The sequence below is a fragment of the Caballeronia sp. ATUFL_F1_KS4A genome, from assembly GCF_023630905.1.
Lineage (GTDB): Bacteria > Pseudomonadota > Gammaproteobacteria > Burkholderiales > Burkholderiaceae > Caballeronia > Caballeronia zhejiangensis.
Genome location: NZ_JALQEB010000031.1, coordinates 1 through 57,087, shown reverse-complemented (window position 1 = coordinate 57,087; position 57,087 = coordinate 1). Strand labels below are relative to the sequence as shown.

At 63.9% G+C, this 57,087-nt stretch carries 53 protein-coding genes (1 of these 53 only partly in view); 41 read left to right on the top strand and 12 right to left on the bottom strand.

Annotated elements, in window-relative coordinates; translation table 11 throughout:
* The 8 genes from NCS03_RS19575 to NCS03_RS19535 all read left to right on the top strand — a co-directional run.
* Positions 1-483: the 3' end of a carbon-phosphorus lyase complex subunit gene (locus tag NCS03_RS19575; protein ID WP_250529618.1), read on the top strand. Its footprint begins 618 nt before the window's first position; only the last 483 of its 1,101 coding nucleotides appear in the window; the start codon falls outside the window, past its left edge; it ends in the stop codon at positions 481-483.
* Positions 480-1,334, top strand: coding sequence for an alpha-D-ribose 1-methylphosphonate 5-phosphate C-P-lyase PhnJ (locus NCS03_RS19570; protein WP_250459715.1), 855 nt, complete (start codon positions 480-482; stop codon positions 1,332-1,334). Before NCS03_RS19575 ends, NCS03_RS19570 begins: the two co-directional genes overlap by 4 nt.
* Positions 1,331-2,101, top strand: a complete 771-nt coding sequence (gene phnK, locus NCS03_RS19565) for a phosphonate C-P lyase system protein PhnK (RefSeq protein ID WP_250521815.1) — start codon at positions 1,331-1,333, stop codon at positions 2,099-2,101. Before NCS03_RS19570 ends, phnK begins: the two co-directional genes overlap by 4 nt.
* 10 nt (positions 2,102-2,111) lie before the next feature.
* On the top strand, positions 2,112-2,879 hold the full coding sequence (gene phnL, locus NCS03_RS19560) for a phosphonate C-P lyase system protein PhnL (RefSeq protein ID WP_250521814.1): 768 nt from the start codon (positions 2,112-2,114) through the stop codon (positions 2,877-2,879).
* A complete protein-coding gene (locus NCS03_RS19555; protein WP_250529617.1) occupies positions 2,873-4,006 on the top strand; it encodes an alpha-D-ribose 1-methylphosphonate 5-triphosphate diphosphatase in 1,134 nt (377 codons plus the stop codon). Before phnL ends, NCS03_RS19555 begins: the two co-directional genes overlap by 7 nt.
* A 275-nt stretch (positions 4,007-4,281) precedes the next feature.
* Positions 4,282-5,646: an MFS transporter gene (locus tag NCS03_RS19550; RefSeq protein ID WP_250436130.1), complete on the top strand. Its 1,365-nt coding sequence runs from the start codon at positions 4,282-4,284 to the stop codon at positions 5,644-5,646.
* A 226-nt stretch (positions 5,647-5,872) separates the two neighbouring features.
* Positions 5,873-7,411 (top strand): methyl-accepting chemotaxis protein, encoded by a 1,539-nt coding sequence (locus tag NCS03_RS31170; protein WP_350029363.1) that lies wholly within the window; start codon positions 5,873-5,875, stop codon positions 7,409-7,411.
* A gap of 155 nt (positions 7,412-7,566) precedes the next feature.
* Complete coding sequence (locus tag NCS03_RS19535; protein ID WP_008354392.1) at positions 7,567-7,851, top strand: hypothetical protein; 285 nt, start codon at positions 7,567-7,569, stop codon at positions 7,849-7,851.
* 45 nt (positions 7,852-7,896) lie between these two features.
* Here the strand turns inward: NCS03_RS19535 and NCS03_RS19530 are convergent, their stop codons facing one another.
* Entirely contained in the window at positions 7,897-8,331 is a 435-nt protein-coding gene (locus NCS03_RS19530) for a VOC family protein (RefSeq protein ID WP_008354393.1), read from the bottom strand.
* Between the two features lie 117 nt (positions 8,332-8,448).
* On the opposite strand from NCS03_RS19530, the gene NCS03_RS19525 reads away from it, so the two are divergent.
* The gene (locus NCS03_RS19525) at positions 8,449-9,375 is read left to right on the top strand and encodes a LysR family transcriptional regulator (RefSeq protein ID WP_250529616.1); all 927 of its coding nucleotides are present in this window, start codon (positions 8,449-8,451) and stop codon (positions 9,373-9,375) included.
* A 35-nt stretch (positions 9,376-9,410) separates the two neighbouring features.
* Positions 9,411-10,541, top strand: coding sequence for an FUSC family protein (locus tag NCS03_RS19520; RefSeq protein WP_250436129.1), 1,131 nt, complete (start codon positions 9,411-9,413; stop codon positions 10,539-10,541).
* Between the two features lie 6 nt (positions 10,542-10,547).
* On the opposite strand, the gene NCS03_RS19515 is transcribed toward NCS03_RS19520, so the two are convergent.
* Positions 10,548-12,431, bottom strand: a complete 1,884-nt coding sequence (locus NCS03_RS19515) for a PAS domain-containing hybrid sensor histidine kinase/response regulator (RefSeq protein ID WP_008354396.1) — start codon at positions 12,429-12,431, stop codon at positions 10,548-10,550.
* Between the two features lie 357 nt (positions 12,432-12,788).
* Here NCS03_RS19515 and NCS03_RS19510 point away from each other — a divergent pair, with 357 nt between their 5' ends.
* Positions 12,789-13,016: a hypothetical protein gene (locus tag NCS03_RS19510; RefSeq protein WP_008354398.1), complete on the top strand. Its 228-nt coding sequence runs from the start codon at positions 12,789-12,791 to the stop codon at positions 13,014-13,016.
* A gap of 55 nt (positions 13,017-13,071) precedes the next feature.
* Here NCS03_RS19510 and NCS03_RS19505 read toward each other — a convergent pair whose 3' ends face one another.
* Positions 13,072-14,589: an MDR family MFS transporter gene (locus NCS03_RS19505; protein WP_008354399.1), complete on the bottom strand. Its 1,518-nt coding sequence runs from the start codon at positions 14,587-14,589 to the stop codon at positions 13,072-13,074.
* A 455-nt stretch (positions 14,590-15,044) separates the two neighbouring features.
* Here NCS03_RS19505 and NCS03_RS19500 point away from each other — a divergent pair, with 455 nt between their 5' ends.
* Together NCS03_RS19500 and NCS03_RS19495 are read left to right on the top strand one after the other, a co-directional pair.
* Positions 15,045-16,394 carry a sensor histidine kinase gene (locus NCS03_RS19500; protein WP_250440770.1) on the top strand — a complete coding sequence of 450 codons (1,350 nt, stop codon included), beginning with the start codon at positions 15,045-15,047 and terminating at the stop codon, positions 16,392-16,394.
* 177 nt (positions 16,395-16,571) lie between these two features.
* Positions 16,572-17,255: a response regulator transcription factor gene (locus tag NCS03_RS19495; protein WP_033536934.1), complete on the top strand. Its 684-nt coding sequence runs from the start codon at positions 16,572-16,574 to the stop codon at positions 17,253-17,255.
* A 24-nt stretch (positions 17,256-17,279) separates the two neighbouring features.
* Here the strand turns inward: NCS03_RS19495 and NCS03_RS19490 are convergent, their stop codons facing one another.
* Complete coding sequence (locus tag NCS03_RS19490; RefSeq protein ID WP_008354402.1) at positions 17,280-17,474, bottom strand: DUF3563 family protein; 195 nt, start codon at positions 17,472-17,474, stop codon at positions 17,280-17,282.
* 279 nt (positions 17,475-17,753) lie between these two features.
* Here NCS03_RS19490 and NCS03_RS19485 point away from each other — a divergent pair, with 279 nt between their 5' ends.
* The 6 genes from NCS03_RS19485 (at position 17,754) to NCS03_RS19460 (ending at position 23,241) form a co-directional block, all read left to right on the top strand.
* The gene (locus NCS03_RS19485) at positions 17,754-18,119 is read left to right on the top strand and encodes a hypothetical protein (RefSeq protein ID WP_008354403.1); all 366 of its coding nucleotides are present in this window, start codon (positions 17,754-17,756) and stop codon (positions 18,117-18,119) included.
* A gap of 82 nt (positions 18,120-18,201) precedes the next feature.
* Positions 18,202-19,380: a DNA polymerase IV gene (gene dinB / locus NCS03_RS19480; RefSeq protein ID WP_250436126.1), complete on the top strand. Its 1,179-nt coding sequence runs from the start codon at positions 18,202-18,204 to the stop codon at positions 19,378-19,380.
* A 113-nt stretch (positions 19,381-19,493) separates the two neighbouring features.
* Entirely contained in the window at positions 19,494-20,390 is an 897-nt protein-coding gene (locus NCS03_RS19475) for a TauD/TfdA dioxygenase family protein (RefSeq protein WP_250529615.1), read from the top strand.
* A 29-nt stretch (positions 20,391-20,419) separates the two neighbouring features.
* Positions 20,420-21,442 carry an ABC transporter substrate-binding protein gene (locus NCS03_RS19470; RefSeq protein ID WP_250459722.1) on the top strand — a complete coding sequence of 341 codons (1,023 nt, stop codon included), beginning with the start codon at positions 20,420-20,422 and terminating at the stop codon, positions 21,440-21,442.
* A gap of 99 nt (positions 21,443-21,541) precedes the next feature.
* Positions 21,542-22,366: an ABC transporter ATP-binding protein gene (locus NCS03_RS19465; RefSeq protein WP_008354408.1), complete on the top strand. Its 825-nt coding sequence runs from the start codon at positions 21,542-21,544 to the stop codon at positions 22,364-22,366.
* The gene (locus tag NCS03_RS19460; RefSeq protein WP_250529614.1) at positions 22,363-23,241 is read left to right on the top strand and encodes an ABC transporter permease; all 879 of its coding nucleotides are present in this window, start codon (positions 22,363-22,365) and stop codon (positions 23,239-23,241) included. The genes NCS03_RS19465 and NCS03_RS19460 overlap by 4 nt, the downstream gene beginning before the upstream one ends.
* Positions 23,242-23,247: 6 nt before the next feature.
* Here NCS03_RS19460 and NCS03_RS19455 read toward each other — a convergent pair whose 3' ends face one another.
* Positions 23,248-24,141, bottom strand: coding sequence for a LysR family transcriptional regulator (locus NCS03_RS19455; protein ID WP_250529613.1), 894 nt, complete (start codon positions 24,139-24,141; stop codon positions 23,248-23,250).
* A 108-nt stretch (positions 24,142-24,249) separates the two neighbouring features.
* Between NCS03_RS19455 and NCS03_RS19450 the strand changes: the two genes are divergently transcribed.
* The gene (locus NCS03_RS19450) at positions 24,250-25,254 is read left to right on the top strand and encodes an aldo/keto reductase (RefSeq protein WP_008354411.1); all 1,005 of its coding nucleotides are present in this window, start codon (positions 24,250-24,252) and stop codon (positions 25,252-25,254) included.
* Between the two features lie 68 nt (positions 25,255-25,322).
* Positions 25,323-26,135, top strand: coding sequence for an exodeoxyribonuclease III (locus NCS03_RS19445; RefSeq protein WP_175982868.1), 813 nt, complete (start codon positions 25,323-25,325; stop codon positions 26,133-26,135).
* Here the strand turns inward: NCS03_RS19445 and NCS03_RS19440 are convergent.
* Together NCS03_RS19440 and NCS03_RS19435 are read right to left on the bottom strand one after the other, a co-directional pair.
* Complete coding sequence (locus NCS03_RS19440; protein ID WP_175982869.1) at positions 26,132-26,956, bottom strand: alpha/beta hydrolase; 825 nt, start codon at positions 26,954-26,956, stop codon at positions 26,132-26,134. The genes NCS03_RS19445 and NCS03_RS19440 overlap by 4 nt on opposite strands.
* Positions 26,957-27,495: 539 nt before the next feature.
* The gene (locus NCS03_RS19435; protein WP_250529612.1) at positions 27,496-28,866 is read right to left on the bottom strand and encodes a nucleobase:cation symporter-2 family protein; all 1,371 of its coding nucleotides are present in this window, start codon (positions 28,864-28,866) and stop codon (positions 27,496-27,498) included.
* A gap of 383 nt (positions 28,867-29,249) precedes the next feature.
* On the opposite strand from NCS03_RS19435, the gene NCS03_RS19430 reads away from it, so the two are divergent.
* The 17 genes from NCS03_RS19430 to NCS03_RS19350 all read left to right on the top strand — a co-directional run bounded on the left by NCS03_RS19430 (position 29,250) and on the right by NCS03_RS19350 (position 48,550).
* Complete coding sequence (locus NCS03_RS19430) at positions 29,250-30,167, top strand: STAS domain-containing protein (protein ID WP_008354416.1); 918 nt, start codon at positions 29,250-29,252, stop codon at positions 30,165-30,167.
* 62 nt (positions 30,168-30,229) lie between these two features.
* Positions 30,230-30,589 (top strand): STAS domain-containing protein, encoded by a 360-nt coding sequence (locus NCS03_RS19425; protein ID WP_008354417.1) that lies wholly within the window; start codon positions 30,230-30,232, stop codon positions 30,587-30,589.
* Positions 30,590-30,610: 21 nt separating this feature from the next.
* Complete coding sequence (locus NCS03_RS19420; protein WP_008354418.1) at positions 30,611-31,051, top strand: anti-sigma regulatory factor; 441 nt, start codon at positions 30,611-30,613, stop codon at positions 31,049-31,051.
* Positions 31,036-32,103 carry an ATP-binding SpoIIE family protein phosphatase gene (locus NCS03_RS19415; protein WP_008354419.1) on the top strand — a complete coding sequence of 356 codons (1,068 nt, stop codon included), beginning with the start codon at positions 31,036-31,038 and terminating at the stop codon, positions 32,101-32,103. The genes NCS03_RS19420 and NCS03_RS19415 overlap by 16 nt, the downstream gene beginning before the upstream one ends.
* The gene (locus NCS03_RS19410) at positions 32,100-33,824 is read left to right on the top strand and encodes an ATP-binding response regulator (protein WP_250529611.1); all 1,725 of its coding nucleotides are present in this window, start codon (positions 32,100-32,102) and stop codon (positions 33,822-33,824) included. The genes NCS03_RS19415 and NCS03_RS19410 overlap by 4 nt, the downstream gene beginning before the upstream one ends.
* Positions 33,821-35,740, top strand: coding sequence for a hybrid sensor histidine kinase/response regulator (locus tag NCS03_RS19405; RefSeq protein ID WP_250529610.1), 1,920 nt, complete (start codon positions 33,821-33,823; stop codon positions 35,738-35,740). Before NCS03_RS19410 ends, NCS03_RS19405 begins: the two co-directional genes overlap by 4 nt.
* 101 nt (positions 35,741-35,841) lie before the next feature.
* The gene (locus tag NCS03_RS19400) at positions 35,842-36,858 is read left to right on the top strand and encodes a glycosyltransferase family 2 protein (protein ID WP_250529609.1); all 1,017 of its coding nucleotides are present in this window, start codon (positions 35,842-35,844) and stop codon (positions 36,856-36,858) included.
* Positions 36,859-37,056: 198 nt separating this feature from the next.
* Positions 37,057-37,710 carry a GntR family transcriptional regulator gene (locus NCS03_RS19395; RefSeq protein ID WP_175982872.1) on the top strand — a complete coding sequence of 218 codons (654 nt, stop codon included), beginning with the start codon at positions 37,057-37,059 and terminating at the stop codon, positions 37,708-37,710.
* A gap of 26 nt (positions 37,711-37,736) precedes the next feature.
* Positions 37,737-38,543 (top strand): SDR family oxidoreductase, encoded by an 807-nt coding sequence (locus NCS03_RS19390; protein ID WP_008354424.1) that lies wholly within the window; start codon positions 37,737-37,739, stop codon positions 38,541-38,543.
* Between the two features lie 15 nt (positions 38,544-38,558).
* A complete protein-coding gene (gene kce, locus NCS03_RS19385) occupies positions 38,559-39,491 on the top strand; it encodes a 3,5-dioxohexanoate:acetyl-CoA acetone transferase (protein WP_008354425.1) in 933 nt (310 codons plus the stop codon).
* A 14-nt stretch (positions 39,492-39,505) separates the two neighbouring features.
* Positions 39,506-40,279: an N-acyl homoserine lactonase family protein gene (locus NCS03_RS19380; RefSeq protein WP_008354426.1), complete on the top strand. Its 774-nt coding sequence runs from the start codon at positions 39,506-39,508 to the stop codon at positions 40,277-40,279.
* Positions 40,280-40,319: 40 nt separating this feature from the next.
* Entirely contained in the window at positions 40,320-41,447 is a 1,128-nt protein-coding gene (locus NCS03_RS19375; RefSeq protein ID WP_008354427.1) for a sugar ABC transporter substrate-binding protein, read from the top strand.
* A gap of 9 nt (positions 41,448-41,456) precedes the next feature.
* Positions 41,457-42,968 carry a sugar ABC transporter ATP-binding protein gene (locus tag NCS03_RS19370; protein ID WP_250529608.1) on the top strand — a complete coding sequence of 504 codons (1,512 nt, stop codon included), beginning with the start codon at positions 41,457-41,459 and terminating at the stop codon, positions 42,966-42,968.
* A gap of 10 nt (positions 42,969-42,978) precedes the next feature.
* A complete protein-coding gene (locus NCS03_RS19365) occupies positions 42,979-45,078 on the top strand; it encodes an ABC transporter permease subunit (RefSeq protein ID WP_008354431.1) in 2,100 nt (699 codons plus the stop codon).
* Between the two features lie 27 nt (positions 45,079-45,105).
* Positions 45,106-46,050: a 3-hydroxyacyl-CoA dehydrogenase gene (locus NCS03_RS19360; RefSeq protein ID WP_250529629.1), complete on the top strand. Its 945-nt coding sequence runs from the start codon at positions 45,106-45,108 to the stop codon at positions 46,048-46,050.
* A 15-nt stretch (positions 46,051-46,065) separates the two neighbouring features.
* Entirely contained in the window at positions 46,066-46,968 is a 903-nt protein-coding gene (locus tag NCS03_RS19355) for an SMP-30/gluconolactonase/LRE family protein (protein ID WP_250436106.1), read from the top strand.
* Positions 46,969-47,020: 52 nt separating this feature from the next.
* Positions 47,021-48,550 carry a class I adenylate-forming enzyme family protein gene (locus NCS03_RS19350; RefSeq protein ID WP_250529607.1) on the top strand — a complete coding sequence of 510 codons (1,530 nt, stop codon included), beginning with the start codon at positions 47,021-47,023 and terminating at the stop codon, positions 48,548-48,550.
* On the opposite strand, the gene NCS03_RS19345 is transcribed toward NCS03_RS19350, so the two are convergent.
* The 4 genes from NCS03_RS19345 to NCS03_RS19330 are packed head-to-tail and all read right to left on the bottom strand — an operon-like array spanning position 48,543 to position 53,056.
* A complete protein-coding gene (locus NCS03_RS19345; RefSeq protein ID WP_250529606.1) occupies positions 48,543-49,982 on the bottom strand; it encodes an efflux transporter outer membrane subunit in 1,440 nt (479 codons plus the stop codon). The genes NCS03_RS19350 and NCS03_RS19345 overlap by 8 nt on opposite strands.
* A 10-nt stretch (positions 49,983-49,992) precedes the next feature.
* Entirely contained in the window at positions 49,993-51,153 is a 1,161-nt protein-coding gene (locus NCS03_RS19340; RefSeq protein ID WP_250529605.1) for an ABC transporter permease, read from the bottom strand.
* Positions 51,150-52,088 (bottom strand): ABC transporter ATP-binding protein, encoded by a 939-nt coding sequence (locus tag NCS03_RS19335; protein WP_502801531.1) that lies wholly within the window; start codon positions 52,086-52,088, stop codon positions 51,150-51,152. The genes NCS03_RS19340 and NCS03_RS19335 overlap by 4 nt, the downstream gene beginning before the upstream one ends.
* Positions 52,089-52,099: 11 nt before the next feature.
* A complete protein-coding gene (locus tag NCS03_RS19330) occupies positions 52,100-53,056 on the bottom strand; it encodes an HlyD family secretion protein (RefSeq protein WP_250529603.1) in 957 nt (318 codons plus the stop codon).
* 248 nt (positions 53,057-53,304) lie between these two features.
* Here NCS03_RS19330 and NCS03_RS19325 point away from each other — a divergent pair, with 248 nt between their 5' ends.
* The 3 genes from NCS03_RS19325 (at position 53,305) to NCS03_RS19315 (ending at position 56,797) form a co-directional block, all read left to right on the top strand.
* Positions 53,305-53,475, top strand: a complete 171-nt coding sequence (locus NCS03_RS19325) for a hypothetical protein (protein WP_008354446.1) — start codon at positions 53,305-53,307, stop codon at positions 53,473-53,475.
* A 169-nt stretch (positions 53,476-53,644) separates the two neighbouring features.
* On the top strand, positions 53,645-56,068 hold the full coding sequence (locus NCS03_RS19320) for a penicillin acylase family protein (protein ID WP_250529602.1): 2,424 nt from the start codon (positions 53,645-53,647) through the stop codon (positions 56,066-56,068).
* A 348-nt stretch (positions 56,069-56,416) separates the two neighbouring features.
* Positions 56,417-56,797: a DUF4148 domain-containing protein gene (locus tag NCS03_RS19315; protein WP_250440757.1), complete on the top strand. Its 381-nt coding sequence runs from the start codon at positions 56,417-56,419 to the stop codon at positions 56,795-56,797.
* A 62-nt stretch (positions 56,798-56,859) separates the two neighbouring features.
* On the opposite strand, the gene NCS03_RS19310 is transcribed toward NCS03_RS19315, so the two are convergent.
* Positions 56,860-57,087 (bottom strand): hypothetical protein (locus NCS03_RS19310; RefSeq protein WP_250529601.1); only part of this gene is annotated, 228 nt, incomplete at its 5' end.

Sequence of the window (57,087 nt, the reverse complement as noted above, 5' to 3'; positions counted from 1 at the left end):
GGCTTTCTGCTCGCGGTCGGCTATGCGACGCAGCGCGGCTACGCGCACAGCCATCCGTTTGCGGGCGAGATCCGTCATGGCGAAGTCGCGGTGGAAATGATGGTCGATGAACTGGGCTTTGCGGTCGAGATCGGCGATATCGACATCACCGAATGTCAGATGATCAATCAGTTCGCGGGCAGCGGCGATGTGCCGCCGACGTTCACGCAAGGCTATGGTCTCGCGTTTGGCCACTCTGAGCGCAAGGCGATGGCGATGGCGCTCGTGGATCGCGCGTTGCGTGCCGAAGAACTCGGCGAAGCCGTCGGTTCACCGACGCAGGATCCCGAGTTCGTGCTGTATCACAGCGATAACGTGGAAGCATCCGGTTTCGTGCAGCATCTGAAGTTGCCGCACTACGTCGATTTTCAATCCGAGCTGGAACTGCTGCGCCGTTTGCGCGCCGCGCACGGTTCGGACGACAACAAGGAGAATGCGGCATGAACGCACTCACCGAAGGCTATAACTTCGCGTACCTCGACGAGCAGACCAAGCGCATGATTCGCCGCGCGTTGCTCAAGGCGGTCGCGGTGCCGGGTTATCAGGTGCCGTTCGCATCGCGCGAAATGCCGCTGCCGTATGGATGGGGCACGGGCGGCCTGCAGGTCACGTCCGCGATCATCGGTGCAAGCGATACGCTGAAGGTCATCGATCAAGGCTCCGACGAAACGACGAACGCGGTGAACATTCGCCGCTTCTTCGCGCGCACCGCGGGCGTCGCGACCACCACGCGCACCGCCGATGCGAGCATCGTGCAGACGCGTCACCGCATTCCCGAGACGCCGCTCACGGACAAGCAGATCATCGTGTATCAGGTGCCGATGCCCGAGCCGCTGTTCCGCCTCGAACCGCGCGTGACCGAGTGCAAGAAGCTGCACGCGCTCGCGGACTATGGCCTCATCAACGTCAAATACTATGAGGATATCGTGCAGCACGGCAGCATCGCGACGACCTACGATTACCCGGTGCTCGTGAACGGCCGCTATCTGACGTCGCCTTCGCCGATCCCGAAGTTCGACAATCCGAAGATGCACATGAATCCCGCATTGCAGCTTTTCGGCGCGGGCCGCGAGCGGCGCATCTATGCCATTCCGCCATATACGAAAGTGAAGAGCCTCGATTTCGAGGATCATCCCTTCAGCGTGCAGAAGTGGGAGCACGCGTGCGCGCTGTGCGGCTCGCACGATAGCTTTCTCGACGAGATGATCGTCGACGATCAGGGCACGCGCATGTTCGTCTGCTCCGACAGCGATTACTGCCATAGCCGTCGCGACGACGAAGAGGTGACGCGATGAACGCACTCCTGAAAGCGACGCGCCTCACGAAGCGTTATGAAGGACGCGGCGGGTGCGTCGATGTCGATCTCGATGTTCATCCGGGCGAAGTGCTGTGCATCGTCGGCGAATCGGGATCGGGCAAATCGACGTTGCTGAATGCGCTCGCGTTGCGCAGCGACCTCGACGGCGGTGCGCTCACCTACACGACGCGCGAAGGCGAAGCGCTCGATCTGCTGACGCTCGCGGAGCCGCGCAAGCGTCTTTTGTCGCGCACCGAATGGGGCTTCGTGCATCAGAACGCGCGCGACGGATTGCGTCGCAACGTATCGGCGGGCGCGAACATCGGCGAGCCGCTGATGGCGATCGGCGCGCGTCACTATGGCCGTCTGCGCGAGACGGCCGCCGACTGGATGAGCCGCGTCGAACTCGATGCCGCGCGCATCGACGAATTGCCTTCGGCATTTTCGGGCGGCATGCAACAACGTCTGCAGATCGCGCGTAATCTGGTGACGGGACCGCGCCTCGTGTTCATGGACGAACCCACCGCCGGCCTCGACGTATCGGTGCAGGCGCGTCTGCTCGACTTGCTGCGCACGCTCACGAGCAAGCTGCATCTCGCGGCCGTGATCGTCACGCACGATATCGGCGTTGCGCGTCTGCTCGCGCATCGGCTGATGGTGATGAAGGACGGGCGCGTCGTCGAAAGCGGGCTGACGGATCAGGTGCTCGACGATCCGCAACATCCTTATACGCAGACGCTCGTCGCGTCCGTGCTGCCTGTTTGAGGTTCGACCGATGACACACGATTCCTTCATCACCAACGACAAGCTGATGCTGCGCGCAATCGGCATCGAAAAGACTTTCACACTGCATCAGCAGGGCGGCGCGCGTATCGCCGCGCTGTCGGGCGTATCGCTCGATGTGGAACGCGGCGAATGCGTCGTGCTCGCGGGCGCGTCGGGCGCGGGCAAGAGCACGTTCCTGCGCTGCATGTACGGCAACTATCTCGCGACGCGCGGCACGATCGCGATTCGCGACGACAGCAAGCCCTCGCGTCATACGATGCTGACCGACGCCGCGCCGCACGAGATCATCCGGCTGCGCAACACGACGATGGGTTACGTGAGCCAGTTCCTGCGCGCGATTCCGCGTGTGTCGTCGCTCGATCTCGTCGCGGAGCCGCTCGTGTCGCGCGGCGTCGATGAAGACGAAGCACGTAAGCGTGCGAGCGCGTTGCTCGAACGCCTCAACGTGCCGCGCCGTTTGTGGACGCTCGCGCCCGCGACGTTCTCGGGCGGCGAGCAGCAGCGCGTGAACATCGCGCGCGGACTGATCGCGGCGCATCCGCTGTTGTTGCTCGATGAACCCACTGCGTCGCTCGATGCCGAAAACCGCGACGTGGTCGCCAGTCTGATCGTCGAGGCGCGCGAGCAGGGCGCGGCGATCGTCGGCATCTTTCACGACGAAGACACGCGCGAGCGCGTCGCGACCCGCATCGTGCGGCTCGCATCGAGCGCGGCCATCGCTCATCAAACCGATTCCGGAGTGTTGCAGACATGCTGATAACAAATGCGCGCATCGTGACGCGCGACGAGGATTTCGTGGGCACCTTGCGCGTCGAGGACGGATGCATCGCCGACATTGCGCCGGGCAATACGGCGGCGCGCGAGGCGCACGACTGGGACGGGGATTATCTGTTGCCCGGCTTCGTCGAGCTGCATACGGACAACATCGAGAAGCATCTCGCGCCGCGCCCCGGCGTGCTGTGGAATCACGAAGCGGCGATCATCGTGCATGACGCGCAAGTGGCGTCGGCGGGCATCACGACCGTGTTCGATGCGCTCGGCGTCGGTTCGCGTCCCGAAGACGGCGTGCGCGGCCGCGAGCTTCAGGTGCAATGCGCGAAGTCGATCGGCAAGTTCGTCGCGCGCGATCTCTTGCGCGCCGATCACTTCCTGCATCTGCGATGCGAAGTCGGCACGACGGATGTCGTCGAAGTGTTCGACCTGCTTTCGTCCGATCCGCTTTTCCGGCTTGCATCCGTGATGGATCACACGCCCGGCCAGCGTCAGTGGCAGGATCACGAGAAGTGGCGCAAGTATCAGGAACGTCATGGCAAATGGAGCGACGAGCACGCGAAGAAAATCCTCGCCGAACTCGCGGATCATCAGGCGCGTTACGCGGCGAAACATCGCGCGGAACTCGTCGCGCGCTGCAAGAGCCTGAACATCTCGCTTGCGAGCCACGACGACACGCTCGTCGAGCATGTCGAGGAAGCGGCGCGCGACGGCATCGCGCTCGCCGAATTCCCGACGACGCTCGAAGCGGCGCGCGCCGCGCGCGAACACGGCATCGCGACGATCATGGGCGCGCCGAACGTCGTGCGCGGCGGCTCGCATTCGGGCAACGTGTCGGCGCTCGAACTGGCGCACGAAGGGCTGCTCGATATTCTGTCGTCGGATTACGTGCCGTCGAGTCTGCTGATCGCGGTGTTCGATCTCGTCGCCAAGGCGGGCTGGTCGCTGCCGCGCGCCGTCGCGACCGTTTCGTGGGCGCCCGCGCACGCGGCGGGTCTCGCGGACCGCGGCGCGATCGCCACGGGCCTGCGCGCGGACTTCGTGCGCGTCGCCTCGGTGGACGGCCTGCAGGTGCCGCGCGAAACGTATCGCGCGGGGCGGCGCGTCTCCTGACTGTCCGCAGATTCGCTGCCTTTTGACAGCCACACGTCAGCGCTTCGTCATACGCGGGAAAGCCCGCGTTGACGAAGCGCAAACTTCTTCAGTACCCTCACTCGCGAGTTCGCTATGTGAATCGGTGTTCGTCTAACGAACTTTTCTCCGATTTCCATGCGGTTTGACCGGGGTTCGCTGCTCGCACGACAACAACAAGAACGGCGGCGGGAAGCGGTTTCAGTTCCGGGACGCGGCCTTGCGAGGCGCGCGCCCATCACCGAAAAGGGAATGAAGTGAGTAGAAGTCCTGCCGTGAACGTACAGACGTTCATCAACGAGCATCCGTTCTCGCCGTTTCAGTGGCTCATCTTCGTGATGTGCTTCGTGATCGTGCTGCTGGACGGTTTCGATACCGCCGCGATCGGCTTTATCGCGCCGTCGCTCGTCGCCGAATGGCATATCAGCCGTCCGGCGCTCGCGCCCGTCTTGAGCGCCGCGCTGTTCGGCCTCGCCGCGGGCGCGCTGTTGTCCGGGCCGCTGTCCGACAAGCTCGGCCGCCGCGCGATGTTGCTTTCGTCGGTGCTGATCTTCGGCGTCGCGTGTCTCGCGTCGGCGTTCTCGGCCGACCTCACGCAATTGACGACGCTGCGCTTCATCACCGGCCTGGGGCTGGGCGCCGCGATGCCGAACGCCGTCACGATGATGAGCGAGTTCTGTCCGGACAGCCGCCGCGCGACGCTCATCAATCTGATGTTCTGCGGCTTTCCGCTCGGCGCGGCGTTCGGCGGCTTTCTCGCCGCGTGGATGATTCCGCAGTTCGGCTGGCGCAGCGTGCTGATGCTCGGCGGCATCGCGCCGCTCGTGCTGTCGGTGCTGTTGATCGTCACGTTGCCGGAATCGGTGCGCTACATGGTGGCGAAGTCGAAGCCCGTCGAGAAGATTCGCGCGACGCTCGCCCGCATTTCGTCCGACGCGATGAACGCCGGCTCGTTCTTCATGACCGAGGCCGCGCCCGCCGCGACGGGACAGAGCGGCATCAGCGTGGTGCTGTCGCGCTCGTATCTCGTCGGCTCGATCATGCTGTGGCTCACGTATTTCATGGGCCTCGTGATCTTCTACGCGTCGATCAACTGGATGCCGATTCTGCTGAAGGAGTCGGGCCTGCCGCCGCAAAAGGCGACGCTCATTTCCGCATTGTTCCCGCTCGGCGGCGTCGGCGCGGTGCTGTGCGGCGTGCTAATGGACAAGTTCAACGCGAACCGCATCATCGCGGCGTGCTACGCGCTGACCGCCGTGAGCGTGTATCTGATCGGCCAGGCGGCGGGCAATGTCGGCATGCTCGTGCTCGTCGTGTTTGTCGCGGGCGTGCTGATGAACACCGCGCAATCGTCGATGCCCGCGCTCGCCGCGGCGTTCTATCCGACGCAAGGGCGCGGAACGGGCGTCGCGTGGATGCTCGGCATCGGGCGCTTCGGCGGCATCGCGGGATCGTTCCTCGTCGCCGAGCTGACGCGTCTGCATTTCACGTTCGGCGGCATCTTCGCGACGATCGCGGTGGCGGGCATCGTTTCGGCGGTCGCGCTGCTCATCAAGCAGGCCGCGCATCCGCAAACGGCGATGGCGAGCGACCTGAAATCGACAGAGCCGGTCGGGCACTGAAGCAGCATGGACCGACGCCCCGCATGACTTCGGTCATGCGGGGCGTTTTGCTTTGTGCGCCGCGTTCCGCGCCTCAAGATTCGACGCGCCTTGCCGTTAAATTGCACGCAGCTTTCGATAACGACGCGGCGTCGCACCCGCTCACGCAAACGTAAAATCGCCCGCGATCGGAAGCCGCAAAGCGAGCGCCTGCCCCGGCGCGTCCATCGGCTATTACAACCAGATCGTGAAAAAACTTTCTTTCAAGACCAAGCTCATGAGCATCGTGGGCTTCGTATGGCTCAGTCTGATTCTTCTGTGCGCGCTCAACGCGATCTCCACGAAACATTCGCTGATGAACAACCGCGAAGGCGCGCTCGCCGAACAGGTTCAGTCGGCGGCGAGCGTCGTCAGGTTCTATGTGAAGCAGGCGCAAAGCGGCGCGCTGCCCGAAGACGAAGCGAAGAAACGCGCGATCGCGAGCGTGCGCGCGATCCGCTACGGCACGAGCGGCTATGTCGGCATCATCGATTCGAAGATGTGGCAGGTGCTCGATCCGCCGCGTCCGCACTCCGAGGGCAAGATCAACGATTTCGTCGATAGCACGGGCAAGCACTTCACCGCTGAGATCGTCAAGCACGGTCTCGACGGCTCGCATATCACGACGTATTCGTATCCGAAACCGGGCGAGCAGGAACCGCTGCCCAAGGTCACGTACGGTGATTACGTGCAGGAATGGGACTGGCACGTCTACACGGGCGCGTGGATCGACGACATCGATCGCGCCTTCCATGCCATCGTGCTCAAGTCGCTCCTGCTGATCGGCGTGATCGGCGCGGCGCTGACGGTCGCGATGACGCTCATCATCCGCGGCGTGCTGAAGAGCATCGGCGGCGACCCGCGCGATGCGGCCGTCGTCTGCCAGCGCATCGCGGCCGGCGATCTCGCGCAGACCGTGCAAGTGCAGCGCGGCGACGATTCGAGCCTCATGCATTCGATGCACACGATGCAATCGCGCCTCACGCAGACGATCGCGCAGATCAAGCTCGTCGCGGACGGCATCACGGCGGCGTCGCGCGAAATCGCGGACGGCCATCACGATCTTTCGTCGCGCACGGAAGAGCAGGCCGCGTCGCTCGCGCAAACGGCGTCGAGCATGGAAGAGCTCACGTCGACCGTGCGTCTGAACTCCGATAACGCCGGCGAAGCGTGCCAGCTCGCGGCGAGCGCATCGTCGACGGTGGAAAGCGGCAGCGGCGTCGTGCTCGGCGTCGTCGCGACGATGGACAAGATCGCGGGCAGCTCGGAGAAGATCGTCGACATCATCGGCGTGATCGAAGGCATCGCGTTTCAGACCAACATCCTCGCGTTGAACGCGGCCGTCGAAGCGGCGCGTGCGGGCGAGCACGGGCGCGGCTTCGCGGTGGTCGCATCGGAAGTGCGGGCGCTCGCGCAGCGCTGCGCGGCGGCCGCGAAGGATGTGAAGACGCTCATCGACGAATCGGTGACGAACGTCACGGCGGGGCAAGACCTCGCGCAGCAATCCGGCGACACGATGAAGCAGATTCTCACGTCCGTTTCGCGCGTGACCGACATCATGAACGAGATCTCGTCGGCGTCGACGCAGCAGACGCAGGGCATCGAGCAGGTCGGCGTCGCGATCGTGCAGATGGACGCGGTCACGCAGCAGAACGCCGCGCTCGTCGAACAGGCGACGGCCGCCGCCGCCGCGCTCGCGACGCAGGCCGAAGAGCTGAAGCGCGCCATCGCGGTCTTCAAAACCTGACACGAAGACGCGAAGACGTTGGCGAATCGTCAGACCGTGGCATGTCGCGTGCTGACTCCTGACGTGCGAACGGCCGCTCGCGTGAAGCGCGGCGGCCAGCAGGCAGAACAAGCCGTGAGCATCGCATTTCGCAACCGCCAACAGGAGTCTTCGATATGAAACGTTTCGCCCTTTCCGCCGCTGCCGGCGCTTTCGCGCTGGTGTGCGCGTCCGCTTTCGCGCAGGACAATCCGCCGAGCTCGAACACGGGCCTGCAGGCCGGCGACAACGCGCAGACCACGACGCAGCCCGCGCAGCCGAACGCGCACGCGCATAAATCGACGCATTCGAAGAAGACGCACAAGAGCACGATGAACTCGGGTCCGTCCACGCAACCGGGCGGCACCGCGACGCCGAGCGGTCCGGGCGCCCCGGTCAGCGCGAGCGGCTCCGGCCAGTAAAGCGCGCTGCAATGACGAACGGGACGCCGCGCGGCGTCCCGTTTTTTATTTCGCGAAGAGCGACGACATATCGGCGAACGCTTTGATCTCGACGGCATTGCCCGACGGATCGAGGAAGAACATCGTCGCCTGTTCGCCGACTTCGCCCTTGAAGCGCACATGCGGCTCGATGATGAAGCGCGTGCCCGCCGCGCGCAGCTTGTCGGCGAGCTCGTTCCACTGCGGTATGGACAGCACCACGCCGAAGTGGCGCACCGGCACGGCGTCGCCATCGACCGCGCTCGTCGTGCGATGTCCGCATTCCTCCGGCGCGAGATGCGCGACGATCTGATGGCCGTAGAAATCGAAATCCACCCATGCGTCGGAGCTGCGGCCTTCCGGGCAGCCGAGCAGTTCGCCGTAGAACTCGCGCGCGGCCGCGAGGCTATGAACGGGAAACGCGAGATGGAACGGCGGCATGGCGTGCTGGGTCGTGCTCATGGAGTTGAGTCCTTCAATCGACGTTCATGGGAACTGGAACCAAAGTTTATTAATAAATATTTGTGTTGAAAAACGATATATTTCTGGAGTCAGCCCAAATATTTTCGATGAATCGACATGCTGCGCGAACTCCGGACTTTCATCGCGGTGGCGCGCCACGGCACTTTCGCGGGCGCAGGCGCGCAGATCGGCCTCACGCAATCGGCCGTGAGCGCGCAGATGCAGCGCCTCGAAGCGCATCTCGGCGCGAAGCTGTTCGACAGGACGGGCCGCTCCGCGACGCTCAACAATGCCGGCAAGCGCACGCTCGAACTCGCCGATGAACTGATCGCGCTGTACGCGCGCCTCGCTGAGCCGGAAGGCGAGGACGGGCGCGGCGGCTCGCTTTCGGTGGGCGCGATCGCGTCGGCGCATGCGGCGCTTTTGCCCGATGCCATCGGCGCGTTCCGGCGCATGCTGCCGGCGTGGCGCATCCGGCTCGTGCCGGGCGTGTCGCTCAATCTGCTCGCAAGCGTCGATGCAGGCGAGATGGACATGGCCGTGATGATCCGCCCGCCGTTTTCGCTGCCCGCGGAGCTGCAATGGCGCACGCTCGCCGTCGAGCCGTTCGTGCTGCTCGTACCTGCCGCGAAGAAGGGCGCCGACTGGCGCGCGCTGATCGAATCGGAGCCGTTCATCCGATACGACCGGCGCTCGTTCGGCGGCCGGCAAGTCGACATGTTTCTGACGAAGCGCCGCATCGCCGTGCGCGATTCGATCGAGGTCGACGAGCTACCGGGCATCGCGCAACTGGTGGCGCGCGGGCTGGGCGTGGCGCTCGTGCCGGTATCGGACGGCATCGGCGCGTGGCCGCGCGGCGCGGTCGCGCTCGATCTCGGCGGCGACACGTTTCATCGCGAGATCGGGCTTGTGGAGCGCGCGCGGCGCGTGCGCGCGGACGAGCCGGATGCGGCGGCGCGCCTCGCGGGCTGCATCGTCGAAGCGGCGCAGCGCGGCGGGCCGATTGCGGCCGTCAAACGCGCGCGCAGGCGCAACGCGTCCTAGAATGCGTGGCAGGTGCGTTACCTGTGGGGGAGCCAATGGATGACGAGCAGCCCATCGGCGACGCGAAAGCGCGTCTCGCGGATTCGTCGCTGACGATCGTGCAAGCGCTCGTGCAGCGCGTGCAGGCCGTGCTCGCGTGGCTCGATCGCGTCGATCCGGGCACGCATCGGCGCATCAAGGGATTGCGGCTCGTGACCGCGTACGGGCTGGCGGCGGCGCTCGGCGCGCTGCAGGACGTGACGCAAAGCGTGCCGGCGGGTGTGTCGGTGGGCGCGCTCGCGGGCGGCTTCGCGCTGTGGGCGAGCGTGTCCGAGGCGCGCACGACGCGTTTGGAGTCGAGCCGCGATCTCGTCATTCTGTGCGTCGCGGCTGCGTTCGGCGCGTTCACCTTCACGTTTTTTGCGCCGATGCTTCGTGAAACCGGACGCGGCGGCGCCGAGCTGATTCTCGTGACGGGCGCGTTCCTCGCGGGCTATCTGAAGCGCTTCGGGATGACGGGCGCGGGCGTCGGCTCGCAGCTCTATATCGGCCAGCTCCTCGCTTACGGGATGGATCTGCGCCCCGGCGATTCCTGGGCGATCCTGCTCGCGTTACTGATCGGCATGCTCGCGGCGATCGTGCCGCGCGTGCTGAGCGGACCGGCCGAGCATCCGGTCGTGCTGCCCGCGCTGGCGTCGGAGCCCGCTTACGGTCGGGACGCGATCTCGCCCGCCTTCGCGATGGGTCTGCAGGCGGCGTGCGGCGCGCTCGTCGTCGTGGCGTTGAATCGCCTGTTCGGGCTCGCGGAATCGGCGTGGGCGATCACGGCTTGCGTGTATGTCGTCGCGACGTCGGCGGTCGGGACGGCGGAGCGCGTACGGCGGCGCATCTACGGGACGCTTGTCGGCGTGCCGATCGGCATCGTGTGTCTGCCGCTCGCGGAACATTGGCCGCTCGTCGTGTGGATTCTGTCCGCGTTCGCGATGATCGCCTATGCGATGGCGCTGCCGGAGCGATACGACATCGCGTGCGGCGCGTTCGCGTTCGTGCTCATCGTGACGCTCGCGGCGAGCGGCGTGCATTCGCTCGAACTGCTGACGGCGCGCGCGTGGGAAACGCTGCTCGGCGGCGCGCTGGGGCTGATCGCGTCGCGGGTGATTTTTCCGTTGCGGGTGGTGAGGGCGTGATCGCCCTCACCGCTTCGCCACCTCCTCCAGCAACCGGTCCAGCACGTCGAAATCCACCGGCTTCACCAGATGCGCGTCGAAGCCCGCCTGCGCGGAGCGTTCCTTGTCGCTGTCCTGTCCGAAGCCCGTCATCGCGACCACCGTCGCACGCCCGATGAGCCGCTGCGAGCGCAGCGCGCGCAGCACCGCGTGACCGTCCATGTCGGGCAAGGCGAGATCGAGCAGAATCAGTTGCGGCGGGAAATGGCGGATCACGTCGAGTCCTTCCTTGCCGTGATACGCGGTACGCACGTCGTGGCCTTTCATCTGCAAGAGCAGCGCGAGGCTGTCGGCGGAATCCTGGTTGTCGTCGATCACGACGATGCGCAGGCCGCCGCCCGTGCCTAGCGTCGCAGTCTGCGCGAGCACGCGATGCGGCCGCGGCGCATCGTGGTCGGACGCGTAAGGCAGGCGCACGACGAACGTGCTGCCCTGATTCGGTCCGGCGCTCGCCGCGCTGATCGACCCCCCGTGCATCTCGACGATCGACCGGCACAGCGTCAGCCCGATGCCGAGGCCCGCCTCGCCGGGATTGAGATAGTGATCCTCCTGCACGAACAGATCGAAGATGGACGTGAGACCCTTCTGCGAGATGCCGCGCCCCTTGTCGATCACTTTCAGCAGCAGCGCTGTCGCCTCGCGCTCGACTTCGACGCGGATCGTGCTGGCGCGCGGCGAGAACTTCGACGCGTTGTTCAACAGGTTCTGCACGACCTGCACGAGCCGCGTGATGTCGCCCATCACATGAACGGGCTCGGACGGCAGCTTGGTGACGACGTTCTGCGCGCGTTCGTCGGTGAACGGATGCACGAGCTCGATGCTGCGCGCGACGATCTCGCTCACGTCCACGCGCGTCATGCGCAGATCGATCTTGCCGGTCGTGATGCGGCCCATGTCGAGCAGATCGTCGACGAGCCGGCCGAGATGCGAAGTCTGTCTGTCGATGATGTCGCGGCATGCGGCGATGCGTTCCGGCACGTCGCTTTCCATCTGCATCACGCCGATCGCATTGCGCACCGGCGCCAGCGGATTGCGCAACTCGTGCGCGAGCGTTGCGAGAAACTCGCTGATGCGCCGCGACGACACTTCGAGCTGATCGAGGCGCTTTCTGTCGCTCATGTCGCGCGTGACCTTCGCGAAGCCGCGCAGCACGCGATGCTCGTCGTACACCGCGTTGATCACCACGTTCGCCCAGAAGAGCGAGCCGTCCTTGCGCACGCGCCAGCCTTCGCTCTCCACGCGGCCCGTGCGGATCGCGGTCTGCAGTTCGATCTCGGGGAGGTTGGCTTCGAGATCCTCGGGGCAATAGAACATCGAAAAGTGCTTGCCCAGGATCTCCGACGGCTGATAACCCTTGATTCGCATCGCGCCCGTATTCCAGCTTGCGATATGGCCGGCCGGATCGAGCATGAAGATCGCGTAATCGCTGACGCTTTCCACGAGCAGACGAAAGCGCTCTTCCGAGAGCCGCAGCTTCTCTTCCTCGGCGCGCTTCGCGGTGAGATCGCGCGTGTACTTCGCGTAGCCGATGATCTCGCCCTGCGTATTGCGCGCCGCCGTGATGACGACATTCGCCCAGAACAGCGTGCCGTCCTTGCGCACGCGCCAGCCTTCGTCCTCGAAGCGCCCGGTCGCGTAGGCCTGCTTCAGCTCGTACTCGGGCCAGCCGCGCGCCACCGATTCCGCCGTGTAAAAGCGCGACAGATGCTGTCCGATGATTTCGTGCGCCTCATAGCCCTTGATCTTGCGCGCGCCCTTATTCCAGCTCGTGATGCGGCCGCTCAGGTCGAGCATGAAGATCGCGCAGTCTTCGATCGCATCGACGAGCGCGTGATACTGCGGCTCGCTCATGGCGGGCTCGGATGGCGCGTGGCGGGCGAGGTCGAGGGGCGAGTCGGCTTTAGGTCTGGTCATGGTTCGGGTGGTCGGCGCAGCGGCGGACGTTTCCTGGACAAAAGGTCCGCCGACGCCACAGTCTACCCGGAGCCCCGGCATCGCTGCCATGCCTTTAGTGAGCGTAGCTATCGGCGTGCCGGGCCGCGAAACGGCGCGCGGCGATCGCACCACCCGTTTTCAGCCGGTCTTTTGGAGGGATTTCAACGCCGATGCACGCACGTAGACTGCGTTCACATTTCAGAAGGTCGGTGCTGGGCAGGCAGTGCGACGAGGCCGATGAAGTGGATTCGTGAAACCCTCAGGAGCACTACCATGACCGGCAATCTCAAAGGCATCATCTTCGTCGCGGCGCTCGCATGCGCTTCCTACGCGCTCGCAAGCGGATACGGCCCCGCGCCGCACTATTCGCCGATGGAAGGCGCGCCCGTCTCGCAGCAAGGCATGAACATGCAGACGATCGCGCAGGACGCTCAGCCAGGCAACGATGCAGGCGCCGGGAAGGCGAAGCAGGACAGCCCGCTCATTCAGGCGCAGGATTGAGCGCTTTTTGCATGAGACCGCGTTCCGCCGGTCGTCTCGGCGGGACGCGGCGCGTTCAATGAAACGCCTGATTTGCGGCGTTTTTCGCATCGGCCGCGCCGACCGTCTCGACCGTGCCCTTCGCGCGCCCGATGTCGATCTTCGGCATGAACAGCATCGAAATCACGGTGCCTAGCGCGATCACGAACATCGCCGTGAAGGTCAGATGCAGCGAATGGTGCAGCACGAGGCGAATCTCGTTGTTCATCGCGAAGTCGCCGGGCACGGACGACAGCAGTTGCTTCAGCTGATCCGCATGAACGGGCGGCAGGCCGGCCGTGTGCGTGAGGCCGTAGTTCTGCACCGCGCCGAACACGGCTGCACCGAGCGTATTGCCGAGGTTGCGCGAAAAGAGGTTCGATGCCGTCGCGCTGCCGCGTTCCATCGGCTGCACGATTTCCTGTATCAGGATGAGGCAGGACACGCTCGTGATGCCCATGCCGAAGCCCAGCACCGCCGAGCCGACGCCCGCCCAGACCGGGCTCGATTGCGGACCGAGCAGCACGAACGGCAACGCGCCCAGCGGAATGAAGACCGGGCCGATCATCAACAGACGCCTCAGGCCGATGCGGCTGAACGCGCGCGACGTGAAAGTGGCGCCGCTCGGCCAGCCGATCATCATCATCGTGAGCGCGAGGCCCGCTTCCACCGGCGTGCGATGCATCACGCCCTGCACGTACATCGGCAGGAAAGTGGTGAGGCCCATCATCGCCATGCCGGCGAGGACCGTCGCGACGTTGCTCGCGGCAATCGGCCGATGCGACCACAGCCTGAACGAGATCATCGGATCGGCGGCGCGGCGCTCCTGAATCACGAAGCACACGATCGCGAGCACGAACACGCCGATCTCCACGCCGACGCGCGCATTGCTCGCGTGGCCGGCGTCGGTGAGCGCCATCATCAGCGCGGCGACGGCGGCGGTGAAGAAGAACGCGCCCGCGAGATCGATCGCCGGACGGTCGTGGCGCTTTTCCTCGTGCAGAAAGAGCGTGAAAAGCAGCGCGGCCAGTATGCCGATCGGCACGTTGATCCAGAAGATCCACGCCCACGAGAACTGGCGAATCAGCAGGCCGCCCACCATCGGCCCGAGCACGGCGGACACGGCCCACACGCTCGCGAGATAGCCCTGCACCTTGCCGCGCTCGCGCGCCGGATAGAGATCGCCGACGACCGTCAGCGCGACCGGCAGGATCGCGCCCGCGCCGACGCCCTGAATCAGCCGGAAGACGATCATCGCGGGCATCGACCACGCGAAGCCCGCGAGCACCGAGCCGATCAGAAAGATCGCGATGCCCGCGAGGATCGCCGGCTTGCGGCCGTAGAGATCGGCGAGCTTGCCGAACACGACCGTGAGCGCCGTCTGCGTGAGCAGGAACGACGAGAACACCCAGCTATACAGATTGAGGCCCCCGAGCTGCGTCGCGATTTGCGGCATCGCGGTGGAGACGATGGTGGCTTCGATCGCGACCATGGCCATCGAGGCCATCACCGCGCCGATGACGAGGGGACGGACGGTTTTGCTGTTCTGTGACATGCGGGCAGGAAGGCATATCGCCCGCCGCGCGTACGAGACAACGATGCGCGCAGACAGGCCATGCTCGAAAAATGAAGATGCGGCGGCGACGCCCCGGCTTGCGGATTCCTTGCAGCCGGAGCAATGTCGCCGATGAGAAAGCGCCGGATGCAATGTTATCCCGCCGCGCGAATCGCTGCTCGATGCGCATTTGCGCGCTCATTCAACGCTAATTCTTCGGGCCTACCTTCTGTACGTGGACGGGCAGCATGCTTCCCCGAGCAATCCGGCGGCCCGTTTCACGTATTCTCCTCAGCCCTTGGCGCCGGCCGTGATTCGGACCGGCGCATTTTTTTCCGCGCTTAGGCGCATCTGCCACGCACATGTCGTCTTTCAGACCGAAATCCCCGGGAATGTCGCCTAAAATCGAACGGGCTGCAGCTTTGCCCCGTTCCCTTCCGAAGCGGCGGACTCGCATGATCAAATCACTGAAGAATCAGCTGGTGCTCGCGCTCGGGCTGCTCGTCAGCGTGATCGGCGTCGTGCAGGGCGTGAGTTCGTATCAGTTGAGCAAGACCGGCATGAGCGCGCTGCTCGACATGCGGCTCGAACAAGTGGCCGCGCGTCTGCGCGACGGACTCGCCGACAGCCTGCCGAAAAATCCCGCACGCGGCACCCAGGACGAGCGCGACGTCGTCGCCGTGGTGTGGAAGCCGGGCGAGGCGCTGCCTTTCCGCACGACCGACCCGTCGCTGCACTTTCCGCGCGACGCGCAGCCGGGTTTTTCCGGCGTCGACGTCAACGGCGAGCATTGGCGCATGTTCACGCGCCAGGAGCCGACGATGACGATCCAGGTCGCGCAGCGCTCGTCGATCCGGCGCGAAATCACGCAGGAAGCCGCGACGCAAACGCTCTGGCCGATCGCGGTGCTTTTGCCGCTCGTGTGGATCGCGGTCGCGCTCGTCGTGCGGCGCTCGCTGCGTCAGTTGAACGAGCTGGGCGAGGAAGTCCGCGCCATCGACATGGGTCATCTGCAGCCGCTGCCGACCGTCGGCGTGCCCACGGAAATCGCGCCCTTCATCCATTCGATCAACACGATGATCGAGCGCCTCGCGACATCGATCGAGAAGGAGCGCAAGTTCATCGCCGATGCCGCGCACGAATTGCGCACGCCGCTCACCGCGCTGCAGCTTCAGGCCGACAATCTCGCGCCGCATATCTATCCCGGCAATCAGGAGCGCTTTCAGGAGTTGCGCAAGGGCATCGCGCGCAGCGGCAAGCTGATTACGCAACTCTTGCGGATGGCGCGCGCCGATGCGCCGATGAACGGCGCGCCGCTCGCGCGCGTGAACATCGCGGACGTGGTCACGGCCGCCGTCGCCGACGTGCTGCCGATCGCCTTGTCGCGCGGCATGGATATCGGCGCGGAGGAAATGGTGAACGCGCACGTGCGCGCGGTGGAAACCGACATCGGCATGGCGGTGAAGAATCTCGTGTCGAACGCGGTGCGCTATACGCCCGATGGCGGCACCATCGACCTGCGCACGCGGCGCGATGGCGACATGGTCTGGATCGATGTCGTCGACACGGGGCCGGGCATCGACGAAGCGTTGCTGCCGCGCGTGTTCGACCGCTTTTTCCGCGCGAATCCGGACATCGAGGGCAGCGGGCTGGGGCTGTCGATCGTGAAGGCGATTGCCGCGCGTTACGGCGGCGACGTGACGCTCGAAAATCGCAGCGACGGGCGCTCGGGCATCGTCGCTTCGATCGGTTTTCCGGTCGAGGAAGTGAGCGAAAGCGTGCCATCGCCCGCGTTGAACCTTTAGTGTTTTGCGCGCTGTTTTCCGCCGATTACAATGCATTCGCTGCGTGGCGCGAAGCGATCGTCGCCGGTCAGTAGAACACTCAAAATGACCGGTCGTGCGTTTTCCGTTTTCCCAGATCCTTCGGGCCGCATTCCGGGCGCGTGGCGCGCGCCATTCTCGCGGGACGCGGGGTGGAACATGCGAATTCTTCTGATCGAAGACGACGTGCAGATCGGCACGAGCCTGATGCGTGCGCTCAAGGACGCCGATTACGCCGTCGATTGGGTCCGCGACGGCAACGCGGGCCGCGAGGCGATCAACGCCGCCGAGTACACCGTCGTGCTGCTCGATCTCGGCTTGCCGGGCATGACGGGCATCGAACTCTTGCGGCAGGCGCGCACGTCCGGCAACGCGACGCCGGTGCTGATCCTCACCGCGCGCGACGATCTCGACACACGCGTCCAGGGCCTCGATCTCGGCGCCGACGACTATCTGCTCAAGCCCTTCGACATGCCCGAACTGCTGGCGCGCATCCGCGCGGTGCTGCGCCGCAAGGCGGGCTACGCGGTCTCGCGCCTCGGCGACGATTCGCTCTGCCTCAATCTCGATCAGCGTACGCTTACGTGCGGAGAGACGTCGGGCGTGCTGTCCGCGCGTGAATTCGCGCTGATGCACGCGCTGCTCGAACGTCCCGGCACGATCTTCTCGCGCGATCAACTCGAAGACCGTCTCTACGGCTGGGGCAAGGAAGTGGAGAGCAACGCGGTCGACGTGCTGATCCATTCGGTGCGCAAGAAATTCGGCGCGGGCGTGATCCGCAACGTGCGCGGCCTCGGCTGGACGGTGATGCTCGGCCAGGCCGGCCGCGAGGAAACGAAATAGCGCGCGCGACATCGGCGGCGCGGGTCAATGCTCGTCGTATCGACGGCCGAGCGCGCCGCAAAAATACATGCTGTAGTCGTGATCCTGCGTTTCGATCTGACGCATGCGCCGTTCGAGATCCGCGAGATCGCTCGACGATGCGAGATAGTCGTCGCGGGCTTCCTGCGCGGTGCGGATCGAAAAGAGATGGTCGATGGAGTGAGTGAGACGTTCAAACATGATGTGCTCCCGTCGTTGAATGCAGGCCGATGAGTGGGGCCGACGAAAGCAGGTTATGCGCGCTGAATTAGCAGCGAATGAGAGCGCGAAGCAGCGACTCGCGGCATGCGCGATGCTGCTCTTCGCATGACGAAGCGTTCGCCAACGCACCGTGACGCGGATCACGCTGCGGGAAGGCACTGCCGCGCCGCACCATCCCGTGCTATCTTGTTTTAATAGGGGTTTCATACGGAACTGTGCGCTGTTCGCATTCGTCGATCGTCTCTCGTGAAGGCCGCCATGAACGATGTGTCTCGTACCCTCAGTGCCCGCGACCGCGTCGAGTTGCTGTGCTGGCTCACATGCGGCAGTCTCGGCGCGTATTACCTCAATGGCGACTGGCCGGCGGCCTCGTTTCACGTACAGGCCGCGCACAAGTGGCTCGACCGTCATCAGCGGCTCGCGGACTGGCTGACGGTCGCGAAGCTCGCGGCCATCGCCCGCGACATCGCCACGCAGCATTGCGCGATGCTCGAAGCCGACTGGGCCCGCGACGCCGTCGAGGAAATTCTCGATAGCGAAGACCTCAACTATCAATCGGATGTCGTGCGGCAGGTTTTCGACGATTGCCGCCGCGCGCTCGCGGAAAAGCGCACGCCGGAATGAGCCGGCCATCGCGACAGGCGGCCTCTAGCGCGAACACCTGTATGGATGTACAGTAAGCCATTTTTCTGCTCTCGTCGCCGCGATGGACGCGCTGTCCTCCACATCCGCACCGCGCCGCATCGCGCATCTCGACATGGACGCCTTCTTCGCGTCGGTCGAACTTCTGCGTTATCCGGAATTGCGCGGCATGCCCGTCGTGGTCGGCGGCGGGCGCAGCGCCACGCCTGAAACGTTGCCCGACGGCAGGCGCCGCTTCAAGCGTCTGCGCGATTACGCGGGTCGCGGCGTCGTCACCACGTCTACCTACGAGGCGCGCAAGTTCGGCGTCTTTTCCGCGATGGGCATGATGAAAGCCGCCCAGCTCGCGCCCGACGCAATTCTTCTGCCGACCGATTTCGAGTCCTATCGCCATTATTCGCGGCTTTTCAAGGCGGCCGTCGCGACGTTCACCACGCAGATCGAGAATCGCGGCATCGACGAAATTTATATCGATGTCAGCGATCTACCCGGCGAATCCGCCGAGATCGGCCAGCGCATGAAGGACGCCGTGCACGACGCGACGGGTCTCACCTGCTCGATCTGCATCGCGCCGAACAAGCTGCTCGCGAAGATCGGCTCCGAACTCGACAAGCCCGACGGTCTCACCATCCTCACGATGGACGATCTGCCAACGCGCATCTGGCCGCTCGCCGCGCGCAAGGTGAACGGCATCGGACCGAAGGCGAACGAGAAGCTCGCGGCGCTCGGCATCGTGACCGTGGGCGATATTGCCGCCGCCGATCCCGGTTTCCTGCAGACGCATTTCGGCCACACGTACGCCGCCTGGCTCGCGCGCATCGCGCAGGGGCAGGACGAGCGGCCTGTCGTCGTCACTTCGACGCCCAAGTCGATGAGCCGCGAGACGACCTTCGAGCGGGACTTTCATCCGAAGCAGGATCGCGCGACGCTTTCCGCCGAGTTCACGGGGCTGTGCACGCGCGTCGCCGAAGACTTGCAGCGCAAGGGCTACGTCGGGCGCACGGTCGGCATCAAGCTGCGCTTCGACGACTTCCGCACCGTGACGCGCGATCTGACCGTGCCCGTCGCGACCGCCGATCCCGTCGAGATTCGCCGCGCCGCGACCGAATGCCTGAAGCGCATCGTGCTCGATCGCCGCATCCGTCTGCTCGGCGTACGCGTCAGCGCGCTCGCCGGGCGCGACGAAAGCGGCTTCGTCGAGCCGGTGCAGGTCGAATTGCCGTTCGATATCGCCGGCGACTGAAGCGCGCCTTATTTCATAGGCGCATAACGTAATCGCAGATGCTTCGTTGCCGCGCGAATCGCCGCGCGTTAGATTGATCGCTTCCCCAAGCTATCGATTGCCATTAGTCCGACGTGACGATTCTCACTGCCCCCATTGCCGAGCACGCTGCCGCCGATCAATCCATCGAGATTCGCCCGTTCGATGCGCCGCTCGGCGCGGAAGTCATCGGGCTCGATCTGTCGAAGCCATTGTCACAAGCCGATTTCGCGCGCATCCATCGCGCGCATCTGGAACATCACGTTCTCGTGTTTCGCGATCAGCGCATCACGCCCGACGAACAGGTCGCGTTCAGCAAGCGCTTCGGTCCGCTGCAGATTCACGTGCTGCATCAGTTCGGGCTCGGGGGGCATCCGGAAGTGCTGATCGTGTCGAACATCGTCGAGAACGGCAAGCCGATCGGTCTCGGCGATGCGGGTCATTTCTGGCATTCCGATCTTTCGTACAAGGACAAGCCGAGTCTCGGCTCGATGCTGCACGCGCAGGAATTGCCCGCGACCGGCGGCGACACGCTGTTCGCGAATCAGCATCTCGCGTGGGACACGCTGCCCGCGCATCTGCGCGATGCAGTCGAAGGCCGCGTCGCCGAACACACCTATCTCGCCAAATACGGCGAGCTGCAAAAGCGCAGTCCGTGGCGTCCGAATCTGTCGGCGGAGCAGATCGCGCAAGTCAAGCCGGTGACGCATCCGATCGTGCGGACGCATCCGGAAACCAAGCGTCGCGCGCTCTTCGTGAGCGAGCATTTCACGACGCGCATCATCGGTCTGCCGGAAGACGAAAGCCGCGCCTTGCTCGCGGAACTCTTCGCGCATAGCACGCAAAGCGAGTTCGTCTATCGCCATCAATGGCGCGAACGCGACATGGTCTTCTGGGACAACCGCTCGGTGATGCATCTCGCCGCCGGCACGCCCGACGATCAGCGCCGCAAGCTCTATCGCACGACCATCGAAGGCGACGCGCCTTTCTAAAAAGCCACTATTTTTACGGGGTTTCATCGATGCATTCTCGAACCGGGAAGGGCGGCGCACGCGCGCTCGTCGCGGCGCTTTCGCTCGCGATCGGCGTCACGTCGGCGAGCGCGCATGCCGAAGGCACGTTGCGCATCGCCGAGCAATTCGGCGTCGTGTATCTGCTGCTCAATGTCGCGCGCGATCAGAAGTTCATCGAGCAGGAAGGCAAGAAGGAAGGGCTCGATATCAAGGTCGACTGGGCGAAGCTGTCGGGCGGATCGAGCGTCAACGATGCGCTGTTGTCCGGCTCGGTCGATATCGCCGCGGCGGGCGTCGGCCCGTTGCTGACGATCTGGGACCGCACGCACGGACGGCAAAACGTGAAGGGCGTCGCGTCGCTCGGCAACTTCCCGTATTACCTCGTATCGAACGATCCGCGCGTAAAAACCATCGCCGATTTCACCGACAAGGATCGCATCGCGGTGCCGGCAGTCGGCGTGTCGGTGCAATCGCGCGTCCTGCAATACGCGGCGGCGAAGCAATGGGGCGACAAGGAATACAACCGCCTCGACAAGCTCACGCAAGCGGTGCCGCATCCGGACGCAGCCGCGGCGCTCATCGCGGGCGGCACGGAGATCAACGCGCACTTCGGCAATCCGCCGTTCCAGCAGCAGGAACTCGCGGGCAATCCAAAAGCGCATATCGTGCTCAATTCATACGATGTGCTCGGCGGCCCCAGTTCCGCGACGGTGCTCTACGCGACCGAGAAATTCCGCAACGAGAATCCGAAGACGTATCGCGCGTTTGTCGCCGGTCTTGCCGATGCCGCGCGCTATATCACGCAACATCCGGAACAAGCCGCCGATATCTATCTGCGCGTGAACAACGCGAAGATCGACCGCGATCTGCTTATCAAGGTGATCGAGGATCCGTCGGTGCAATTCAAGGTCGCGCCGCAAAACACGTTCGGGCTCGCGCAGTTCATGCATCGCGTCGGCGTCATCAAGAACGAGCCGAAGTCGTGGCAGGATTACTTCTTTACCGATCCCGCGACGAAAGACGGAAGCTGACGCCGCTTATCGGCGATTGCGGATTCGATATGCGCAATGATTGGTTCGCTCGAGCGCAGCGCGCCGGTATCGTGATCGTTTGCAATCGGGCAGATGAACATGGCCGCCAATCCCCAAGCGCTTTATTCGCACGAAGCCGATCGTGAGGCTGCGACGAGCGGCAAGCTTCTCAGCGCGAAGAACGTCACGCTCGAATACCGCACGCCGGAGCGGCTCGTTCGCGCGACGCACGATGTCAGCTTCGATGTCTACGGCGCCGACCGCTTCGTGCTGCTCGGGCCTTCGGGCTGCGGCAAGTCGACCTTGCTCAAGGCCGTTGCGGGCTTCATCGAGCCGGTTGGAGGCAGCATCGAAATCGGCGGTGAACGTGTGCGCGGGCCGGGCGCGGATCGCATCGTCGTGTTTCAGGAGTTCGATCAGTTGCCGCCGTGGAAGACCGTCGTGCAGAACGTCGCCTTTCCGCTGCGCGTCGCGCGCAAGCTCGGCCGCGCCGAAGCTCGCGAACGCGCGCTGCATTATCTCGACAAGGTCGGTCTCGCCAAATTCGCCGATGCGTATCCGCATACGCTGTCGGGCGGCATGAAGCAGCGCGTCGCCATTGCACGCGCCCTCGCGATGCAGCCGCGCGTGCTGCTGATGGACGAGCCCTTCGCCGCACTCGATGCGCTCACGCGACGCCGCATGCAGGAAGAGCTCTTGCGCCTCTGGAGCGACGAGCGATTCACGCTGTTGTTCGTCACGCACTCGATCGAGGAAGCGCTGATCGTCGGCAATCGCATTCTGCTGCTGACGCCGCATCCGGGACGCGTGCGCGCCGAACTCAACAGTCATCAATACACGCAGGACAGCCTGGGTCGCGGCGAGTTTCAGCAGAGCGTCGCGCGCATTCATCGTCTGTTGTTCGAAGAGGAGCGCGCGCAATGAGCACGCCGCATCTGATCGTGCCGCCCGTGCGGCCCGAGTATGAAATCGCGCCTGCCGCGAGCGTCGCCGTCGAACATGAAGCGCCGTTGCCGCTGTCGAAGCGGCTAGCGGATCGTGCGTGGCTGCGCAAGTCGATCATCGCGCTCGTGCTGATCGCGTTGTGGGAAATCGCCGCACGCGCCGTCGATAACGATCTGCTGTTGCCCACGTTCAGCGCGACCTTCGTCGCATTCGTGCAGGGCATCGCGTCGGGCGAACTCATCGAGAAGATCGGCATTTCGATGTCGGTACTGCTGCGCGGCTATGCGCTCGGCGCGGTGCTCGCGTTCGCGCTGACATCGCTTGCGGTCTCGACGCGCATCGGCCGCGACATCCTTTCGATGCTCACCGCGATGTTCAATCCGCTGCCTTCCATCGCGCTGTTGCCGCTCGCGTTGCTGTGGTTCGGCCTCGGCACCGGAAGCCTGCTTTTCGTGCTCGTGCATTCGGTGTTGTGGCCGCTCGCGCTCAACACGTATGCGGGCTTTCAGGCCGTGCCAACGACCTTGCGCATGACGGGCCGCAACTACGGTCTCAACGGCATGCGCCATGTGATGCTGATTCTGGTGCCCGCCGCGTTGCCTTCGATTCTCGCGGGCTTGCGCGTGGGCTGGGCCTTCGCGTGGCGCACGCTGATTGCGGCGGAGCTCGTGTTCGGCGCGAGCTCGGGCAAGGGCGGGCTCGGCTGGTACATCTTCCAGAACCGCAACGAGCTTTACACGGACCGCGTGTTCGCGGGACTGGCTGCGGTCATCGTGATCGGCCTTGCTGTGGAGCATCTCGTCTTCGATACGATCGAGCGCGTGACCGTGCGCCGCTGGGGCGTGCAGCAATGAGCGCGCTCAATTCCCCGCGCGAATGAAGTCGATGAACGCGCGCAACGGCCCCGGCATGTGCGCGCGGCTCGGATAATAGAGACGCGGCCCGGTGAAACTCTGCCACCACGGTTTGAGCACGGGCACGAGCGCGCCATCGTCGACGGCCGCGCGCACGAACTCGTCGAACGTATAGACGAGGCCCAATCCCGCGATGGCCGCGCTTCGGCTGATCTCGATCGACGACGTGACGAGCGGTCCTTCCGGCGCGATGCGTATCGTTTCCTTGCCGCGCATGAATTCCCACACGGCCAGCACGCCGCTATCGAAACGATGCCCGATGCACGCGTGATTCACGAGTTCGCGCGGATGCTTCGGGTCGCCGTGCGCCGCGAGATAAGCCGGCGACGCCACCGCGACGAAGCGTTGCGTGCGCGGCCCGATCGGCACGGCGATCATGTCGCGCTCGATGCGCTCGTCATAACGGATGCCCGCATCGAAACCGGCGGCGAGCACGTCGATGAAGGTATCGGTTGCGCTGATCTCCAGCTTGATGCCCGGATGCGCCGTCAGAAAACGCGCGACGATTGGCGGCAGGATCTCGCGTGACACGATGCGCGGGACGTTCAGGCGCAACGTGCCGGTCGGGCTGTCGCGAAAGCCGTTGACGGCATCGAGCGCGCCCGCGATTTCCGCGAACGCGGGCCCGAGGCGTTCGATGAGCCGCTCGCCCGCTTCGGTCGGCGTGACGCTGCGCGTCGTGCGATTCAAAAGCCGCACGCCCAGACGCGTTTCGAGCCTGCGTATGGCCTCGCTCAGCGACGACGCCGACACGCCGCGCAACAGCGCCGCCTGCCTGAAGCCACGCGACCGCGCGACGGCCAGAAACGCGTGAAGATCCGACAAATCCGGTTCGCTCATCTCTCACCCATTGTTCGCCCGGGCGCACAGCCCATTCGGATTGAGGCGGATTATCGCACGCGAGGTTTGCTCCCATAATCGTCTCCATTCTTCAAGGAGAGAACGAACATGGAACAACGCAAGCTCGGAAAGAACGGACCGCAATCGTCGGCGATCGGCCTCGGATGCATGGGCATGTCGGGCATGTACGGGCCGTCGGATCGCGCGGAGAGCATCGCGACGATACACGCGGCCCTCGAAGCGGGCGTGACGCTGCTCGACACCGGCGACTTCTACGGCATGGGGCACAACGAAATGCTGATCGGCGAAGCGTTGAGAAGCGCGCCGCCTTCACGCCGCGATGCGGCGATTCTCAGCGTGAAATTCGGCGGCATGCGCGATCCGGCCGGCCGGTTCATCGCGTTCGATGGACGGCCCGTCGCCGTGAAGAATTCGCTCGCGTATACATTGCAGCGGCTCGGCGTCGAACATATCGACATTTATCGGCCCGCGCGCCTCGATGCGAACGTGCCGGTCGAAGACACCGTCGGCGCGATCGCCGAGATGATCGACGCGGGCTATGTGCGCCACGTCGGATTGTCGGAAGTCGGCGCGGACACGATTCGCCGTGCCGCCGCCGTGCATGCGGTGTGCGATCTGCAGATCGAATACTCGCTGATTTCGCGCGGCCTCGAGGAATCGATTCTTCCGGCATGCCGCGAACTCGGCATCGGCATCACGGCGTACGGCGTGCTGTCGCGCGGACTCATCAGCGGACACTGGAGCCGCGACGCCGCGCAATCCGGCGACTGGCGCGCGAACAGTCCGCGCTTTCAGCAAGGCAACGTCGAACGCAATCTCGCGCTCGTCGATGCGTTGCGCAAGATCGCCGATGCAAAAGGCGTGAGCGTCGCGCAGATCGCGATCGCGTGGGTGCTCGCGCAGGGCGATGACATCGTGCCTGTCGTCGGCGCGCGCCGTCGCGACCGGCTGACGGAATCGCTCGGGGCGCTCGATGTCGCGCTCACGAAGGATGACCTCGCCGCGATCGAAGCGGCGGTGCCGAAGGGCGCGGCGGCGGGCGATCGCTACGAGGCCGTGCAGATGGCGCATCTCGACAGCGAGAAGCGCTGAATCTCCCGGCGTGGTTCGCGACGCGGCACGCAAACTGCGACGCGTGTAGCATCGATCCCGATCCACCGATGGAGAGACGCCGAGTGAAAATCGCGACCTTCAACATCAACGGCATCCGTCCGCGGCTCGACGCCTTGCTGACATGGCTCGAACGCGAATCGCCCGATATCGTCTGCCTGCAGGAACTGAAAGCGACCGACGCGCAGTTTCCCGCCGACGCGATCGCGAACGCGGGCTACGGCGCGCTATGGCATGGGCAGCAATCGTGGAACGGCGTGGCGATTCTCGCGAAAGACGCGGAGCCGGTGCTGAGCCGGCGCGGGCTGCCGGGTTACGAAGACGATACGCATAGCCGTTATATCGAGGCGGCCGTGGGCGGCTTGCTGATCGGCTGTCTTTATCTTCCGAACGGCAATCCGCAGCCCGGCCCGAAGTTCGATTACAAGCTCGAATGGTTCGCGCGCTTCAACGCACATGCGAAGATGTTGCTCGATAGCGGACATCCCGTCGTGCTCGCGGGCGATTACAACGTCGTGCCGACCGATGACGACATCTACAACACGCGCTCGTGGCTGAAGGACGCGCTGTTGCAGCCGGAGAGCCGCGCGGCCTACGCGGCTTTGCTCGCGCAAGGCTGGACCGATGCGCTGAAGCAGAAGTTTCCCGATGAGCGCATCTATACGTTCTGGGATTACTTCCGCAATCATTGGCAGACGAATTCCGGCTTGCGCATCGATCACATCCTTCTTAGCAAGGATCTCGCGAAGAAGCTGGAGGCGGCGGGCGTCGACAAATGGGTGCGCGGCGAGCCGCATGCGAGCGATCATGCGCCGGCGTGGGTCACGCTCAAGCTCGGGCGCACGCGCAAGAAATCGGCTTAGGCTTGCAGCGTGTCGCGCGTCGGTTGCAGTGACGCGAGGAATTGCATCGCGTGTTCGCGGCCGCCCATCGTCCAAACGTCGAGATGATCGGCGTCTTCGATGAGCGCGAGACGCTTGTCGCCGCGTGCTGCATCGAAGAGACGCTGGAAGTGTTCGGGCGGAATCACGCCGTCTTTCGTGCCGCCGTAGATCAAGAGCGGCGCATCGATCGATGCGATTTTCGCGAGGCTTTCGTAGCGATCGCGTGCGAGCAGCCGCACGGGAAAGAGCCGGAAGCGTTTCGCGGCGACATCGACGATGCTCGTGAACGGCGCTTCGAGCATCAGCGCATGGATCTTCGCGACGCTTGCAAGCTGCACGGCGACACCCGAGCCGAGCGAATAACCGTGCAGCACGATGTTGCGTGAACGCGCCGCGGCGTAGGCGTAGGCGGCGCGCGCATCGGCGCAAAGGCCGGCTTCGTGCGGCCTGCCGGGATTGCCGCCGTAGCCGCGATATTCGGCGAGCAGCACGCCATAGCCCGCTTCGATCATCTCCAATGCAACATGACCGCGCTGGAAAAGGTCTTCGCCATTGCCGTGAAAGAGGATGACCGTGGGCGCGTCGTCGTCGGGCGGCGCTTTGTAGCGCATGGTCAGGTCGAGGCCGTCATCGGTTCTGATGACGACTGCTTCGGTGCGCGCTTCCACATCGGCGTTCTTGAAGGCTTCGATCTGTTCCAGCGGATAGACGAGCCTTCCTTGCAGCCAATACAGGCCCGCGAGCGCGATCGTGTAGACCAGCGCTATGGCGAGCAGGGCGATCCAGAGGACTTCGCGCATCGGTGTCGGCGGCGGGTTGGCGTTCCTCGTATGGTAGTGGAGTTGCGGCGTGTGGATGCGTGCGCTTGCGCCTGCATTTCATGTACGGGCGGTGAATTGTTACCGACAGAAAAATGACCCAGATGAATTCCGCGGGATCCAATCGATCAAATTCGACGCGGACAACTTGTCGCTGTCAAATCGCCATCGAGTTGATCTGGCGCGCACGCTCGTCGACGCTAACAACAGCGTCGCGCGGACTGGCATTGTTGTTCTCTATGGGCAATTTTGAAAAGGGCGACGAGACGGAACGGCGGTCACAAAAAAGCGCGTTGAATCCGTCGTTAGCTATCTTCGTGCGCTCGGCGTCGAAGAGAGGCGTATCGAGGTCGACTATGAGATTTGGCCTACCGTTCCAAATGTCCCCGATTCGGAGCGCTTCCAGGTTCTGGTCGAATTCATCCCGGCCCAAAGCCCTTGCGGTTAGGTAGGGCGCGGTTGCGCGCGAGCGATTGCAGGCCGCTTGCGTGGCGCCAGCGGCCAGATCTCCGGCAACTCGCTCACTCCCGCACATCCACATCCCCCTGCCGCAAGCTCAAAGGCATCTCCGCAGCGATCTCCTTCTCCACGTCCTCCGCTTCCCGCTCGCGATTGAACAGCGCGTTGAGCAGAATCGCGAACGCCGCGGCGAGCGTGATTCCGCTATGCGTCAGCGGCCCCGCCCACGCCGGCATGTGCGCGAAGAACGTCGGCGCGGCAAGCGGAATCACGCCCACGCCCAGACTGATCGCGATGATGAGCAAGTTGTTCTTGCTATCGAAATCGACCTTGCTCAGGATCTTCACGCCGGTCGCCGCGACCATGCCGAACATCGCGATGCCCGCGCCGCCGAGCACGACCACCGGTATCGAAGCAATCAGATTCGAGAGCTTCGGCAGCAGCCCGAGCAGGATCAGGATCACGCCCGACACCGCGACCACCCAGCGGCTTTTGACGCCCGTAATGCCCACGAGCCCGATGTTCTGCGAAAACGACGAATGCGGAAACGTATTGAAGATGCCGCCGATCACCGTGCCGAGACCATCGGTGCGCAGTCCGCGCGTCGCATCGATGCGCGAAACGGGGCGCATCGCGAGATCGCCGAGCGCGAGGAACATACCGAGCGATTCCACCATGATGACGACCATCACGAGACACAGCGAGGCGATCGCCGCGACATCGAAGACCGGCATGCCGAACGCGAACGGCCGCACCGGCGCGAACCACGCGGCTTGACCGACGCCCGCGAAATCGACGAAGCCGAGCGGCAACGCGATCACGAAGCCGATCGCCATGCCGAGCAACACCGAAATATTCGCGACGAAGCCCTTCAGATACTTGTTGATGAGCAGAATCGCGAGCAGCACGATGCCCGCGATCATCAGATTGCGCGGCTCGCCGAAATTCGGTGCGCCGCGTCCGCCGCCCGCCCAGTTGATCGCGACGGGAAAGAGCGTCATGCCGATCGTCAGAATGATCGTGCCCGTGACGATCGGCGGAAAGAAGCGCATCAGCCGTCCGAAGAACGGCGCGATCAGGACCGCGAACACGCCCGCCGCGATGGTCGCGCCGAAGATCGCCGGCAGGCCCGCACCGGATGATGCCATCGCGACCATCGGCCCGACCGGCGCGAAGCTCACGCCCATGATGACCGGCAGGCGGATGCCGAATTTCCATACGCCGATGCACTGCACCAGCGTGACGACTCCGCACGCGAAGAGGTCCGAGCTGATCAGAAACGCGACCTGCTCCTTCGGCAGCTTCAGCGCCGCGCCGATGATGAGCGGCACCGCGATCGCGCCCGCGTACATCACGAGTACGTGCTGAATGCCGACCGCGAGCATCTGACCGATGGGCAGCACTTCGTCGACGGGATGAATCGTTTGGGCCATGTGCGCTCCGGCAAGCTCGAATGTCTATGACGTTGAGTGGGTCGCCCGAGTATTGCACCGCGCGACGGCCGAAAAAATATTCGGGCCGCTATACATGGCATCGCACGCGCGCTTGACTTTGTTCAGGATATTTGACCGATATTGTCCATGCGATCGCGCGCACACGGCAGCATTTGCCGATTCGGCGCAGCGCGCATCGCAACAAACGGAAGAAATCCTCGAATCCCTTGTGCCGCAAGGCTTGTCGCACTGTCGATTTTTGGGATGGCGTGCTACATTCCGAGCGCTTCGCGTTGCTTTATTTCGATAGCTTTCGCGGCGATGCAACAATCCAGCTTCCAGGGCTTGGCGCCCAATAACATCATTCGCACGGGGATCTCGGCATGGAAATGGTCGGCGGAACGCGGCTTGCCCAACTGTTCACCAGCAACCAGGAGCAATTGCTCGCGGAATGGTTCGCGCAGCAGCACGCCATCGCGGCGCGGCGCGGCCTCGTCGGCGAGGCGGAACTGCGCAATCAGTTCAGCCAGTTCACGTCGCTTCTCGTGACGGCGCTCGGCGCCTCCGAACGCGTCGATTTCAAATCGTCCGCATGGCAGGAAGTGCGCGCGTTTCTCGCGGAAATGTCGGCGCAGCGTGCGCGTCAGGGCTTCACGCCCGTCGAGACCGCGATGTTCGTGTTTTCGCTCAAGCAGCCGCTCTTCGCCCGCCTGCGCGACACGCTCGTCAACGATGCCCCCGCGCTCGCCGATCTCACCTGGACGATCAGCACGCTCTTCGACGAGCTCGGGCTCTTCACGACCGAAGTGTTCCAGGCGAGCCGCGAGCAGGTCATCGTGCGCCAGCAGCAGGAACTGCTCGAACTGTCGACGCCCGTCGTGCAGTTGTGGGACGGCATTCTCGCGCTGCCTCTCATCGGCACGCTCGATTCCGCGCGCACGCAAGTCGTGATGGAAAACCTGCTGCAGAAGATCGTCGAGACGGGCGCGGCCATTTCGATCATCGACATCACCGGCGTGCCGACCGTCGATACGCTCGTCGCGCAGCACTTGCTGAAGACGGTCGCGGCGGCGCGTCTGATGGGCGCGGACTGCATCATCAGCGGTATTCGTCCGCAGATCGCGCAGACCATCGTTCATCTCGGCGTGAATCTCACGAACGTCACGACCAAGGCGACGCTCGCGTCGGCGTTCGTCGTCGCGCTGCAGCGCACGGGCAAGTCGGTGACGGCCGGATCCGCGCAGGACGCCTCGCGCGGCAGCCGCGCAAGCGACGGCTTCGATTCGCTGCAAGCGGAATGACGGAGCCTTTCGCCATTCGAAGCACGCATCGAACGCAACGCGACTGAACGGGGTTTCAAGCGATGGAACGCATTCCGATTCTCACGATGGGCAGGCTCCTGCTCGTCACCATTCAGGTCGACATGCACGACCGGCTCGCGCTCGCGCTGCAGGACGATCTGACGAGCCGCATCGTGAAAGACGGCGCGCGCGGCGTCCTGATCGACATTTCCTCGCTCGACGTGGTCGATTCGTTCATCGGACGCATGATCGGCAACACGGCCGCCATGGCGCGCGTGCTCGATGCCGAGACGGTCGTCGTCGGCATGCAGCCTTCGGTCGCGATCACGCTCGTCGAACTCGGCCTCACGCTTTCGGGCGTACGCACGGCGCTGAACGTGGAGAAGGGCATGGCGCTCCTTTCGAAGGGCGGCACGGCCTGACGGCCGCATGCACACGACTCCATGACGATCTTCAATTCCACAGCCGCGCCGACGTCCTCGTCGCCGCCCGACACGCTGCCGATCCGCAACGACGAGCAGATCGTGCGGCTGCGCCAGTTCGTGCGCGAGAAGGCGGTCTCGCAGGGCCTGTCTCTCATCGACCAGACGAAGTTCGTGACGGCGGCGAGCGAGCTGGCACGCAACACGCTCATCTACGGCGGCGGCGGCGACGTGCATTGCTATCTCGTCGAGCGTAACGGCCGCCGTGGCCTCAAGCTCGAATTCGTCGACAATGGTCCGGGCATTCCGGATATTCCGCGCGCGCTCTCCGACGGATTCACGTCGGGCAGCGGCCTCGGGCTCGGGCTTGGCGGCGCCAAACGTCTGTGCGACGAATTCGACATCCGCTCCGCGCCGGGCGAAGGCACGCACGTCTCGATCACAAAATGGAAACCGTTCTGAAGGAATCGATGGCCGCGCAGCAGCGCTACGAGATCGCCGAGGCGAGCCAGATCGCCTATGCGCGGCGTTCTATCGGCGAACTCGCGCGCGGGCTCGGTTTCAACGAGACGGCCGCGGGCGAGCTCGCGATCGTCGTCACCGAATGCGGCACGAATTTGCTGAAGCATGCACAGCGCGGCGAATTGCTCGTGCGTCCGCTCGTCGACAGGGGCGCCGGCGCGACTTTGCGCTACGGCATCGAAGTGCTGTGCATCGACAACGGGCCGGGCATTTACGATCTGCATCGCTGTTTCGAGGACGGCTACACGACGGCGGGCAGTCCCGGCAACGGCATGGGCGCGATCGAGCGTCTTTCCGACGAACTCGACATCTGGAGCGCGCCGCAACGCGGCACGGTGTTGCGCGCCGTGTTCTGGAACGCGCCGGGCGCGGCGAACACGCGTGCGCCGCAACTGACATACGGCGTCGTGAACCTGCCGCTGCAAACCGAAACCGTATCCGGCGATGCATGGTCCGTCTACGCGCATGACGGCGAATTCACCGTGCTCGTCGCCGATGGCCTCGGTCACGGACCGCTCGCCAATGTCGCGGCGATCGAGGCGGCCAAAGCGCTCGCCGCGAACGGCGACCAGGCGCTCGATCGCATCATGGAGGCCGCCAACGAGGCGCTGCGCCCGACGCGCGGCGCGGCGGTCGGCATCGCGCGCATGCCGGCGTTCGCCTCGATGCCGGGCATGGCGGTGAGCTTCGCGGGCATCGGCAATATTTCGGCGAGCGTGTGGACCGAAGGCACGCACAAGCATCTCGTCTCGCACAGCGGCATCGTCGGGCATGCGGCGCGGCGCGCGCAGATCTTCGACGTGCCGTATCCGCCGAACGCGCTCGTCGTGCTGCATTCGGACGGGCTCACGTCGCGCTGGGATCTCGCGCGCTATCCGGGCCTCGCGATGCGGCACCCGGCGCTCGTCGCGGCGGTGCTGTATCGCGACTTCGCGCGCGGCCGCGACGACATCACCGTGTTCGTGGCCCGCGCGGCCGGGAGCGCAGGATGACGCAACCGCTCTACTCGATGCGGATCGATCACGAGCGCGATATCGTCGCGGTCCGCGTGAAGGCGCGCGATGCGAGCGCGGCGCTCGGCTTCTCGCCGCAGGATCAGACGCGCATTTCCACGTCCGTGCTCGAAGCCGCGCGCACCGTGCTGATCGCGGGGCAGGCGGCGCGCGCGGAATTTCTCGTCGATAACGCCGCGCGCCCGCCGCGCTTCGTCGTGCGTTTTCTGGCGGGCGGCGGTGCGGGCGAGCGTCTGCGCGCCATGCGCCACGACGACTCGCAAGCCGCGCTCGGCCTGCTCGCGGCGCAACGTCTGATGGATCAATGCGCGATCGCCGACGAAGCCGATGGCGACACCTCGATCTCGCTCGCGAAGGCTTTACCCGATGGCGTGCCGTGCGATGCGCAGGCGGTGAAGAACGCACTCGAGCGTCAGCCGAGCGAAGACACGGCCGCGGAATTGCAGCGCCAGAATCGCGAGCTGATCGCCGCGCTCGCGGATCTGCGCGAACGTCAGGAGGAGCTCACGCGTCTTACGCGCGAACTCGAGGACACCAATCGCGGCGTCGTCGCGCTTTATGCGGAGCTGGATGCGCGCGCCGATCATCTGCGCCGCGCGGACGAATCGAAATCGCGCTTTCTGTCGAACATGAGCCACGAGTTCCGCACGCCGCTGTCGTCGATCCGCGCGCTCTCGAAACTCTTGCTCGAACGTATCGACGGCGATCTGACGGAAGAGCAGGAAAAGCAGGTGCGCTTCATCCGCAAGGCGGCGGAGGATTTGTCGGAAACGGTCGACGATCTGCTCGATCTCGCGAAGATCGAAGCGGGCAAGATCGAAGTGCGTCCCGCTGAATTCGAAGTCGATACCCTGTTTTCGGCGCTGCGCGGCATGTTGCGGCCGCTGTCGCCGGGCGGCGCGGTGGAACTCGTGTTCGAATCGTGCGAAGGCCTGCCGCCCATTCATACCGATGAAGCCAAGGTCGCGCAGGTGCTGCGCAACTTCGTATCGAATGCGCTCAAGTTCACCGAGCGCGGCGAAGTGCGCGTCGCGGCGAGCTATGACGACGCGCGCCGGCTCATCACGTTTTCCGTCAGCGATACGGGCATCGGCATCGCGCCGGAGCATCAGCAGGTCGTCTTCGAAGAGTTCGGGCAAGTCGAAAACCGCCTTCAGCAATACGTGAAGGGTACGGGCCTCGGCCTGCCGCTGTGCCGCAAGCTGTGCAAGCTGCTCGGCGGCGATGTGTCGCTCGCGAGCGAACCCGGGCGCGGCTCGACTTTCAGCGCGACGATTCCCGCGCATTACGGCGCGGACGTCGACGCCGCGCATCACGCCGCGAGCGATACGCGGCCCGCCGTGCTGATCGTCGCGAGCAATCCGATCGAGCGGCTCGACTGCGAGGCCGCGCTGCGCGCTTCGCCGTATCGCCCGATGAGCGCCGCGACGCTCGACGAAGCGAGCCGCCTGCTCGCGCGCACGCAGCCCGCCGCGTTGCTGCTCGCCGTGCGGCCCGCGCCGTCGGAAGCGTGGATCTGGCTCGCCGCGTTGCGCGCGCAGGCCGCGACGCGCAGCATTCCGATCGTGGTGCTCGGCGAGGACGAGGATCGCAATGAAGCGCGGGCGCTGGGCGCGACCGCGTTCGTTGAAAAGCCGGCGGGCCGTGGCGAGCTGCCGGGCGTGCTGGATGCGGTGACGGGCGAGGGACGAGCATCATGAGAAGCGACTGGAACGAGGTGCTGATCCTCAACGTCGACGACAACGACGGCGCGCGCTATGCGAAAACGCGCATCCTGTCGCGCGCGGGCTTCAACGTGATCGAAGCGCCGACGGGCACGGCCGCGCTCGAACGCGTGCGCGCCGAAGCGCCCGATCTCGTGCTGCTCGACGTGAAGCTGCCCGACATCAACGGGCTCGAAGTGTGCAGGCAGATCAAGGCATCGCCGGAGACGTCGGGCACGCTCGTGCTGCAGACATCGGCGGCGGCCGTGCATAGCCTCGATCGCATTCGCGGTCTCGAAGGCGGCGCGGATAGCTATTTGACCGAGCCTGTCGAACCCGCGGAACTGATCGCGCATGTGCGCGCGTTGCTGCGCGTGCGGCTCGCGGAAAATGCGCTGCGCGAGAGCGAGGAGCGCTTTCGCCAGCTTGCCGGGAATATCGACGACGTGTTCTGGATGCTCGATCCGGCATCCAACGAACTGCTCTATGTGAGCCCCGCTTACGCGCATCTCTTCGATACCGGCGGCGGCGCGCCCGCGCCCCTGCCTGGCCCCGATCACTGGTCCGGCGACATTCTTCCCCTCGATCGCGATCATGTCGCCGAGGCGTATCGGCAACTGCTCGCGAACGGCACGCCGTATCAGGTCGAATATCGCATCGTGCGCGCGAGCGGCGGGCCGCGCTGGGTCGCGGAGCGCGCGTTTCCGGTTCACGGCGCGGCGGGTCATCCGGCGCGGCCGTATCGCATCGCGGGCATCGTCAACGATATCTCCGAGCGCAAGGCCGCCGAGCTGCTGTTGCGCGAAGCGGACCGCCGCAAGGACGAGTTTCTCGCGATGCTGGCGCATGAATTGCGCAATCCGCTCGCGCCGATCCGCAATGCGGTCGATCTGCTCGATCCGGACCGCGAGCCGTCCGTGCAGCACTTCGCGACGGTGCGGGCGATCATCGACAGACAGGTGCGGCATTTGAGCCGGCTCGTCGACGATCTGCTCGACGTTGCGCGCATCACGCAGGGCAAGATCACGCTGCGCCAGGAAACGGTCGATCTCGCGGCGGCGCTCGCGGCGGCCATCGAGACCGTGCAGCCCGCGCTCGAACGAAAGCGGCACGCGTTGACGGTGAAGCTGCCGGATGCGCCGCTCTACATCGTCGGCGACAGCGTGCGGCTCGCGCAGGTGTTCGGCAATCTGCTGTCGAATGCGTCGAAGTACAGCGTCGAGGAAGGCGAGATCGCCATCGAAACGGAACAGTTCGGCGATGAGGTGCGTATCGTCGTGCGCGACAAGGGCATCGGCATCGCGTCCGACATGCTGCCGCACATCTTCGATCTGTTCGTGCAATCGGAGACATCGCTCGAACGATCGGAGGGCGGGCTCGGCATCGGCTTGCCGCTGGCGAAGACGCTCGTCGAATTGCAGGGCGGACGCATCGAAGCATTCTCGGCGGGGGCGCAGGCGGGCAGCGAGTTCGTCGTGTGGCTGCCGCTCGCGAAGGATGCGCAAGTGGCCACGCAAGGCGCGCCGGCAACGCCCGCGACCGTCAACGCGGGCAAGCGCGTGCTGCTCGTCGATGACAGCGTCGACGCGGCCACCGCGATGGCGCTGCTGCTCGAAGCCGACGGCTTCGACGTTCGCACGGCGCACGAGGCAACCGAAGCGCTCGCGGTCTCCGACACCTTCATGCCGCAGATCGTGCTGCTCGATATCGGCTTGCCGGGCATGGACGGTTACCGGCTCGCGGCCGAGATGCGCGCGCGTCCCGCAACCGCCGATGCCTTGCTGATCGCCGTGACGGGATACGGGCAGGCGCATGATCGTCAGCGCTCGAAGGAAGCGGGCTTCGATCATCATCTCGTGAAGCCGGTGGCGTTCGCGGAGATTCAAAGGGCGGTGTCGGGAAAGTTCGCCTGAGGGCGGAGCCGAAAAATCTGAATTGCCGATGGAAATGGCGTAATCGCGCGCCGATTGCGGCACACTCCGCCGGGAACAAATCAGAACGGATTCCGGTTCCCATGACATCCTCACCGCTCGTCACCGTCGTCATGCCCGCGTTCAACGCGCAGGCCTTCATCGGCGAAGCAATCGCTTCGATTCGCGCTCAAACGCTCGAAGACTGGGAGCTCATCGTCGTGGACGATGGCTCGATCGATCAGACGTTCGCCGTCGCGCAGCAGGCAGCGGGCGACGACAGCCGCGTGCGCCTCATACGCTTCGGCCGGAACGAGGGCATCAGCGCCGCTTCGAATGCGGGTTTCGACGCGGCGCGCGGCGAGTTCATCGCGCGCATCGACTCGGACGACCGGGCGCTGCCGACGAGGCTCGCCGCGCAAGTCGCCGCTTTCCGCGAGTGCGCGCGCCTTGCCGCTTGCGGCGGCCATGCGCGCTTGTTCGGCGATGGTATTGCGAACGACACTTATGGGCTTTGCACGCTCGGCGACGGCGCTCTGAAGGCCCGGCTTTTCGAAGGCTTCAACACCATCGGCGGCGCAATGCTCATGGTGCGCCGTTCGTTCGTCCGCGAGCATCGCATCCGGTTCGACGTGCAGATGGCGAGCGCCGAAGACCTGAACTATCTCGTCGCGATCATGGTGGCCGGCGGCGAGATCGGCAATGTCGATGAAGTCCTCGTCGAGGTCAGGTCGCACCGCACCAGTTTCACCAGAAGCCGGGAAGATCTGGCGGGCCCGGCGATGAAAGGCCTCCGCAAACGTCTTTTGGCGCTCTGGTACCCGAGCCTCGATCCGCGCGACATCGATCTCATCGTTGGCATGTGGTTCGGCCTGGAAGTCGGCACCGACGAATTGCTCGCCGTCGTGCGCGCGGTCGACAGACTCATTGCTGCCGACGCGAAGGACTTCGGGCAAGACGTGTCCGTGCTTCATGATCTCATCGTCAGGCGCTTCGTCGCGGTGGTCGACTTCTTTCGAGGCGCATTCGATGCGTCCCATTTTCAGGCAATCCGCGTGTTGGCCGCTCCGGCCATCGGCGTCGCGCTCGATGCGGCCCGTCTTTCGCACGAAGCGGTCTGAGGCGTCGCTCCGCGTTTTCACCTAGCAATTCAAGGTTGACTCGCGTGCTCGCGCGTCCGACACTTTAGCCTTGCAAGTGTGATCACAGGTCACACCAATCGAAAGCATCGCAGCAGCCGAACGAAAGAACGGAGGCAAAAGTTGGCGACACGCTCGACGACGGACTTACCCGCGCTCGAATTAGTTGCACGCGAAACCATGGCCGGTCGCGTTTATGCGCAATTGAGGCAGGCGATCATGACGGGCCGCTTCGCGCCTGGGCAGTTGCTCAGCTTGCGCAGCGTCGCGGAAGCGGTCGGCTCGTCGACCATGCCCGTGCGCGCCGCGCTCACGCGCTTGCAGGCGGAAGGCGCATTGATCGACGGTCCCGGCCGCGCGCTGATGGTTCCGCCGATGACGCTCGAACTCCTCGATGAGTTGCGGGACGTTCGCATCGCACTGGAAGGCGCGGTCGCCAAACGCGCGGCGTCGCGCATGACACGCGCGCATCTCGACGCGCTGCAGGCCATCTTCGACACGATGGACGCACACGTCGAAGCGGGCGACGTACCCGCGTATCTGCGCAGCAACTTCGAATTTCATATCGCCATTTACACGCACGGCGCGAGCGATCTCACGCTCGCGACCATCCAGAACCTCTGGATGCGCATCGGCCCGTTCCTGAATCTCGTCGCGCCCGACATTCCGCATATGCGCCGTTCGATGGCGGCGCATCGTCATATCGTCGAAGCGCTCTGGCGCGGCGATGGCGAAGGCGCGCGCGCCGGCATCGAGGAAGACATCGGCGATGCGGCCGCCGATCTGCAAGAGCGTTTGCAAAGCGGCGAACTGAGCAACAAGGCAAGCGCCTGACACGCATAACAACAACGGAGACATGGATGACGGTTCTTCAGATGCTGAAACCGCACGCGGGATTGCGCGTGCTCATCACGGGCGGCGCATCGGGCATCGGGCTCGTGATAGCGCGCGCGTTCATCGATGCAGGCGCGCGCGTGCACGTCTGCGATGCGAGTCCCGAAGCAATCGACGCATTGGCGAAAGCCGAAGCGAGCGCGGAGTGCAATGCGATCACGTCGACGCTCGCGGACGTAGCGGACAAGGAAGCGGTCGAGCGCGTATTCGTCGATGTGGAACGCGAGCTCGGCGGACTCGATGTGCTCGTGAACAACGCGGGCATCGCGGGGCCGACGGGCGGCATCGACGAGCTCGATGCGAACGAATGGGAACAGACCGTCGATGTGAATCTGAACGCGCAGTTCTACTTCGCGCGCCGCGCGGTGCCGCTCTTGCGCAACGCGAATGGCGGCGGGGCGATCATCGCGCTGTCGTCGGTGGCGGGACGGCTCGGCTACGCGTTTCGCACGCCTTATGCCGCGACGAAGTGGGCCGTCGTCGGCATGACGAAGAGCCTGGCTATCGAGCTCGGGCCGTCGAACATTCGCGTCAATGCGATCCAGCCGGGCATCGTGAAAGGGCCGCGCATCGAGCGCGTGATCGCGGCGCGCGCGAAGCAACTGAACGTCTCCTATGAAGAGATGGAGAAGCAATATCTCGCGAAGATTTCGCTGCGCCGCATGACGACGCCCGAGGAAGTCGCGGCCACGGCGCTCTTCCTGTGCTCGCCCGCGGGCAGCGGCATCTCGGGACAGGCGATCTCCGTCTGCGGCAACGTCGAAGTCCTTTAATAGAACGAGGAGCACATGGCAACGAAACGCAAGGTCATCATCACCTGCGCGCCGACGGGCGCGATCCATACGCCTTCGATGTCGCCGTATCTTCCGCTCACGCCGCAGCAGATCGGCGATGCCGCGCTCGCGGCTGCAAAGGAAGGCGCCGCCATTCTGCACCTGCATGCACGCGACCCGAACGATGGTCATCCGACGCAGGATCCCGCCGTGTTTCAGGAGTTTCTGCCGCGCATCAAGGCGGAAACCGATGCGGTCATCAACATCACGACGGGCGGCAGCCCGCACATGACCGTCGCGGAGCGATTGAAGCCCGCGCATCACTTCAAGCCGGAAGTGGCGTCGCTCAACATGGGATCGATGAACTTCGGCCTGTACCCGATGCTCGATCGCTTCAAGGAATTCAAGTACGAGTGGGAGCGCAAGCATCTGGAAAACAGCCGCGATCTCGTGTTCAAGAACACGTTCGCGGATATCGAATACATCCTCACGTCGTGCAGCGATAACGGTACGCGCTTCGAGCATGAGTGCTACGACATCTCGCACCTGTACAACCTCGCGCACTTCGTCGATCGCGGGCTCGTCAAGCCGCCGTTCTTCGTGCAGAGCGTTTTTGGCTTGCTCGGTGGCATCGGGCCGCATCCCGAAGATCTGGCGCATATGAAGCGCACGGCGGATCGTCTCTTCGGCGACGACTATGTATGGTCGATTCTCGGCGCGGGACGTCATCAGATTCCGCTCGGCTCGATGGGCGTCGCGCAGGGATCGAACGTGCGTGTCGGCCTCGAAGACTCGTTGTGGATCGAGCCGGGCAAGCTCGCCGAATCGAGCGCGGCGCAGGTGAAGAAGATTCGCCAGGTGATCGAAGGACTGTCCCTCGATATCGCGACGCCCGCCGAAGCACGCGAGATGCTCAAGCTCAAAGGCGCGAGCGATACCAACTTCTGATAGCGGAGGGCATCGTGAGCACGAAGCTGAAGGTAGTCGCGATGCCGACGGGCTGGCTCACCGTCGATCGCTCATCGCAAGTGTATGGCCGCTACTTCGGCCAGCAGATGAAGGTGCCCGTATGGTCGACGGCGATTGTCGGCGCGCAGAAGAAGATCGTCGTCGATACGGGCATACACGATCCAGGCTGGGTGTCGAACTTCGTGTGCCCATGCGATCAGGCGCCGGAGGAAAAGCTCGAACGCGCGTTGAAGGAGTATGTCGGCTGGAGCGCGGACGAGGTCGATATCGTCATCAACACGCATCTGCATTACGACCATTCCGGCGGCAACACGCTTTTCAAGAATGCGCGCTTCATCGTGCAGGCGGCCGAGTGGGAATACGCGGGTCATCCGCTGCCGACGCAGGCCACGTATTACCAGGAGTTTCTGATCGGCCGCGAGCCGCTCGCGTATTTTCGCTGGCAGTTCGTGAACGGCGTGACCGATATCGTGCCCGGCGTGCGCGTCGTGCCGACGCCGGGTCATACGCCGGGGCATCAGTCCGTTGCGGTCGACACGGAAGAAGGTGTCGTGCTGATCGCCGGCGATTGCGCGAACTGCATGGAGAACATCGTCGATCTCGTTCCAGTGGGCATCGTGCATGAAACGCTGGCGGAGATCGGCTCGTTGTCGCGCATCCGTCAGATCGCCGATTTCGTCATACCCGGACACGACCCGAATGTCGTGCCCGGCAGCGCGGGCATCGCTCTGCCCGCGAGCGCTCGTCTGCCGCACATCCGAAGTTAGAAGCGCCCGCTTCATAACCATACGAATACCGGAGGAAGACATGAAAGCATTGACGCAGTCGATTCGTCATGCGGGACGGGCAGCGCTCGGCCTCGCGTTCGCGGCGGCGCTCGCCGTATCGGGCACGGCGCACGCGGCCGGCAAATACAAGATCTTTTTGTCGATGAGCTATGTCGGCAACGACTGGCAAACCGAAGCCGCGAACATGGTCAAGGCGATGGCCAATACGCCGGGGCTGAAAGACAAGGTCGATCTCGAAGTGCAGGTCGCGGGCACCGATGCGCAAAAGCAGATTCAGCAGATCAACTCGATGGTGCAGGCAGGCGCGAAGGCCATCGTCATCTATCCGATCTCGCCGACGGCGCTCAATCGCGCGATCAAGAACGCGTGCTCGAAGGGCGTCGTCGTCGCGGCGTATGACGGAGAAGTCACCGAGCCGTGCGCGCATAACGTGACGATCGATCAGCATCAGGCGGGCACCGTCACCGCGGAATGGCTCGCGAAGACCATCAACGGCAAGGGCAATGTCGTGATGATCACGGGCGTGCCGGGCACGTCGGTCGATCGCGCGCGCACCGAGGCGGCGAAGGCCGTGTTCGCGAAGTATCCGGACATCAAGATCGTCGCGGAAGGAACGGGCATGTGGAGTCAGGCGACCGCGAAGACCGAGCTTTCGAAGATTCTCGCGACGAACAGCTGGGACAAGATCGACGGCCTGTGGATGCAGGTCGGCTGCTTCACGGCGGCGTCGATGCAGCTCGAAGCGGGCATTGCCGACGACAAGATCAAGCCGTGCGCGGGCGAATCGTCTAACGGCCATCGCGTGCAGATGCTGCCGCCGGGCGAAGTGAAGGGACAGGGCGGTTATCGCTCGATCGGCTATCGCTCGATCTCTTACGGCGCGCCTCCGTACTCGGGCGCGATGGCGCTCAAGATGGCCGTGAAGAAGCTCGACGGCGGCGACTTTCCGGCGCGCGTGACGCTCAAGCTGCCGCTTGTGCTGACCTCGGAATCGAAGCTGTGCAAGACGGGCAGCATCGACGAACTGAAGGCGGGCTGCACCGCGTTCCCGCCGGACAAGGTGCCGCCGGGCTGGTTCGCGGACATCTACTCCGAAGAGACGAAGGAAGTCGGCTTCAATGCGGCCTTGACGGGCAATCAGGACTGAGGCGGCGCGATGAACGACGCATCATTGGCGATCGATCTGTCGAAGGTGACGAAGCGCTTCGGCGCGACCGTCGCGCTCGATGGCGCGTCGTTCTCGGTGAAGCGCGGCGCGGTGCATGCGCTGCTCGGCGAGAACGGCGCCGGAAAGTCCACCACGGTCAAGCTGCTGTCCGGATTGATGCAGCCGGATGCGGGCAGCATCCGCGTAATGGGCAGCGACGTGACGATGAAGAGCCCGAAGGACGCGCATCGCGCGGGCGTGCAGACGGCGTTTCAGGAGATGACGCTCGTGCGCGATCTCACGGTCGCGCAGAACCTATTGATGTCGTACGAGCCGACGGGTTTTCTCGGGAGCATCAGAAAGCGCGACGCGCAGCGGCAAGCAGCGGAATGGCTCGACAGGCTCGAACTGTCCGATGTGCGTCCCGGCGCTTATATTCGCGATCTTTCGTTGCCGGTGCGGCAGAAGATCGAGATTGCGAAGGCCATCGTGCGCAAGCCGAAAGTGCTGTTGCTCGACGAACCGACGTCCGCGCTGTCGGGACGCGATGTCGCGTGGCTCTCACGGCGCATCGACGAACTGAAGGCGAGCGGCGTGACTTTCGTGTTCATCTCGCATCGCATGCAGGAAGTGCGCGAGTTCTGCGACAGCCTCACGGTGTATCGCAATGGCCGAGATGTGGGCGCGTTCGACGCTGCGGATATATCGGATGACGAAGTAATTAGACTCGTCATCGGGCGTTCGATGGAGGCGAAGTATCCGCCTAAGATCACGACGGTACAACGCGACGCGACGCCGGCGATCGAGACGCGCAACGTTCGCGTCGATGGCGTCGTCGCCGATTTCGATCTCGCCGTGAAGCCGGGCGAAGTGCACGGCATCGCAGCGCTGCAGGGCATGGGGCAACGCGAGCTGTTCGAGGCGCTGTTCGGTGCCACTTACATCGACGATGGCGAGATTCGCATCGACGGCAAACCGGTGACGCTGACATCGACGGCGGATTCGCTGAAGGCCGGCGTATCGACGAGCTTTCTGCCCGAAGACCGCAAGACCGAAGGCCTGTTCCTGCGCTTGCCCGGCGGCGAGAATGTGTCGCTTCCCGTGATCGGCCGCTATGCGCGCTTCGGCCTCATCGATCGCAAGCGCGAGCAGGCCGCGATTCGTCGCTCGCTTGCGCAGATGGAGGTGAATCCGCGCGCGCTGTACAAGCCGTGTCTGTCGTTCTCCGGTGGCAATCAGCAGAAGATCGCGATGGCCAAGTGGCTGCTCACGCAAAGCCGCGTGTGGCTCATGTTCGATCCGACGCGCGGCATCGACGTCGGCACCAAGCATCAGATCTTCGTGCTGATGCGTGCATTCGCCGCGGCGGGTGGCTCCGTGCTCTTCTATTCGACGGACGTGCCCGAGCTCGTCAACGTGTGCGACCGCGTGTCGGTGATGTATCGCGGACGCAACGCCGGCGAGTTGAGCGGCGACGCGCTGACCGAAGAAAACGTGATGCGCAAGATGCTTTCCAGTTGAGAGGTTGCTCATGAAGATAGCCGTTGCGTCGCCCGAAAGCGAGGTCGTGCGGCCGGGCGCGCGCGTGGGATTTGGCGCGCGCATCGATCATCATCGCGGGCTCATCATCGCGATCAGTGCGTTGCTTGCGATGCTCGCCGGATGGGTTTCGCTGTCCGCGACACCTGTCGGGCTCTACGACATCGGATCGGTAATTTCGAGCGCAACTACACTCGCGCTCGCGGCGATCGGGCAGACCATCGTCGTGCTGTCGGGCGGATTCGATCTGTCGGCCTCGGCGGTCGTGTCGCTCGCGAACGTGCTTGCCGTGCGCTTCGTGCAAGGATCGCCCGTCGAACAATGGGGCGGCGCCGCGCTGATTCTGGCGATCGGCGGCGGCATCGGCCTCGTCAACGGCGCGCTGATCGCATGGTTTCGCTTGCAATCGATCGTCGTCACGCTGGCGACGATGTTCATGGTGCAAGGCTTGACGCTGCTGATTCAGAACAAGCCGGGCGGCAGCGTCGGCGATCAGTTCGGCGCGGTGCTCACCGCCGATCTCATCCCCGACAAGATGCCGATGTCGGCGGGCTTGCTGATTCTTGCGCTGTTGATCTGGTCGTTCATCAAGCGCACGCGTTACGGCGTGGGTCTGTACGCGTTAGGCAGCGATGCCGACGGCGCGTATGCGAACGGCATGCCGGTCACGCGCTACCGCATCGCGACGTATGCGCTCGCTGGCATGTTCTACGCGGCGGCGGGTCTGTATGTATCGGCACAGACGGGCTCGGCCGATCCGCTCGTCGGCCGTCCGCTGCTGCTCTCGATGTTCACGGCCGTCGTGCTCGGCGGCACGTTGCTCGGCGGCGGACGTGGCGGCTGCGTCGGCACCGTGTTCGCAGCAATGACGCTGATGATCACCGTGAACATTCTGCTCGTGCTGAACGTATCGGCGTTCTTCACGACGATAGCCGAAGCGGTGATCCTGATTCTCGCGGTGCTCGGTTCGTCGATCGGCAAGCAATCGGCGGCGCATGAATGCGCGCGTCACGCGGCGCAGTGGCTCAAGGCGGTGCGAACGGGCACGCGCGCACGCGACGACAAGCATGCGCGGCGCGTTGCGTTCGAAGTCGACGATTATCGTCCGGTTGAAAACACGGAGCTGAAGGGACGACCGATCGCCGACTGGATCGAGCGCAATCGCGAATGGGTCAAGTATGTGGTGCCGGCTTATCTGCTGTTCTTCGCGGTGGTCGTCATCACGGGCTTTGTCTATGGGCCGGGCGTGCTCGTCAGCGCGAACTTCTATAGCAGCCTGCTCACGCTGACCTTGTTTCTCGCGATACTCGGCCTCGGCCAGGGCGCGGTGATCCTGACGGGCGGACTCGACTTGTCGATGCCCTGGCTCATCACGCTGTCGGGCGTGTTGCTGACCGGACTCACGCACGGCGTGAACGGCGCGGCCGCGTGGGCGGTGCCGATGGTGCTGCTGGTCGGCCTGCTCGTCGGCGTGTTCAATGGCGTGGGCGTCGTGATGCTCGGCTTGCCGCCGATCGTCGTCACGCTTGCGGCGAACGGTTTGCTGCAAGGCCTCACGCTGATCTATTGCAATGGCTCGCCACAAGGATGGTCGCCGTCGACGATCAGCGAATTCACCAACGGACGCTTCGGTCCGCTGTCGATCGCGGCGTGGAGCGTGCCGGTGTTTCTCGTCATCGCGTTGCTGCTCCTGCATCGCACGCCGTTTGGGCGGCGCGTGTATGCGGTCGGCAATTCGCCGGTCGCGGCGAAGCTGTCGGGCGTGCGCGTGGGCACGACGCTCATCGCCGTGTATTGCCTGTCGGGTCTGTGCTCCGCGATCGTCGGCCTGTTGCTCGCGGGGTTCAGCTCGCAAGCTTTTCTCGGCATGGGCGATCCGTATCTGCTGCCGTCGATTGCAGTGGTTGTCGTCGGCGGCGCATTGATTACCGGTGGACGCGGGCACTATCTCGGCGTGTTCGGCGGCGCGCTGCTGCTTACGGCGCTCGGGACGTTGCTTGCGGGAACCACGGTGCCGCCCGCGGTGCGCGACATCATCAACGGACTCGTCGTGCTGGCGGCTGTCATCACGCTGCGGGACAAGAAGGGCTAAACCAACTCGAACGAGGACCAGATGCAGATGCAAGCGAACAACATTGCGGTGATCGGTTCGGGCCGTATCGGCCGCGCGTGGGCGATCGTCTTTGCGAAGAGCGGCTTCAACGTCACGATCCACGATGCATCGAAGGACATGCTCGGCGGCGCGATTCCCGCGATCCGCGAAAGCGTCGAGGATCTGGCGTCGTTCGATCTGATCGATGAAGCCGTCGATGCGATCGTGGCCCGCATCACCGCATGCGAACATCTCGCCGATGCTGTCGCCGACGCGGATCTCGTGCAGGAGAACATCGCGGAAGTGGTGGAAGCGAAGCGTGCGTTGTTCATCGAACTGGACCGCCTCACGAAGCCTGACGCGATTCTCGCGAGTTCGACATCGGGATTGCCTGCATCGACCTTCACGGAAGGCATCGCAGGCCGCGCACGCTGTCTCGTCGCGCATCCGGTGAATCCGCCGTCGCTGGTGCCGCTCGTCGAGTTGTGCGGCGCGCCGTGGACCTCGCAGGACACGATGGAACGCGCACGCGCCATCTACGAAGGAGCGAAGCAAAAGCCCGTCACCGTGAATCGCGAGATCTCGGGCTTTCTGCTCAATCGTCTGCAAGGCGCGTTGCTCGACGAAGCGTTGAGTCTCTATGAACAAGGTTATGCGAGCGCCGCCGATCTCGACACCGTGATACGCGATGGACTCGCGATGCGCTGGTCGTTCATGGGCCCGTTCGAAACGATCGACCTCAACGCGCCCGGTGGCGTGGCCGATTACGCCGCGCGCTACGGCGGCACATACAAGAGCATCGCTGCGGGACGCAAGCCGTTCGACTGGTCCGCCGAGACGCTCGGCAAGCTCGATGCCGAACGGCGCGCGGTGCTGCCCCGCGAGACGATCGAAGAACGCAGCCGCTGGCGCGATCGGCGTTTGATGGCGCTGCTCGCGCATCGGCGCGATATCGAGGACGGTGAAGCCTGAACAAAGGAGACGACGATGCCCGAAGTACGCTTGCTGGTCGATGCGAACAATCATCTCGGCGAAGGACCGCTATGGGATGTGAAGGAGGAACGGCTCTACTGGATCGACAGCACGGCCGCGGAAATCTATAGCTGCCGTGCTGACGGCGGCGACGTGAAGCGCTATTTCGTGCCGCGTCACATCGGTTCGATGGCGTTGCGCGAGCAGGGCGGCGCGGTGGTCGCGCTCGCGAACGGCCTGCATTTCTACGACTTCGATGCGCAGACCGTGCAGTTCATCGCCGATCCCGAAAGCGACGATCCCGAGACGCGGTTCAATGACGGAAAGGTGGATCGCCGTGGACGCTTCATCGCGGGCACCATGTCCTACGACTTCGACCGCTACGATGCCGATCGCGGCCAGCGCTCGACGCGCAGCGGCGGGCTGTATCGGCTCGATACGAATGGCCAGGTCACGCGGCTCGACAGCGGCATCAGTTGTTCGAACGGCCCATGCTGGAGCCCCGACAACAAGACCTTCTACTTCACCGACACATACAGCAAGGAGATGTACGCCTACGACTACGACATCGAAACGGGCGCGGCGACGAACAAGCGCCTGTTCGCATCGGCGCACGACATGGCCGGCACGTTCGATGGCGCAACCGTCGATGAAGAAGGCTATGTCTGGTCTGCTCTCGTCTTCGGCGGACGCATTCTGCGCTTCGCTCCCGATGGCAAACTCGATCGCGTCGTGCCGTTTCCCGTGCGCAATCTGACGAGCGTGATGTTCGGCGGACCGAGTCTCGACATCCTCTACGTATCGACGATGGGCCGCCCGATGTGGGGCATTCCGCAGAAAGAGCGCGACAAGGGCGGCCTTTTCGCGGTGACGGGCCTCGGCGTGCGCGGCATTCCCGAGCCGCGTTTCGCGGGATAGAGCATGAGCGTTTATCATTCGGGCCTCAGGGTCTCGAACGATATCGCTCGACATGGATACGAACAAGCTCATTGCGTCGCTGCCCGCGCGCATCGACGCGATCATCTCGCGCGGTGCGAAGGCGCATCCCGATCACATCGCGTTGCATGAGGACGCGCGCGCGTTGACTTATGCGCAACTCGACGATGCAATCGATGCGCTGGCCGCGCGTCTCGGTGCGGCGGGCGTGCGCGCCGGCGATCGCGTCATGCTGATCGGCGAGAACAGCGTCCTGCTCGTCGCATCGCTTTTTGCCGTGAGCCGTCTCGATGCGTGGGCGCTGATCGTGAATGCGCGATTGTCCGCAGTCGAGCTCGATGCGATCCGCGCGCATGCGAAGCCACGCATCGCGCTCTATACCGTCGATGTTTCCGACGACGCCGCGCATCACGCGCAACGTGACGGCGCTTCGGTCGAATCGCTCGATGCGACGCCGATCGGCGCGTTTGCGTTAAGCGATATCGATGCCGCGTCTGAGCAGGAGCCGCACGGACTGTCATCGGACAGGCAATGCGCGGCGCTCATCTACACGACGGGAACGACCGGCGCGCCGAAGGGCGTGATGCTGTCGCATCGCAATCTGCTGTTCGTCGCGGCAGTATCCAGCACGCTGCGTCGTGTCGGTACCAGCGATCGCGTCTATGCCGTACTGCCGATATCGCATGTGTTCGGTCTTGCGTCCATGTGCCTCGGTTCGCTGTATGCGGGCGCGACGTTGCGTCTTGCGGCGCGTTTCGATCCCGCGCGCGCGGGACGCGTTCTCAGCGATGAACGCATGACGATCTTTCAAGGCGTTCCCGCGATGCATGCGAAGCTGATCGATCATTTCACGCCGCGCGGCGGCCTGAATGCGCCATCGTTGCGCTTCGTCTATTGCGGCGGCTCGCCTCTCGACATGACGCTCAAGGCCGCTGCCGAAGCGTTCTACGGTGTGCCCTTGCATAACGGCTATGGCATGACGGAGAGCAGTCCGACCGTATCGAACACGCTGCTCGATGCACCGGCGCCCGATTCGTCCGTCGGGCCGCTGATTCCAGGCGTCGAGGCGCGCATCGTGCCGCTCGCGCATCAAAGCGACGCCGACGATACCGGCGAACTATGGGTGCGCGGGCCGAACGTGATGCTCGCCTATTACCGCGATGCGGCGCAGACGGCGGCCACGGTGACGGAGGACGGCTGGCTCAAGACGGGCGATCTCGCGCGCTTCGAGAGGGGCAACCTGTATATCGTCGGGCGCAGCAAGGAGTTGATCATCCGCTCGGGTTTCAACGTGTATCCCGCGGAAGTGGAGCAGGCGTTCAACAGTCATCCCGCCGTGCTGCATTCCGCCGTGATCGGACGGAGCGTGCAGGGCAATGAAGACGTGCTTGCGTTCGTCGAATTGAGGCCCGGCTGCACGGCGAGCGAAAGCGAACTCGCGGAGTGGGTCGGCGAGCGGCTCGCGCCCTACAAGCGGCCTTCTTCTATCCGCATACTCGATGCATTGCCGGTGTCCTCGAGCGGCAAGGTGCTCAAGCATCGGCTCGGAAAGCTCGCTAATTAGTTGCGGATGCAACCGGTTTGCTCGCTGCATTCGTGTCTTCGCCTGCGCCGCCCAGCGACTGGAAAAGTGCCGCGGTGTCCGAGAGACGATTGGCGTGCGCGAGCGCGTAATCGAGTTGCGTCTGAACCGCCTGACGTTGTGTGTCGAGCAGATCGAAGCGGCTCACACCGCCCGCCGTAAAGCGCGCGCTGGCTGTGTCGAGATTGGCTTGCGCTTGGTTCGCCGCGATCTCGCGCGCGTGCAGGGCATCGGCATCGTTTTGAAGCGCGGTCAGGCTATCGGCGACTTGTTGCAGCGCGTCCAGCACGGTCTGTCGATAGGCTTGCATGGCTGCTTCGTAGGCCGCTTCGGACGATCGCTTCCTCGCGCGCAGCTCGCCGCCATGAAATAGCGGCTGCGTGAGATTCAGGCCGACGTTCCACACGTTGAGGCTATTGAGCATGTCGTGGATGTTCGTGCGCTGGCTTCCCACGCCCGCAGAGAGCGAGAACTTCGGATAGAGGTCGGCAGTCGCCACGCCGACGTTCGCGCTCGCCCGATGCAGCAACGCTTCCGATGCGCGGATGTCGGGTCGTTCGCGTGCGAGCGTCGAGGGCAAGGTCAGCGGAACGTTGCCCGGAACATGAAGCGAGTCGAGCGTGATGGCATCGAAGTCGGCCTTGGATGGCTCGACGCCCAGCAACACTGCAAGCCGGTGATCGGCCTGATCGCGTTGCGTGACGAGCGACGGAAGGCTGGCGCGCGTCTGCTCGACGAGCGTGCGCTGGCTGCGCAAGTCGAACGGCGCGACGCCGCCCGCCTTCAGGCGGCCTTCCATGATGGACAGTTGACGCATCTGTGCATCGACGAGACCTTCGGTGAGCGTGATCTGATGCTGCAACGAAGCGCGCCGGATCGCGGTGGCAACGACATTGCCCGCGATCGAAAGCCGCGCCGCATCGAGCTCGAACGACTGATAGTCCACTTGCGCACGCAATACTTCGAGTGCGCGCCGCTCGCCGCCGAAGAAGTCGAGCGTGTAAGACACGCTCACCGAGGCATCATAAAGCGTGAACGGACCCGGACTCGGAATCGGCACGCCGAAGGCAGCAGGATCGACCTTTTGACGCGAGCCGGAGAGCGAGGCATCGACGACGGGAAAGTATGTCGCGCCCGCCTGCGTGCGATAGTCCTCGCGCGCCTGCACGAGCTTCGCCCGCGCCTCGTCGAGCGTGGGACTGTCGCTCAATGCGCGATCGACGAGACGGTTCAGCGTATCGGAGCCGAACTGCGTCCACCAGCGCGGCAGCGCATGATCGGCCGCGGGAAAGTCCTTTGCCGCGACCGGCGTTTTGACATAGGTCTGCGTGTCCGGCGGCGCAGGCGCATGAAAATCGGGGCCGACAGTGCAGCCGCACAACATGAGTGCGCAGAGGGGAAGAATCTTTTTCATCGATGTTTCCCTAGTCGAGCGTGCGCCGATAGAAGCGCAACGCAATGCCCATCACGATGACGGTGAAGAGCGCCATCGGCCACACCGAGGGCCACAGGTCCGCCCAGCCGTTGCCCTTGAGAAGAATGCCGCGAATCAGGCGATTGAAGTACGTGAGCGGCAGCAAATTGCCGATGAACTGCGCCCACGCCGGCATGCCCGCGAACGGAAACATGAAGCCGGAGAGAAGGATGTTCGGCAGGAAATAGAACATGGTGAGCTGCATTGCCTGAAGTTGGTTCTGCGCGAGCGACGACAGCGTGATGCCCACTGTCAGATTCGCGGCGATGAAAAGCAGCGCGGCGAGATAGATCGCGAGCGGATCGCCGACGAGCGGCACATGGAAGACGAAACGCGTGGCCGCGAGAATGATCGACGCCTGAATGAGACCGATGAACACGTAAGGCACGATCTTGCCCGTCATCACTTCGACGGGACGCACGGGCGTGGCAAGGAGGTTTTCCATCGTGCCGCGCTCGCGTTCGCGCGTCATCGCGAGGCCGGTCATCATGACGAGCGTCATCGTGAGAATCACGCCCATCAAGCCGGGCACGACGTTGTATTGCGTGATGCCTTCGGGGTTGTAGAGGTTGTGGACCTGCACGTCGAATGGGGCGGGCGTTGCGTTCAAACGAGCAAGCGGGCCGGTGATGTCCTTGTCGGCAACGGACTGCACGAGCATGGTCAGCGCGTTGCTCGCCTTGCTCACCGCATTCGGATCGGTCGCGTCGGCCTCGACGAGCAGCGCGGGCCGCTCGCCGCGCAACAGCTTGCGAGAGAAGTCGACGGGTATGTTCAGCACGAAAAGCACGCGGCCTTGCGCAAGTGCGCGACGGCCAGCTTCGTCGTCGGGCAGCGTCTCGACGATGTCGAAGTAACCGGAGTGCTCCATTGCCGCGATGAAGCTGCGCGAAAACGGACTCTGATCGCCGACGATCACGGCCGTCGGCAGATGCTTCGGGTCGGTGTTGATTGCGTAGCCGAAGAGGGCGAGCTGCACGATAGGCAAGCCGACGATCATGCCGAACGTGATGCGGTCGCGCCGCAATTGCAGGAACTCCTTGATGACGATGCTCCACCAGCGCGTCACGGAGAAGCGCGCGAATATCGCGAGCGGGCCGCGTGCCTTCATGACGTCACCTCGAAGTTGTCGGTCGACCGGCTCATCAGATAGATGAAGACGTCTTCGAGTCCGGTTTCGATCGGCTCGGCGCGCGTTGCGCCGTCTTTTGTCGCATCGCGCACGGCCGCCTCGAGCGCAGCGTGATCGCTGCCGCTCACATGCAGCGCAGAGCCGAATACGACGGTCTGATCGATGCCGGGCGTCTTGCGCAAGCGTTCGGAAAGTTCGCTCAAATGCTCGCCGTGAATGCTCCATGTCGCGAGGTTTTGCGATGCGATCACTTCGTTCGCGGTGCCTTGCGCAAGCAGCTTGCCATACGCGATATACGCGAGCTTGTGGCATCGCTCGGCTTCATCCATGTAGTGCGTGCTCACCAGCACCGAAATGCCTTTCGCGGCGAGACGATGCAACTCCTCCCAGAAGTCGCGGCGCGCGGTGGGATCCACGCCTGCGGTCGGCTCATCGAGCAGGAGCAGCTTCGGCTCGTGCAGCATGCATGCGGCGAGCGCGAGGCGTTGCTTCCATCCGCCCGAGAGCGAGCCCGTCAGCTGACTCGCGCGGCTCTCCAGACCGAGCGCTTCGAGCGCGCGATCCACGGTTTCGCGGCGATTGCTCATCTGATAGATGCGCGCGACGAAGTCGAGATTCTCGCGAATCGTCAGGTCTTCCCAGTACGAGAAGCGCTGCGTCATATAGCCGACGTTGCGCTTGATCTCTTCGCTTTCGCGCACGATGTCGTAGCCGAGGCACGTACCGCTGCCCGAATCGGGTGTGAGCAGGCCGCACATCAGGCGGATGGATGTTGTCTTGCCGCTGCCGTTCGGGCCGAGAAAGCCGAAGATCTCGCCGCGCGCGACTTGCAGCGATACATCGTTGACGACGTGTTTGTCGCCGAAGAGCTTGTTGAGATTCTGGACGTCGATGACGTATAGCGTGTCCTGCATGCTCGTTACACTCATTGCAACCTCACGCCGACGGGTTGGCCCGGATGCAGCTTCGATGCATCGGCCGGTTGAGGATGCGCTTCGACCATGAACACGAGCTTCGAGCGATTCTCGTTGCTATAGATGACCGGCGGCGTGTATTCGGCCTGATTCGAGATGTAGGTGATTTTCGCGGGCACGTCTTCCGTGCAGCCGTCGCAATGAATCGATATCGCGCGCCCCGTTGCGAGGCTGCCCACCATGTTTTCCGCAACGAAGAAGCGCACTTTCACGTTCTGCGGCGGCAACATCTGCACGACCGGACTGCCCGCCTGTACCCATTCGCCGACACGATAAAGCGTGTCGTACACGAGCCCGTCCGCAGGCGCCGCAACGCGCTTTTGGTCGACCTTCCATTGCGCCTGAGCGACAAAGGCTTGCGCGGCTGCGACTTGCGCGCGTTGCGCCGCGATCTGTTGAGGACGGCCCGGCAGGCGTGCGATATCGACCTGTTCGGCGAGGTCGCGTACTTGCGCGGCGGCGGCATCCGCATTCGCGCGCGAATCGTCGAGCTGCCCTTTGGCGATGCCGCCCGCGCTGAACTGCGCTTCATCGCGGCTCAGTTGCAGCGCGGCCTTGCGAGCGTTCGCGCGTGCCTGCGCGAGTTGCGCGCGCACCGATGCGACCTCCGGTGCGCGCTTTCCCGTGAGGATGTCCTCGAGTTGCGACTGCGCGGCCGTGAGTTGACGCTGTGCCTGATCGAGGGCGGCGGTTTCATCGGCCGATTCGAGCATGAAGGCGCTCGTTCCCGCCTTCAACGTTTGCCCCCGCGCGACGGACAGCGCTGTGAGCTTGCCCGATTGCGACGAGCCGAGGTAGACGAATTCACCTTCCACGTAGCCCTGATAGATATCGCGGTCCTGATGCGAGCACGCCGCGAGCGCCGTGGCGAAAAGCAAGCAGATCGGGATGGCGGTGATGCGGCTCATGGCGCGCTCCGTGGAAGTATTCGTTACTTGGTTGGTCTACCAAACAATACGTGAGGCGGCTCGTCGGTGTCAAGCAGAGCGGCGGTGAGTCGCACGCGGGTGTGCCAAATCAAGGATAGACGGCGCGAGTAAAAATTACAGGCGGGGCGGATGCGCCGGCGTAAAACGACGCCATGAGCGAAAGTAAGACGAAAGCGCGAGCAGGCATTACGTGTGCTTCGCTGATAGCGACACGAGGCGACTACGACATGGACAATCTTTTGAAGATCGCGCAGGACTGCGGCTTTTCAGTGGTGCTGGAAGGCCGGATCGGCACGCAGGAATACAACAGCGTGAGTGGTCCGCTGCAGGCGTTGGAGAAGTTCGCGGAAGTCATCCGCGATACGGCTTTGCAGGAGCAGCCGCGGCAGGACGAGTGAGCTCGAGTCGCTGTTCGAGAATGGCGTCATTCGGGTGAAAGCGTTTCGCGAATAGATTCGGCTTCCGAATTAAATAACCGCCGACAACCTTTGCGTGTCTCCTGCATTCGAATTACAGTGCGATATTCGTGTGACTGGAATCGACACTGATAAGAACGGAGACGCCAAGATGAATCGAAGAAAGGGACAACGCCTGATTGCGCTGACGATCGGCGCATCTCTAATCGCACCGCTCGACGCGCGAATCGCATTCGCCGATACACCGGGCGATGAAACGATTGCCGTTGCGGGTCTTTCGCAACCGTCGGACATCTTGATCGACCGTTGGGGCGTGCCGCACATCTTCGCCGTCAACGATAGCGACGCCTTCTTCGTGCAAGGCTTCAACGCCGCGCGTGACCGCATGTTTCAGATCGATCTGTGGCGCAGACGCGGCCTCGGCGAGCTTTCGGAGGTCTTCGGTCCCGCTTATGTGGAACAGGACAAGGCCACGCGGCTCTTTCTTTATCGCGGCGACATGGCGACCGAATGGCAGCGCTATGGTCCCGATGCGAAGCCTGCCGCGACACGCTACGCAGCCGGCGTGAATGCGTATATCGACTGGCTTGCCGCGCATCCGGACCGCATGCCTTATGAGTTTCGCAAGATCGGCTATTGGCCGGCGAAATGGAGCGCCGACGATATCGTGCGTATTCGCAGCCACGGTCTCACGCGAAATCTCACGAGCGAAGTCGCGCGTGCACGCGTGACGTGCAAGAGCTCGCTCGAAGCGGACACCGTGCGTTTCGGACTGCAGCCGCAGTGGAAAGCGCAGATGCCCGCGGGCCTCGATCCCTGCCTTCCCGATGATGTCCTCAAAGTCTTTACGCTCGCAACACAAGGCGTGCGCGTGACGAAGGAGTCGATGAAGAGCACGGATGCATCGACGACGATGATCGCCGCAGCCGAGAATCCCGAGGAAGTGACCGAAGGCAGCAACAACTGGGTGATCGCGCCATCGAAGTCGGCGACGGGCCGCGCGATCATGGCGAACGATCCGCATCGTGCTTATGCCGCGCCGAGCCTTCGCTACATTCAGCAGATCAGCACGCCGACGCTCGATATCATCGGCGCGGGCGAACCTTCGGCGCCAGGCATTTCGATCGGGCATAACGGCTCGATCGCTTATGGACTCACGATCTTCAACATCGATCAGGAAGATCTCTATGTATACGAGTTGAATCCGGCGAATTCGCGGCAGTATCGTTATAAGGGCAAGTGGGAGCCGATGCGCGTCGTGCGTGAACAGATCGCCGTGCGTAATGGCGCTCCCGTCACCGCCGATCTGCTTTACACGCGACACGGTCCTGTGATCTATACGGAAGAAGGCAAGCATCGCGCCTTCGCCGTGCGCACGGCGTGGCTGTCGCCCGGCATGTCGCCGTATTTCGATTCGATGCGCTATATGCGCGCGAAGAATTACGCGCAGTTCAAGGCATCGCTTGCGACATGGGGCGCGCCGACTGTGAATCAGCTCTATGCGGACAAGGATGGAAACATCGGCTGGGTGCCGAGCGGCCTCGCGCCGAAACGCCCGAACTGGGACGGCCTCATGCCCGTGCCCGGCGATGGCCGCTATGAATGGGCGGGCTTCTGGCCGCGCGATGCAATGCCTTCGGTCTATAACCCGGCGCAAGCTTATTTCACCACGTCGAATGAAATGAATCTGCCCGCGGGTTATCCGTATGCGGAGCGCAAGCTCGGCTTCGAATGGACCAACGGGTCGCGGCATCAGCGTATCGACGAAGTGTTGAAATCGCTGCCGAGGGTGTCGATCGAAGACTCTGAGCGCTTGCAGAACGATGACGTTTCGATTCCGGCGCGCAGGCTCGTCGCATTACTCGCGCCGCTTTCGAGCGATGATGAAGACACACGCGCCGCGCTCGCGATGCTCAAGGACTGGGACGCGCACATGAGCGCGAGTTCGCCGCAAGCCGCGCTCGAAGAAGTATGGTTCTCGCGTCATCTCGGACGCACGTTCAAGGAAGCGGTGTTGCCGAAGGACGCGGCGGCGTCGTTCGGCGCACCCGATACCTCGGTGATGCTCGATTCGCTCGAACATCCCGAGACGCGCTTCGGCGATGAGGCGCTGGCCAAACGCGATGCCGTTCTGCTTTCGAGTCTGCGCGATGCCTATGCGGAGATGCGTCATCTGCAAGGCGCCGATGCAACCCAGTGGCGTTGGGGCAAGCTGCAAACGAACCTCAACGCGCATCCTCTGGCCGATGTCGTCGATGCGGACATGCGTGCGAAGCTGAACGTCGGGCCGATCGGAAAGGGCGGCAGCGCTTACACGCCGAATCAGTCGACCTATCGCGCGAGCGACTTCCGTGAGACGAACGGACCGTCGTTTCGTGTGGTCGTCGATGTCGGCAACTGGGACAACTCGCGTGCGGTGAATCTGCCTGGCGAATCGGGCGATCCGGATAGCCCGCATTATCGGGATCTCGCGCAGATGTGGCTCGACGGGCAGTATTTCCCGTTGCTGTATTCGCGCTCGGCCGTCGAAGCCGCAACGGAGAAACGCGTGCATCTCGTGCCGGACGCGCATTGAGCACGGGCTGCGTGAGCGCCATTGTTGCGGGAGCGGCAAGGCTTCTTCAACGCGAGCGCCGATGATCTTCACGGCGCTTTGCATCACAATTGCGATCGCGGTGGACGGGTGCTGGCTGGCGCCTTGCCGGACTCCTCATCCGGTTCGTCCTCCGCGCTTCCTTCCTTTTTCTTCTTATAGAGTCTGCTCGACGCGGGAATAGATCGCTGCGTACCCGGGTTAACCAATCGAAGCCTCTACGCTTGAAACCTAGGTCAAGTGAGTCGAAGCCGCGCAAGGGCCCTGTGCGTTCGATGAGGTCGTGGATCGCGTGCGATCCGGTCAACCTTTTCTGTCGGAGTGAACATCATGAACGCCATCGCCAAAATCGTCGTGTCCGTCGCCGTGGTCGCTGCACCCACGTTCGTTTTCGCGCAGAGCCAGAACGCCCCTCTGACGCGCGAACAAGTCAAGGCCGAGCTTGTTCAGCTCGAACAGGCGGGGTATTCGCCGGCCACGGGCGAGCAAGCCAACTATCCCTCGGATATTCAGGCGGCGGAAGCGAAGGTCGCCGCGCGGCGGAACACGAACGAAGCGAATGAAGCGTACGGCGGCACCCATGCCGGCGGCGCGGCGTCGGGTTCAGGCGCGATGCGCAAGCCGATGTCGATGAAGCATGGTTCGATGTGGATGTCTACGTCGGATTGCGTCGGGCCCGCGAGTTATTGCACGCTGTTTTTCGGAAGCTGAGTCGTCGGGCTGTTGGTGAGCGCGGGGGAGTCGGTCGGGACTTCCCGCGTTTGCATGTCTGGCTATTTGTACGTCCAGCGGCGTTTGGCGGGCGCAGAAAAATAATTTGCGAAAGGGGCTTGCGGAGATGTCATCGGCTCTTCATAATCTCGTTTCTCTGCTGCTGATGCAGCGACGCAAGACGGAAGTTGAAGTAAGGCTTGTCTTGCGATGTGCTCTTTAAAAACTAACAGCCGATAAGTGTGGGCGCTTGATGGCGGGTGCGGCTGGTTCTTCGGAATCGGCGATAG

Bases quoted from the DNA above. Each gene is read 5' to 3' on its own strand.
- NCS03_RS19570 (WP_250459715.1), top strand. From the start codon at position 480: ATGAACGCACTCACCGAAGGCTATAACTTCGCGTACCTCGACGAGCAG.
- phnK (WP_250521815.1), top strand. From the start codon at position 1,331: ATGAACGCACTCCTGAAAGCGACGCGCCTCACGAAGCGTTATGAAGGA.
- phnL (WP_250521814.1), top strand. From the start codon at position 2,112: ATGACACACGATTCCTTCATCACCAACGACAAGCTGATGCTGCGCGCA.
- NCS03_RS19555 (WP_250529617.1), top strand. From the start codon at position 2,873: ATGCTGATAACAAATGCGCGCATCGTGACGCGCGACGAGGATTTCGTG.
- NCS03_RS19535 (WP_008354392.1), top strand. From the start codon at position 7,567: ATGAAACGTTTCGCCCTTTCCGCCGCTGCCGGCGCTTTCGCGCTGGTG.
- NCS03_RS19530 (WP_008354393.1), bottom strand. From the start codon at position 8,331: ATGAGCACGACCCAGCACGCCATGCCGCCGTTCCATCTCGCGTTTCCC.
- NCS03_RS19525 (WP_250529616.1), top strand. From the start codon at position 8,449: ATGCTGCGCGAACTCCGGACTTTCATCGCGGTGGCGCGCCACGGCACT.
- NCS03_RS19520 (WP_250436129.1), top strand. From the start codon at position 9,411: ATGGATGACGAGCAGCCCATCGGCGACGCGAAAGCGCGTCTCGCGGAT.
- NCS03_RS19515 (WP_008354396.1), bottom strand. From the start codon at position 12,431: ATGAGCGAGCCGCAGTATCACGCGCTCGTCGATGCGATCGAAGACTGC.
- NCS03_RS19510 (WP_008354398.1), top strand. From the start codon at position 12,789: ATGACCGGCAATCTCAAAGGCATCATCTTCGTCGCGGCGCTCGCATGC.
- NCS03_RS19505 (WP_008354399.1), bottom strand. From the start codon at position 14,589: ATGTCACAGAACAGCAAAACCGTCCGTCCCCTCGTCATCGGCGCGGTG.
- NCS03_RS19500 (WP_250440770.1), top strand. From the start codon at position 15,045: ATGATCAAATCACTGAAGAATCAGCTGGTGCTCGCGCTCGGGCTGCTC.
- NCS03_RS19495 (WP_033536934.1), top strand. From the start codon at position 16,572: ATGCGAATTCTTCTGATCGAAGACGACGTGCAGATCGGCACGAGCCTG.
- NCS03_RS19490 (WP_008354402.1), bottom strand. From the start codon at position 17,474: ATGTTTGAACGTCTCACTCACTCCATCGACCATCTCTTTTCGATCCGC.
- NCS03_RS19485 (WP_008354403.1), top strand. From the start codon at position 17,754: ATGAACGATGTGTCTCGTACCCTCAGTGCCCGCGACCGCGTCGAGTTG.
- dinB (WP_250436126.1), top strand. From the start codon at position 18,202: ATGGACGCGCTGTCCTCCACATCCGCACCGCGCCGCATCGCGCATCTC.
- NCS03_RS19470 (WP_250459722.1), top strand. From the start codon at position 20,420: ATGCATTCTCGAACCGGGAAGGGCGGCGCACGCGCGCTCGTCGCGGCG.
- NCS03_RS19465 (WP_008354408.1), top strand. From the start codon at position 21,542: ATGGCCGCCAATCCCCAAGCGCTTTATTCGCACGAAGCCGATCGTGAG.
- NCS03_RS19460 (WP_250529614.1), top strand. From the start codon at position 22,363: ATGAGCACGCCGCATCTGATCGTGCCGCCCGTGCGGCCCGAGTATGAA.
- NCS03_RS19455 (WP_250529613.1), bottom strand. From the start codon at position 24,141: ATGAGCGAACCGGATTTGTCGGATCTTCACGCGTTTCTGGCCGTCGCG.
- NCS03_RS19450 (WP_008354411.1), top strand. From the start codon at position 24,250: ATGGAACAACGCAAGCTCGGAAAGAACGGACCGCAATCGTCGGCGATC.
- NCS03_RS19445 (WP_175982868.1), top strand. From the start codon at position 25,323: ATGGAGAGACGCCGAGTGAAAATCGCGACCTTCAACATCAACGGCATC.
- NCS03_RS19440 (WP_175982869.1), bottom strand. From the start codon at position 26,956: ATGCGCGAAGTCCTCTGGATCGCCCTGCTCGCCATAGCGCTGGTCTAC.
- NCS03_RS19435 (WP_250529612.1), bottom strand. From the start codon at position 28,866: ATGGCCCAAACGATTCATCCCGTCGACGAAGTGCTGCCCATCGGTCAG.
- NCS03_RS19430 (WP_008354416.1), top strand. From the start codon at position 29,250: ATGGAAATGGTCGGCGGAACGCGGCTTGCCCAACTGTTCACCAGCAAC.
- NCS03_RS19425 (WP_008354417.1), top strand. From the start codon at position 30,230: ATGGAACGCATTCCGATTCTCACGATGGGCAGGCTCCTGCTCGTCACC.
- NCS03_RS19420 (WP_008354418.1), top strand. From the start codon at position 30,611: ATGACGATCTTCAATTCCACAGCCGCGCCGACGTCCTCGTCGCCGCCC.
- NCS03_RS19415 (WP_008354419.1), top strand. From the start codon at position 31,036: ATGGAAACCGTTCTGAAGGAATCGATGGCCGCGCAGCAGCGCTACGAG.
- NCS03_RS19410 (WP_250529611.1), top strand. From the start codon at position 32,100: ATGACGCAACCGCTCTACTCGATGCGGATCGATCACGAGCGCGATATC.
- NCS03_RS19405 (WP_250529610.1), top strand. From the start codon at position 33,821: ATGAGAAGCGACTGGAACGAGGTGCTGATCCTCAACGTCGACGACAAC.
- NCS03_RS19400 (WP_250529609.1), top strand. From the start codon at position 35,842: ATGACATCCTCACCGCTCGTCACCGTCGTCATGCCCGCGTTCAACGCG.
- NCS03_RS19395 (WP_175982872.1), top strand. From the start codon at position 37,057: ATGGCCGGTCGCGTTTATGCGCAATTGAGGCAGGCGATCATGACGGGC.
- NCS03_RS19390 (WP_008354424.1), top strand. From the start codon at position 37,737: ATGACGGTTCTTCAGATGCTGAAACCGCACGCGGGATTGCGCGTGCTC.
- kce (WP_008354425.1), top strand. From the start codon at position 38,559: ATGGCAACGAAACGCAAGGTCATCATCACCTGCGCGCCGACGGGCGCG.
- NCS03_RS19375 (WP_008354427.1), top strand. From the start codon at position 40,320: ATGAAAGCATTGACGCAGTCGATTCGTCATGCGGGACGGGCAGCGCTC.
- NCS03_RS19370 (WP_250529608.1), top strand. From the start codon at position 41,457: ATGAACGACGCATCATTGGCGATCGATCTGTCGAAGGTGACGAAGCGC.
- NCS03_RS19365 (WP_008354431.1), top strand. From the start codon at position 42,979: ATGAAGATAGCCGTTGCGTCGCCCGAAAGCGAGGTCGTGCGGCCGGGC.
- NCS03_RS19360 (WP_250529629.1), top strand. From the start codon at position 45,106: ATGCAAGCGAACAACATTGCGGTGATCGGTTCGGGCCGTATCGGCCGC.
- NCS03_RS19355 (WP_250436106.1), top strand. From the start codon at position 46,066: ATGCCCGAAGTACGCTTGCTGGTCGATGCGAACAATCATCTCGGCGAA.
- NCS03_RS19350 (WP_250529607.1), top strand. From the start codon at position 47,021: ATGGATACGAACAAGCTCATTGCGTCGCTGCCCGCGCGCATCGACGCG.
- NCS03_RS19345 (WP_250529606.1), bottom strand. From the start codon at position 49,982: ATGAAAAAGATTCTTCCCCTCTGCGCACTCATGTTGTGCGGCTGCACT.
- NCS03_RS19340 (WP_250529605.1), bottom strand. From the start codon at position 51,153: ATGAAGGCACGCGGCCCGCTCGCGATATTCGCGCGCTTCTCCGTGACG.
- NCS03_RS19335 (WP_502801531.1), bottom strand. From the start codon at position 52,088: ATGCAGGACACGCTATACGTCATCGACGTCCAGAATCTCAACAAGCTC.
- NCS03_RS19330 (WP_250529603.1), bottom strand. From the start codon at position 53,056: ATGAGCCGCATCACCGCCATCCCGATCTGCTTGCTTTTCGCCACGGCG.
- NCS03_RS19325 (WP_008354446.1), top strand. From the start codon at position 53,305: ATGGACAATCTTTTGAAGATCGCGCAGGACTGCGGCTTTTCAGTGGTG.
- NCS03_RS19320 (WP_250529602.1), top strand. From the start codon at position 53,645: ATGAATCGAAGAAAGGGACAACGCCTGATTGCGCTGACGATCGGCGCA.
- NCS03_RS19315 (WP_250440757.1), top strand. From the start codon at position 56,417: ATGAACGCCATCGCCAAAATCGTCGTGTCCGTCGCCGTGGTCGCTGCA.